Source organism: Leifsonia sp. 10L418 (genome assembly GCF_056395445.1).
Map to the genome: position 1 here is coordinate 283448 of NZ_JBFTJN010000002.1, position 57003 is coordinate 340450.

The window sequence follows — 57003 nt, forward strand, 5'->3', positions numbered from 1 at the left end:
CACGAGGTTTTCTCAATGCCATTAGGTCTCATTGCACTCGCCATCGGCGGGTTCGGAATCGGACTCACCGAATTCATCATCATGGGGTTGCTGCCCGAGGTCGCCGCCGATTTTGCCGTCGATCCGACGGCCGCCGGCTGGCTGATCACCGGCTATGCGCTCAGCGTCGTTGTCGGCGCCCTACTTCTGACGGCCGCCGTCAACCGGTTCAACCGCAAACGCGTGCTGGCCTGGCTGATGGTGCTCTTCATCCTCGGCAACCTCGTCTCGGCACTCGCGCCGACCTACGAGATCATGTTGCTCGGCCGCATCATCGCGGCACTCTGCCACGGCTCGTTCTTCGGAATCGGCTCGGTCGTGGCCGCCAGCCTCGTCCCGGAGAACAAGAAAGCCGGCGCCATCGCCATCATGTTCACCGGACTCACCGCGGCCAATGTGCTGGGCGTTCCGTTCGGCACGCTGCTCGGTCAGGCCGCCGGCTGGCGGTCCACGTTCTTCGCAATCACGCTCATCGGCGTGATTGCGCTGATCGGACTGCTCGTCTTCATCCCGCGCACCGCTGCAGCTGCGGCCGGCACACGCAGCCTCGGCAACGAGTTGCGTGTCTTCAGATCGCCCCAGGTCTGGCTGTCGCTCGGCGTGACGGTGCTCGGCTACGGCGGAATGTTCGGTGCCTTCACCTACATCGCCTTCACACTCACCGAGGTGACGGGCTTCTCCGCGGGCGCCGTGCCGTGGCTGCTGATCCTCTTCGGCATCGGCCTCGTGATCGGCAACATCGTCGGAGGCAAGGCGGCCGACCGCTCCCTTGACACGACGCTGATCGTACTGCTCGGCGGCCTCGTCGTCATCCTGGTCGTCTTCGCACTCACCGCCCAGAACCCGGTGATGACTGTCATCGCGCTCGCGCTGATGGGGTCATTCGGCTTCGGTACCGTGCCCGGTCTGCAGATGCGGGTGATGCGCCAGGCTCAGGATGCGCCGACGCTCGCCTCAGGGGCCAACATCGCCGCGTTCAACCTCGGCAACGCCCTCGGCGCCTGGCTCGGCGGGCTGACGATCGCCGCCGGACTCGGCTACACCTCGCCGATCTGGGCCGGCGCGGCGGTCACCGCCGCGGCCGTTGTACTGCTGGGCGGGGCGATGCTGCGGGCGAACGCGGCGTCTCGGCGTTCGGTGTCGCCGCTGTCCGCGCCGGCGCCGGTGGCGGTGCCGGAGTTCGCCGAGTAGCTCGCGCTTCTGCTTCCACCTTCGCCTCGCCACGTTTCGCCCATTTACCCTCACAACCCGCAAGGAGCATCATGTCTGTCCCCACACTCACCCTGAACAACGGCGTCGAGATTCCACAGCTCGGATTCGGCGTCTTCCAGGTGCCGGACGCCGAGACGACCACCGCCGTCGGCCAGGCCCTCGCCGCCGGCTACCGCAGCATCGACACCGCGGCCATCTACGGCAATGAGGCGGGCGTCGGGCGCGCGATTGCCTCATCCGGAATCGCCCGCTCGGAGCTCTTCGTGACCACCAAGCTGTGGAACAGCGACCAGGGTTACGACAGCGCCCTGGCCGGCTTCGACGCGAGCCTGGCAAAGCTCGGCCTCGACTCGGTTGACCTGTTTCTGATCCACTGGCCGGCACCGGCAAGCGATCGCTACCTCGACACGTGGCGGGCGCTCGAAACGCTCTACGCCGAGGGGCGGGTGCGAGCCATCGGCGTCTCCAACTTCCTGCCAGACCAACTGCAGCGCATCCTCGACCTCGGTGGCACCGTGCCCGCCGTCAATCAGGTCGAACTACACCCGGCCCTGCAGCAGCGTGACGTGCAGGAGTTCAACGCGGCGCACGGCATCATGACCGAAGCGTGGAGCCCGCTGGCTCAGGGTGCGGTGCTCGCCGACCCCGTTGTCGTGGCGATCGCCGAGCGCGTGCACCGCACTCCGGCACAGGTGGTGCTGCGCTGGCACCTGCAGCAGGGGCGCGTGGTGATCCCGAAATCGGTCACCGCTACGCGCATCCGGGAGAACCTCGACCTGTTTTCCTTCGAGCTGACGGATGTCGACCTCGCGGCCGTCGACGGTCTCGAGCGCGACGGCCGCACCGGCCCGCATCCCGCGACCTTCAACGGGTAGCCAGCGACAGAGCCCGCCGCCGAGTCGTCGATCATCGCATTCAACACGATCACGGGACCGTTGGTCGAGCTCGTCGAGACCTCGCGAGCTGACCCTTGAAGCCGGGTCGGGTCTGAAGAATGGCTCGCCGGATCTCGACAAGCTCGATCACCGGGATGGTCAGGGAGCAGCGCGGGTCAGGAAGCGGCGGGCGGCGCGGAATCCGGGGCTGCAGCAGCCGTGGTGCACGCCGCACAGAGGCCGAACACATCCACGACATGCGCGGCCTGGGTGAAGCCGTTCTGGGCCGCGACGTTCTTCGCCCAGGTTTCGACCGCATCCGCCTCGATCTCGACGGTAAGCCCGCAGTTACGGCAGATCAGGTGGTGGTGGTGATCGTTGGTGCTGCAGGCCCGGTACAGGCTCTCGCCCTCTGGCGACTGCAGGGAGTCGGCGTCGCCTTCGGCCGCGAGGTCGGCGAGGGCGCGGTAGACCGTCGCCAGGCCGATCGGGGAGCCGGTGGCGTGAAGCGTCGAATGCAGGCCCTGAGCACTGACGAACCCCTCGGTGTGGTCGAGTGCTTCGCGCACGGCCTCACGTTGCCAGGTGTTTCGCTTCATGCTCTCAACCGTAACCGTAAGCGTCCGAGGGAGTGAACCCCCACCGCCACCAGGAAGAACCCGGCGGCCACCAGTGAGATCGCGGGCCCCGCCGCCACGTCGAGCGTGCGGGAGAGCAGTACCCCGATCACGCCGGATGCGGCACCGAGCAGGGGAGCGAGCAGGAAGATGCGAACCGGGCCACGCACGAGCAGCCGGGCCGCCGCCGCAGGCGCCGCGATCAGCGCGATCGCCAGGATCGCACCGACGGCCGGCATCGCCGTGACCACCGTCGCGGTGATCAGGGCCAGGCAGAGCAGTTCGATCGGCCATTCCTTGTAGCCGGCGGCGCGAAAGCCGCTGCGGTCGAAGGTCGAGAAGAGAATCTCCTTGCCGAAGAGCACGAGCACCGCCACAGCCGCCACGAGCACTCCACCGACGAGCAGTATGTCGCCGGTCGTGACGGTGAGGATGGACCCGATCAGAAACGAGTCGACGTGCACGGGCAGCGAGGGATTCAGGGTCTGCAGCAGCACGCCGAGGGCGAATCCGGCCGTGAGCACGATGCCGGAGGCGACCTGGGAGCCCTGCCGGTTGGTGCGGCCGATCAGAGTCATGATGCCGACGATGATCACACTGGCCACTGCGGCGCCGAGCGGGATGCTGACGCCGAGCATGGCCGCGGCAACCGCTCCGGGAAAGGTGGCGTGGGTGAGCGCCTGGGCGAAGAACGTGCGCTGGCGCAGCACGACGAGGGAGCCGACCAGTCCGCTGAGCGCGCCGATCAGGACTGCGGCGACCAGGGCCATCTCGAAATAGCCCATCAGATGGTCTTCCCGTCATGGGCGGCTCGGCTGCCGGCGCCGGCAATGACCTCGATGGAGTCGCTGACGGTGAGATCGTTCCTGGCGTGCGTGCGTGTCGTGCGGCGCCGCATCCGGTCGATGCCGAGCCGGGCAACCAGGGCAACCGCGTAGCCGGCGACGAGCACGAGCACGACGGTGGCCCCGCTCGGCAGGTCGATCCCCGCATTGACCGAGGCTTCGAAGCCGAGCGTCAGGCCGACCCAACTGGCGAGGGCCGCGAAGACGGCGGCGATCGGGAACAACCACCAGAGGCGCACAGTGATCAGCCGGGCGACGGCCCCGGGGACGATGAGCACGGCGAGCACGAGCAGGTTTCCGACCGCGCTGGATGCGGCGACCACGACGAGTGCGATCGCCACGTTCAGCACGAGGTCGAGCACGAGCGGGCGGTACCCGCCGGCCCGGCTGCCGGCCGGGTCAAAAGCGCGGAAGACCTGTTCCTTGAGCGTCAGCCCGATCAGGATCAAGGCGATGACCGCGATCACGATGGTCTGCACGACCTCGGTCGGCGTCACCGTGAGCAGTCGTCCGAAGAGGAGGGACTCGAGTTGACCGGCGTAGTCATCGTTTTGGGAGACGACGATGACACCGACGCTGAACATGGCGGTGAGCACGATCGCGATGGCGGCATCCGAGGAGACGGCCTTTCGCACCAGCAGAGTGAGGATGACGGCCGCGAGAATGGCGGCGATCATCGCCCCGACGAAGAGGCCCTCCCGCCCACCCCAGACAAAACCGATGGCGATGCCAGGGAAGACCGCATGGGTGAGACCGTCGCTGATGAATTCGAGGCCGCGCAGGGTGACGAGCACGCCGACAACGCCGGCGACGACGCTGAGCACCAGCAACACGATGAGCGCACGCATCATGAACGGGTAGCTGAACGCGTCGATGAGGGGGATCGCGAGCGGGGCAGCGACGTGAAACACCTAGCAGCCCTCGTGATCGGGCACGACGATAGTGTGCTCGTCGAGCTCGACGCCGACCTCTTTGAACGCCTGCTGCACATTGGCCAGGGTGAGCACATCGTCGCGCGGGCCGAAGGCCACCTGCGTGCCGTTCAGCAGAAGCACCGACTCACAGACCGCCCGGGCCAGGTCGAGGTCGTGGGTAGAGACGAGTACCGCGACGCCGCGGGCTTTCAACCGTTCAACCGTCGCGATCAGCGCGTCGCGGTTCTTCTGGTCGAGGCCATTGAACGGCTCGTCGAGAAGCAGCAGGCCGGGGGCGGATGCGATGGCCCGCGCGAGCAGTCCGCGCTGCTGCTGTCCGCCGGAGAGTTCACCGAAACGGGTGTGAGCGCGGTGAGCCAGACCCACCGCATCCAGCGCCTCGGTCACTGCCGCCCGGTCACGCTTGCCGGGCAGGCGCAGCCAGCCGAGCGAGCGATAGCGGCCCATCATCACGACCTGGGCGAGGGTGATCGGAAATTCGGGGTCGAGTTCGCCGGCCTGCGGCACGTAGCCGATCGACCCGACCGGAGCGGGGGAGGAGCCGAGTACGGCAACCGTGCCGGCGGTGCGTGCGATGAGGCCGAGGATGCCCTTGAGCAGGGTCGACTTGCCGGAGCCGTTGGGTCCGATCAGAGCCACGGCCTCGCCGGCACGGATGTCGAAGCTGATTCCCTCCAGCGCCGGCGCCTGGTCGTAGGCGAAAGAGGCGTCGGACACCGCGAGAACGACGGAATGTGCGGCGGCCGGCCCGCGGTCGTCTTTCGCGGACGTGCTGCGCGGGGTGGTCTCGTTCACGGGGTCCACTATCTCAGTTCGGCAGGAACGGCACTCGGCGTGACGCCCCAGGATTCGAGGATCAGGCGCACATTGTGCAGCTGGCTGGCGACATAGGTGGCGCCGTCGCTGTCGGCCGGGCCGAGCGAGTCGCCGTAGAGGGCGTTCTCGCCCGAGTAGACCGCCACCTGAGCTTCTTTCGCGATGGTGTCTGCCGCCTTCGGGTTGATCGAGGCCTCGGAGAACACTGCTTTCACGCCGGTCTTCTTGATCAGGGCGACGAGCGTGTCGATGGCTGCGGCGCTCGGCTCGGCATTGTCGTCAAAGCTCGGCATCACCGACCCGACATAGGTCACGCCGTAGGCGGCGGTGAAATAGCCGAAAGCGTCGTGATTGCTCACGAGCAGACGTTCGCCGGCGGGAACCTGGTCGATGTTCGAGTGGATCCAGCCGTCGAGTGTCGCGAGCTTGGCGGTGTACGCCGTGGCGTTGGCCTCAAACTCGGCGGCGTGGGAAGAGTCCGCCTGCGCAAGGCCGTGGGCGATGGTGCCGACCATTTTCTCGGCGTTGGCGACGGCGGTCCAGATGTGCGGATTGCCGCCGGCGTGGTCATGAGCCGCGTCGTGCTCGGCGGCGTCGTGCTGGTCGGCCTCGTCGTGGGTGGCATCGTGCGCGGTGTCGTTCGCCGCGGCATCCGAACCGATGTCGATTCCCTCATCGGAATCGATGGTGACGCCGTCGAAACCGGAGGCGGCGATGGCGTCATCGAGCCATTCTTCGAGGCCGACGCCGTTGATGACGAGCACGTCGGCCTTGCCCAAGGCAGCCAGATCAGCGACCGAGGGGTCGAAACTGTGCGCGCTCTGGTTCGGCTTGACCAGCTGGGTCAGTGTCACACCGGCCGTGTCGCCGACGATGTTGCGGGTGAAGTCGCCGACCTGGGTCGTTGTGGCGACCACGTTGAGCGTGCCATCGGCCGAGTCGCTGGTGCCCGCGGCGGTGCTGGCTCCAGTGGTTCCGGCGCAGCCGGCCAGGGTCAGCAGGGCGGCCGCCACGAGGGCGGGGACGGCGAGTTTCTTGAAGGGCACTCTGCAAAACTACGGCTATTGATAATGATTGTCAAAAGCAATAAGCGCCCGGGCCATGCCTCAACCCGCTGGGTTCACCTCGCCGAGTTTGCGCGTTCCGGTCGAGTTACCCCAGTGTGCCGGGCAAACTCGACCGCAACGCGCAAGCTCGGCGAGAGAAATACAGGCTCAAGCGCGGGGCGGCGAGAACGCTGCGTGCCCCCTGACGGGCTAGTCGAGCAGCAGCGCCGGCTCCTCGATGATGCTCGCGACGTCGGCGAGGAAGCGTGACGCGACATCCCCGTCAACGACCCGGTGGTCGAAACTCGCTCCGATGGTGGTCACGAAACGCGCGCGCACCTCGCCGTCGACAACCCACGGCTTCTGCTTGATCGTGCCGAGGGCCACGATTCCGGCCTCGCCCGAGTTGAGGATCGGGGTTCCCGTGTCCATGCCGAAGACGCCGATGTTCGTGATGGTGATGGTTCCGTTGGCCATCTGCGCGGGCGAGGTCTTGCCGTCGCGCGCGGTGATGGTGAGCTGCTCGAGCGCGCCGGCCAGCTGCAACAGGCTCATGTCCTGTGCTTCCTTGATGTTCGGAACGATCAGCCCGCGGGGGGTCGCCGCAGCGATCCCGAGGTTGACGTAGTGGCGCACAATGATCTCTTCGTCAGTGAACGTCGCGTTCACCGTGGGGTTGCGGCGTACCGCCCAGATCATCGCCTTGGCCATGATCAGCAGCGGCGACACCTTGACTCCGGCGAAGTCGGTCGAGGCCTTCAGACGCTTGACGAACTCCATTGTGCGGGTGGCGTCCACGTCGACGAAGAGGCTGACGTGCGGCGCGGTGAAGGCACTCGCCACCATGGCCTGGGCGATCGCCTTGCGCACACCCTTCACCGGGATGCGCTCTTCACGGTCGGTCGGCCACTCGGGCGTCTGGATGTTGCGGAACACGCTGACCTGGGTCGCCTCACGCAGCACATCCTCGCGCGTCACGTCACCGATCGGACCGGTGGGGGTGACGATGCTGAGGTCGACGCCGAGGTCTTTGGCCAGCTTGCGGATCGGCGGCTTGGCCAGCACACCGGCGGCCGACATCGCCGGGCGGACCGGCGGCGCCGGTGTCAACGGGGCGGCAGCGGCGGCGGGTGCCGCAGCAACGGCGGGCGGTGACATCGATTCGTGAGCGACCGCTGCGGCGTTGTGACGGATGCGCCGGGTCGGCATGGTAGCCGAGGAACCGCGTCCGACGAGCACCTGGGGTGCCTTCGACTCCAACTCACCGGAGATCGTGTCCGAAGTGTCGACAGCGGCTTGCGCGAGTTCCCGCTGCTCGGCGGAGGCGGCCGGCGCGGCAACCGGGGGAGTGGCAGCGGGTGCCGCAGCATCCGCTGCGGCGTCGGAGTCAGCGTCGGAGAGGATCGTGATGATCAGGGTTCCGACATCGACAGTGGTGCCGGCCGGCACCAGAATCTCGCCGACCACGCCGACGTAGGGCGACGGCAGTTCGACGAGCGACTTCGCAGTCTCAATCTCAACGAGCACCTGGTTGATGGTGATGGTGTCGCCGGGGGCGACCTTCCATTCCACGATCTCGGCCTCGGTCAGCCCTTCGCCGACATCCGGCAGAGTGAATTTCGACACGCTCATAGTGTGCCTTTCTTGAGGTTCTGAATCGGAATGATGAGAAGCCTCACGCTCAGTAGGCGAGGGCGCGATCGACGGCCTCGAGGATGCGGTCGGGGCTCGGCAGGAAGTGGGTCTCCACGGCAGCCGGCGGGAACGGGGTATCGAAGCCGGAGACACGCAGCACCGGCGCCTCGAGCCGGTAATAGGCCCGCTCGGCAATGGTGGCGGCGATCTCGGAGCCCAAGCTGACGAAGCCGGCGGCCTCCTGCGCAACGACGACGCGGCCGGTCTTCTCGACCGAGGCCAGGATCGGCCCGTAGTCGATCGGGGAAAGGCTGCGCAGGTCGACTACTTCGAGGCTGATTCCCTCGGCGGCGGCGATGTCGGCGGCCTGCAACAGCACGCTGACCATGGCGCCGTGCCCGATGACGGTGACGTCGGTTCCGGCGCGCACGACGCGACTGGCGTGCAGTGGCGCACCGGCCTCGGCGAAGCTGACCTCGCCCTTCGGCCAGTAGCGGCTCTTCGGTTCAAAGAAGATGACGGGGTCGTTCGAGGCGATCGCCTCACGCATCATCCAGTAGGCATCATGCGGGTTCGACGGGCTGACCACGCGCAGGCCGGGGGTATGTGCGAAATACGCTTCCGGGCTCTCCTGGTGGTGTTCGATCGAGCCAATGTGTCCGCCGTAGGGAATGCGGATGACGATGGGCATGGTCAGTTCGCCCTCATGGCGGTTGCGCATGCGGGCCAGCTGGCTGGTGATCTGGTCGAAGCCGGGAAAGACGAAACCGTCGAACTGAATCTCGCAGACCGGACGGAAGCCACGCATGGCCAGGCCGATCGCGGTGCCGATGATGCCGGATTCGGCCAGCGGGGTGTCGAGAACGCGCTTGTCGCCGAATTCGGCGTGCAGGCCTTCCGTCACCCGGAAGACGCCGCCGAGTGGGCCGATGTCCTCGCCCATCAGCAACACCTTGGGGTCGTCGAGCAGCGCCTGGCGCAGGCCGGTGTTCAGGGCCTTCGTCATGGTGAGGGTCGTGGTCGTGCCAACGGAAGCCGTCGCGGCGTTGGCCGTCACGGCGCCAACGGTTGCAGTGGTCGTGTCGCTCACGCGTCGCCTCCTTCGAAGGATGACTCGTAGCGGTCGAGCCAGGCCTTCTGTTCATCGATCAGCGGGTGCGGTTCGGCATAGACGTTGTCGAAGATCACCGAGCGGTCCGGGCTACGGATCTCGAGCGCGCGACGGCGCACATCCGCTGCATAGTCCGCTGCTTCCTCGTCGATGGCGGCGAAGAAGTCACTTCCGGCGCCGCGGCCCTCGAGATAGGTGCGGAAGCGGGCGATCGGGTCGCGAGCCACCCAGCTGGCGAGCTCGTCGGTGGTGCGGTACTTGGTGGGGTCGTCGGCGGTGGTGTGGGCACCGATGCGATAGGTGAGCGCTTCGATCAGGGCCGGGCCCTGGCCGGCGCGCGCGTCATCCATGGCCTTCGCCGTGACCGCGAAACTGGCGAGCACGTCATTGCCGTCGACCTGAACGCTCGGAATACCGAAGCCCGTGCCGCGCAGGTACAACGGCGAACGCGACTGGCGCTCGACCGGCACCGAGATGGCCCAGTGGTTGTTCTGCACGAAGAAGACCTGCGGGGTCTGGTAGCTGGCTGCGAAGACGAGCGCCTCGTTGGCGTCGCCCTGCGAGGAAGCCCCGTCGCCGTAATAGACGATGACGGCCGCGTCGGTTTCCGGGTTGCCGGTGGCCGTCGAACCGTCGAGCTGCATGCCCATGGCATAGCCGGTGGCGTGCAAGGTCTGCGAGGCGAGCACGAGTGTGTACAAGTGGAAGTTGCCGTGCTCTTCCGGGGTCCAGCCGCCGAGGGTGACACCGCGCAGCATGCGCAGGATGTCGACCGGGTCGAGGCCGCGGATCATTCCGACGACGTGTTCGCGGTATGACGGGAAGATGTGGTCCTGAGCGCGGGTCGCGTAGGCGGAGCCGACCTGGGCGGCTTCCTGACCGTGGCTCGGCACCCAGAGCGCGAGCTGACCCTGGCGCTGCAGGTTGGCCGCCTCGGTGTCGAAGCGGCGCACCACGGCCATGTCGCGGTAGAAGCGTCGGTAGTCGTCTTCACCGAGACGCTCGAGATACGGCAGGTATTCCTCGGCGGATTCGGTGGGAGCGAACACCCCTTCCGGGGTGAGAAGCTGCACCGTGGGCAGAGTGTGTGCGGGCACGGAGGCGTTATTCATGAGGGCTGCCACCGTACTAACTTAGTCGCCGGGCCGCCGTGGCCGCGGGTACGGCCTCGACAATCTCCCGGGAGATACGTCGGAGATCCTGCATTGCTTGCTCCTCGCCAATTGAAATGCGGATGCCTTCCGGATGGAAGGGCCGCACGATAAGTCCTGCCGCGTTCAACCGTTCGGCGACCTCGGTGGTCACCTCTCCGGTTGGCAGCCAGATGAAATTGCCGTGAGGCTTCGGGATGTCCCAGCCCTGCCCGACGAGGTCCTGCCAGAGCGCGTCGCGCCGTGCACTGATCGTGTGCACGCGGTCCATCAACTCACGGCTGTGCTCGAGCGAGGCGATGGCGGCGGTTGCCGCCTGCGCCGTGACCGAGAGCGGGATCGCGGTAGCACGCGCCGCGTCGAGGATGGCAACGGGTCCGAGGGCATAACCGACGCGGAGGCCGGCCAGACCGTAGGCCTTCGAGAAGGTGCGCAGCACGACCAGGTTGGGGTAGCGGGCCAGCAGCGCCGGACCGTTGACAGCGCCGGGTTCCGTCACGAACTCGATATATGCCTCATCGAGAATGACCAGGAGATCACGGGGAACGACGGCCATGAATGCGTCGAATTCGTCGCCGGTGACGATGCTGCCCGTCGGATTGTTCGGTGTGCAGACGATGACGACGCGGGTGCGACTCGTAATGGCCGCGGCCATCTCGGGCAGGTCGTGCCCATGATCGGCGCGGTTCGGCACCTGGATGCTTGTTGCGCCGGCCACCGTGACCAGTGACGGGTACGCCTCGAATGAACGCCAGGAATAGATGACTTCGTCGCCGGGGCCGGCTGCCGCGAGGATCAGTTGGGCCAAGAGGGCGACCGATCCGGATCCGACGTGTACCTCGTCTGATTCGAGTCCGAAGCGCGCGGCAAGCTTGTCACGCAGAGCAGACGCCGTGGCATCGGGGTAGCGATTGAAGGCGGTCTCAGCCTGAACCGCCTCGATCACGCCGGGAAGCGGGTCGAACGGGTTTTCGTTTGACGAGAGCTTGAATGCGGCAGCGTCGGCGGCTCGGCCCTGCCGGTAGGCGGGGAGGGCGACGATTTCAGGGCGCAGTCGAACAGTTTGCTGGTCAGAAGGGCTCACTCCGCGAGTCTACGCCGCGACATATTCGAGTAATTGCATGTGTTTGCACGGCGGTCGGGAGGCTCGTGCCGGGCAGCATCCGTCGGTTCGGCCGAGCGAGCCCGTTCCGGCGGTGCCATAGTTAACCCATGGCCCGATTTCTGCTCAAGCTGACACTCAACGCGGTCGCTCTGTGGCTCACCACCATCATCGTGGCCGGAGTTCACATGGTGCCCTACGCGCCCGACACCGTCGCCACCATCCTGACCTACCTGCTCGTCGCGGTGATTTTCGGATTCGTGAACACCATCGTCGGCACAGTGGTGAAAATCGTCGCGATTCCGCTCTACATCCTCACCCTCGGCCTGATCTCGTTCATCATCAACGGCCTGCTGCTGCTCCTTGTCGCCTGGATCTCGAGTTTGTTCGGATTCGGCCTGGTCATCGAAAGCTTCTGGTGGGGTGTGCTCGGCGCGCTGGTGCTCGGCATCATCAGTTGGCTGCTCGGCCTCCTCATTCGTCCTGTGACACGTCGGGACTATTAGCTCGCGCCGGAAGTACTGACTCGCGCCGGCCGATCAGACTCGCGTCGATCGCAGCCGGCCGCACTAATTGACCGGCGAACGGGTTCCGCGCCAGATTCCGGCACGTCCATCTGTTGTTCCCACCACCCGCACAAGCTGCTCCCGAAAAGCGTGCAGCCTCGGCTCCGGCGACGAATCGATCAGGCGAGCCGTCTCCTGATAGGTGGCCATGCTGTGCGCCGGGAGCAGAACCCCGTCGGGAAGCGGATCTGACGCGAAGACCTCGCGGCGCACGAGAAGCCGCCCGGTCGCTGCGTCAGACGTTCCACCCATCCCCGGCACAATGTCGTCGGTGTGCTCCACGGCGACGGTGTCGACGCCGGCGGGAACCGGCACACTCCCACTCGGGGCACCGAAGGTGACGGTGGCGACACTGGTGAACTCACCGGATGCCGCGACCTGCGCCGCAATCAGCCCGCCCTGTGAGTGTCCGACCTCGATCACCGGCTCGCCCGGCTGGATTCCCGCTTCACGCATGGCCTGCACCACCGCCCGATACGAACCGGACTCCTCCTCGGCCACCGCCGCGAGATTTGAGGTGAGGTCCCACGGCTCGGCAGCCGCAACCGGACTCCAGTCCACCGTGCCGCCGATGTAGACCACCCAGGCCGCAGAGCCATCGTCTCCGTAGCGTTCGACACGCACTTGGCCGCCCTCCGTCGAGAGGTCGGGGATGCGTGCGGCGAGTTCCGCGAGGCCGGCCGGCGGCGACGCCCGCACCACGTCGGGCGTTCGGCCCGGCACCGGATGCCCCGCGCGACCTTCGGAAACCGGCAGGCCCTGACGAGGCGCACCACTCGGGCCTCCGGGGCCTCCCGGAAGCACAGACACCGGTGTCTCGCGCAATAAACCATGGGGGCGGGCCACCGCCAGCACTCCCGCCGCCGATGTCGTGACACCGAGCAGGCCGATGCCGTCTTCGCCGATCGCACGCGCAACCGGCAACGGCAGGCCGAGTGCACCGGTCGCGACGTCGTCGAGCGACGACACGGCGACCCGCACGAGCGCAGCGGCCAGTGGGCTGGTGAGAAGGCGCGGGTCCACGCCGAAACCCCCGCTTGAATCCGTCGCCGGGGCCGGCCGGCCTGGTGCGGTCACTGCCTGCCTGAGCAACCAGATCACAACGCCCGTGGTCAGCGCCGGCATCGCCGACAGGGCCACCAGGGCGGCGAGCTGCGGAAACCGGCCGATCATCCAGCCGAGTGTCGAACCGGTGAGCCGCGCGGCATCCTCAGTCTGCCGCTCGGCACGCGCGTAGCCCTCAGCGGCGGCGTTCAATGCGTCGGCCAGCCGGTGGCTCTCGGCTTCCACCACATCGATCGCAATTGTCGCGCTCAGAACATCGACGCCCGGGTCGCGCGGTGACCATGCTGGGGCCGGTGCGACGGTCAACCCGCGGATGCGTGTCAGCCTGGCCTGCCAGTTCAGTGCCGCCGAGTGAAGCATCCGCATCATCGTCTCTTGGGCGAGGAGTGTGTCGGTGCCGACGAGGGTCGAGCCCCCGCCCGAGACGATGAGGCGTCCGGTCGACTCCGGCTCCGGCCGTTCGTCGCGCGTGTCGCGCCCCTCCGCCCCTGCCGCCTCCCGGACCTCCTCCTGCGCCACCTCCCGGGCCAACTACTCGACCCCTCGCAGCCGCGCAAGTCCCGCACTCACGGCCTCACAGGCGTCATCAATCGCCCGTGCGGCGCGCTCGAGTGCTACACCGAGTTCTCGGGCCCGCTCGGCGTAGCCGCGCTCTGCAGCTGAGTGCCACTGATAACCGGGTGTGCCGGTTACAAGCCTATGGACGATTTGAGCCTGCCCCTGCACCTCCTCGCGCACGATGTTCAGCAGCCACAGCTGTTCACGAAGCGCGACGAGCCGCTCGGCGTTTGCGACGCCGGTGAAAAGCGCAAGCTCCTCTGCGTCCATGGCGCCTCCCCGATTCAGATGTGGCGAGCGTGGCACGCGGGTCGCTCCTGGAGCCCCCACCTTTTCAATCGGTGAAGACTGCTTCACAACTTCAGATGTGGATGACACGCCAGTGCACCAGAATGAAGGCATGAATTCTGCGGCGCTCAGTCCTGACGAAGCGACGCCCTTTCGAATCATTTTCGTCTGTACCGGCAACATCTGCCGCTCCCCGATGGCCGAGGTGATGCTGCGGGACTTGGCGACGCGGTCGGGGCTTGGCCGGCTGATCGCCACCAGTTCGGCCGGCACCGAGGATTGGCACGTGGGGGAGCAAGCCGACAAACGCACAATCTCGGCGTTGGCCAAACGCGGCTACGACGGCAGTCATCATCGCGCCCGCCAATTCGATGCGTCGTGGTTCGCCGATCTCGACCTCGTCGTCGTGCTCGACCACGCGCAGGAGCGCGTGATGCGCAACTGGGCGCCGACCGAATACGACCGCACCAAGGTGCGTCTGCTGCTCAGTTTCGACAAAGATCAGGCGGGCCTGCGTGATGTGCCCGACCCGTACTATTCCGACGATGCGTTGTTTGACGCGGTATTAGGCATGATTGAGAGAGCAAACCACGCGCTCTTCACACAGCTCGCACCCGCAATCAGACAGGGAGTCCGATGAGTCCACTACCCCCACAGGTCCTCAGCCCACTCGATGGCCGCTACCGCGCCGCCGTCACCGACCTGGGCGAGTACCTCTCCGAGGCGGGTCTCAACCGGGCTCGCGTGCAGGTTGAGGTCGAATGGCTGATCGCGCTCACCGACCGCGGCCTGTTCGGCTCCGCGGCGCTGACGGATGCCCAGAAGGCCGCCCTGCGCCAGCTGGTCACCGATTTCGGCCAGGCCGAGATCGACGAACTCGCCGAGCTCGAGGCGACCACCCGCCACGACGTCAAGGCCGTCGAATACCTCGTGCGCCGCCGCCTCAGCACGCTCGGTCTCGACCACATCGCCGAGCTGACCCACTTCGCCGCTACGAGCGAAGACATCAACAACCTGTCGTACGCGCTCACCGTCAGCGCCGCCGTGCGCGAGGTCTGGCTGCCGAAGCTTCAGCTTGTGATCGACAAACTCCGCGCCCGCGCCCTGGAGTTCCGGGCGGATGCGATGCTCGCGCGCACGCACGGTCAGCCCGCGACGCCGACGACCCTGGGCAAAGAGCTCGCCGTCTTCGTCTACCGCCTGGAGCGCATCCAGAAGCAGATCGAACGCAACGACTACCTCGGCAAGTTCAGTGGAGCGACCGGTACCTTCGCCGCTCACGTGGCCGCCGAGCCGTCGGCCGACTGGCCCACGATCTCGCGTGAATTTGTCGAAAGCCTGGGTCTGGACTGGAACCCGCTCACCACCCAGATCGAGTCTCACGACTGGCAGGCCGAGCTCTACACCCGGGTCTCACACGCCAACCGCGTGCTGCACAACCTGGCCACCGACATCTGGACCTACATCTCGATGGGCTACTTCCGTCAGATCCCGCAGGCCGGCGCCACCGGTTCCTCGACGATGCCGCACAAGATCAACCCGATCCGGTTCGAGAACGCCGAAGCCAACCTCGAGTTGTCGTCCGCCATCCTCGACTCGCTCGCGGCGACCCTGGTCACCTCACGCCTGCAGCGCGACCTGACCGACTCGACCACCCAGCGCAACATCGGCGTCGGATTCGGGCACTCGCTGCTCGCGCTCGACAACATCCTGCGCGGACTCGGCGAGATCGATATCGACCGCACCCTGCTCGCGGCGGATCTCGACTCCAACTGGGAGATTCTCGGCGAGGCGATCCAGACGGTGATTCGCGCCGAGGTCACCGCCGGGCGCTCGAGCATCGAAGACCCCTACGCCCTGCTCAAGGAACTCACCCGCGGCAAGCGCATCGGTCAGGCCGATCTGGTCGCCTTCGTCACCGCTCTGGAGATCGGCGACGAGGCGAAGGCCCGTCTGCTCACGCTGACGCCGGCCGGCTACGTCGGCCTGGCCGACTCGCTGGTCGACCGCCTGAACTAATAGTTCAACCACAACAGGCCCGGCCACCGAATCGGTGCCGGGCCTGTTGTTGTATGGCCGGGGCCAATCTCGTTGATCGAGGAGCGCCCGACGCCGTCGGCCGCGTCTCGAGATCGCGCGAGCCGATCTCTGACCGCGGGTCGGCTTAGTGCCCGTGGTCCTGCTCGTCGAGGTCGTTCCGCTCGGCCTCGTCGGGCTTCACATTGAGCGCGAACATGGCGATGACAACGAGCACGACGATGAAGGTGATGCCGAGCGCGATCACCGAGAGCATGATCTCGCGCGTGGTCAGCAAGATGGTGAGCCCCACGAACAGCGCCATCACGCCGGACAGGCCGACGAGTTCGACGGGCTTCAACCGGTCTGACCGGCTGGGCTTCTGGGGAGTGTTTGAGGTCACGAGATGTCCGAATCTTTGGCTGCTGATGTGGCTGCTGCGGGGGTCGACGCCCATTTCAGGGAGAGCCCGCCGATCACAAGGTAAACGCCGAGGACCACGAAGTAGGCCCCCAGCAGGCCGACCGACACGACGGCATGCGGCGGAAGAATGAGAAAGACCAGCGCGAGGATCGCGGTCAACGCACCCATCGACATCCAGTCTCTGGCGGATGCCGACTTGCCGCGGGCCCGGGTGCCGCTGTACAGCTCAAGGAATCCGGTCACTGCGCCCCAGACGCTGACCAAGTAGAGGAAGAAGCCGAGGCCGCCGCTGTGGAAGGCCAGGGCGAGTGCACCGAGCACCACGCCGGCAATGCCCTGCACGAGAAACAGGGTGCGCGCCCGGGCGTCGCCCAGGGTGAGCCAGCTCCCGACCGCGACGAGAATTCCGCTCAGCACGGCAAAGGCGCCGAAAGCGACAAGACCCAGTTCGGGCGAGTGGTCGGCGTTGAACGTGATCACCGCGGCGGGGATCAGCGCGAGAACTGCGCGGCCGATCGGAACAGTCCAGTATCGTCGTTCAGCAGCGGTTGCAGCCGGGGCGTTCACCACGCGGGGACCTCTTTCACTGGCGGGTTCTATCCCCATTAGTCTACGCGCGCGTCAGGACCGCGGTTCCCCGCGCACGGCCCGGCCCAGCGCGCCGTCCTCTGACGACTCAGAGCGCTTTGACCGCGCTCAGTACCTGGGTCAGCGAGTCCTTCGCATCGCCGAAGAGTAGCGACGTTTTCGGGTCATAAAGCAGCTCGTTTTCGATTCCAGCGAATCCGGGGCGCATCGACCGCTTGAGAAAAATGACCTGGCTGGCATCGCCCACCTCGAGGATCGGCATTCCGAAGATGGGGGAGCCGGGGGAGGACTTGGCCGCCGGGTTGACGACGTCGTTGGCGCCGACGACGAGGGCGACATCTGTGTTCTTGAACTCCGGATTGACCTCGGCCATCTCCTTGAGCGATTCGTAGGGAACGTTCGCCTCGGCCAGCAGCACGTTCATGTGACCCGGCATCCGGCCGGCGACCGGGTGGATGGCGAAAACCACCTCTGTACCGCGGGCTTCGAGGGCCGTGGCCAGCTCGGCGACCGCATGCTGACCCTGGGCGACCGCAAGGCCATAGCCCGGCACGATCACCACGCGCTGCGCGTAGCCGAGCAGCACCGCGACGTCGTCTGGCCCCATCGACCGCACCGGTCGCTCGCTCTGCACCGTCGACCCCGCCGTCGAGCCGCCGCGGAACGCGCCGAACATGATTCCGCTGACGCCGCGGCCCATGGCGGATGCCATCGCCCGGGTCAGGATGGTTCCACTGGCGCCGACGAGGGTGCCCGCCACCACGAGCAGCACATTGCCCAGCACGACTCCCGACGCGGCGACCGCGAGGCCGGTGAAGGCGTTGAGCAGGGAGATCACGATGGGCACGTCGGCCCCGCCGACCGGCAGCACGAGCATCAGCCCGGCCACCAGCCCCAGCGCGAGAAGCACTGAAGCCCAGCCGATCGACCCGGTGGCGATCACGAATCCACCGGCGGTGAGCGCGGCGACGACCACCAGGATGCTGACCCAGCGCATCCCGGGGAACACCAGCGGGCGGGTGCTGATCAGCTCCTGCAGCTTGGCCACCGTCACCGCGGAGCCGCCGAACGAGACGGCTCCGACGAGCATCGTGAACACGATCGCGAGACGCACCCACGGGTCGGTGTTGTGACTGAGTTCCAGTACCGCGACGAGTGCAGCCGCCCCGCCGCCGACCCCGTTGAACAGGGCAACCAGTTGCGGCATCTGGGTCATCTGCACGCGGCGGGCGATCGGCGCAGCGATCGCGGACCCCACGGCAATTGCGAGAAGGATGTAGGGAATGTTGTCGAGTTTCGTCGAGAGGAACACCGTCACGACGGCGAGCAGCGCGCCGCCGGCGCCGATCAGATTGCCGCGGCGAGCCGATTTCGGCGAGCTGAGGCCTTTGAGGGCGAGGATGAAGCAGACCGCAGACACCAGATAGAGCAGTGCGGTCCATTCGGGGGAGAGGAGACTCACTTGGTACCGCCCTTCGGTCCGCTGGCCTTCGCTGTGCCGACCGCGCTGCCCCGACCACGGAACATCTGCAGCATCCGGTCGGTCACCACGAACCCGCCGACCAGGTTGGCGGTGGCGAGCACCACGGCCAGCAAGCCGATGCCCAGCACCCACGGGTCTTCGGCTTGGCCGGCGACGATGATCGCGCCGATCAGGATGATGCCGTGAATCGCGTTAGCGCCGGACATCAGTGGGGTGTGCAGGATGCTCGTCACCTTCGAGACGACTTCGAAGCCGACGAAGACGGACAACACGACGACGGTGAGCAGGGTGATCGGGTCCATCAGCGGTCTCCTTCCGGGGAATCTGCTCGTTCAGTGTGTTCCCGCAGCAAGGCGGCGGTCGGCTCATGGCGCACCTCGCCGCCGCGGGTCACGCAGGCCCCCGCGATCACCTCGTCATCGAAGTCGGGAGCCACCTGCCCCTCGGACGTCATCAGCGCCAGCAGATTCGCGACGTTCTTCGCGTAGAGACGCGAGGCATCGCTCGGCATCGTGGACGCCGCATCCGCCAACCCGACGAGGGTCACGTGGCCGTCGCCGGCCGCGGTCGGCACCAGCACATCCTGCCCAGCCACAACGCCTTCGACGTTGCCGCCCGATTCCGCGGCCAGGTCGATCACCACCGAGCCGGCGCGCATCCCCGCGACCATCTCGCTGGTCACGAGCAGCGGGGCGGCGCGGCCGGGGATGGCCGCCGTGGTGATCAGCACATCGGATGTCGCCACATGCGGGGCCAGCAGCTCGCGTTGGCGCACCGCCCGGTCTTCACTGAGGGCGCGGGCGTAGCCGCCGGTGCCCTCGGCTGCGGCGGCGTCGAGGTCGAGGTCGATGAAGGTTCCGCCGAGCGAGCGCACCTCGTCGGCGGAGGCGGGGCGCACGTCGTTGGCAAAGACGCGGGCGCCGAGGCGTTTCGCCGTGCCGATCGCTTGCAGGCCGGCGACACCGGCGCCGAGCACGAGCACGCGCGCAGGCGGGATCGTGCCGGCGGCGGTCATGTAGAGAGGGAAGAAGCGGGGATAGCGGGAGGCTGCCTCGATCACCGTGCGGTAGCCGGCGACGAGCGCCTGCGAACTGAGCGCATCCATCGACTGGGCGCGGGAAATGCGCGGAACCAGCTCAAGTGCAAACGAGGTGACCTGGGCTTTCGCCAGTGCGGCGATGGTGGGCAGCTCGGTGGCGGGGGAGCCGAGACCGATGCTGATCGAGCCAGCGGCCAGCGAGCCGGCCTGTCCCGGGGTGAGCGGGCGCACATGGAGGAACACGTCGAGGGCGCCCGGCTGCAGCTCGGGAACAACGTGTGCACCGGCATCCGCATAAGCGGCATCGGCGATGCCCGACTCGGCGCCGGCCCCTGCTTCGATCTCGACCTCGAGGCCGAGGGCCACAAGTTGGGCCACCGTCTCGGCGGTGGCCGCGACGCGGCGTTCGCCCGCGCGTCTCTCTCGTGCAATGCCGACCTTCATACGCACCTCCCGCTCTACACGGCGCCGGTGGCGCCTCGCAGAACCGCAAGGCCGGCGCGGCGTCGCGCACTGGTGTTCGTAGCGTAGCGGTCTCGCGCCGAAAACCGGGAGGATCACGCCGATCCGCGCCTCAGTTCGCGGCCGGAGCCCCCATGAAACCGTCGGGGTCGGTAAAGGAGCCGGTGTCGCTTGATCGAGCCGGGGAGTTGAGCCGGAACGGCGGCGGCACCTTCGCGGTCATCGACGAGGCTCCACGTGACAAGGCAGCGGCCGCGACGATCCACGATGATTTTGCGGAAGCCCGAATCGATGAATGGGCGGAGTTTTTAGCCGATTGCGGCAAGTTCGACGACGAGATTGTCCGTGAGATCGAGAACCGGAAGTTCACCTTTGGCGAACTCGAGGGGGTACCGGGACCTGAAGAAGCGCGACGTACTCGTGCTTCCCGAAGCTGACGCGGCCGAAGCACGCCTGCAAACCTGCGTGCCCAATTTGGATGCCTACGCCGAGCTGGTCTACCAAGCGGTCACGCCCCCGACATCGACGCCCCCCTCCGACAGTCACTAACCTTCTTCCATGACGCCGGTCAAGAGGTCTGAGAAGTGGCCCGTTTCGCTGCCCGATGCCCGCTATTTCGCGGTGACCTGGGGCATCCCCGATACCTACGGTGGGATGACCAGCGTGCTCCTGCATCGATCCCGTGCATTTCAGCAACTCGGCGGCCAGGCCGTCGAGGTGCTCACCTTCGATGGACGCCCCGACTACCCGACGGTGGAACGCGACTTGCGTGAGCGGGGAGAGCTGGTGCCGACCATGAAACTGACGAATCTCTGGGACTGGCTGCGTGACAACGAAACTCCGCCGAACGCGCCGGGTACGCTCAGGCTCGACAAGCACTCGTTCGCCCCGCTCGATTTCAGCCCCGAGTACTCCACTGCGTCACGCGACGGTCGCGAACTCACCCGGACTCGGGTCGCTATCGACGGGGGCACGACGCTTCAGGTCGACTACTACCGACTGGATGGGTCTCTTCTGGCCAGTGATCGTCGCGACATCCTGGAGCCCGGCACCCTGGGCGGCCGCTCGGTAGTACTCTGCGATAGGGCTGGTCGACCAGTGCGGTCCTGGGGGTCGATCTGGGGGCTCTACCGGTTCTGGCTCGATCGACTGCGTGGAGGCACCCCCTCGATCATGATTGTCGACAGCAAGACGTCAGCGAGATTCATGCTTGGATACCGACGCGACGACGCTGTCACCATCCACGTTATCCACGGTACTCATCTCTCCGATTCGGACCCCGGCATCATCCGGGCATCACGTACCGCAGTCTTCGGCAGGCTCCCTGAATTCGATGCCGTCGTCGTGCTGACCCGGCGTCAAAAATCCGACATTGAACGGTTGCTTGGGCCGGTGCCCAACCTGACTGTGATACCAAACAGTACCGATCTGACTGTCGAAACTGCTGTTTCCGCCGTTCGCCCGGCGGGACGTGGTGTCGTCATCTCCCGGCTCAGCGAATTGAAACAGGTCGACCATGCTGTGCGTGCCACCATTGCCGCGGTCGGCGCCAGCACGCATCCCGTATCGCTTGACATCTACGGGGACGGCAACCAGCTCGTCGCACTCGAACAGCTCATTCAGGAGCACGACGTGACAAGCATGATTCGACTGCACGGATATAGAACAAATGCCCGTGCGGAACTCGCGTCAGCATCGTTCCTCCTGCTGACCTCACGATCCGAAGCTTTTGCGCTAGTTGTACTTGAGAGCATGGCCGCGGGCTGCATCCCCATCGCCTACGACGTACCCTACGGGCCGGCTGACATCATCAGCCACGGCCGCAACGGATTCCTGGTGCCGGAGGGCGACGAGGCAGCCCTCACCGAAGCGATCCTGACCCTCCAACACCTGAGCCCCGCGCAAGCGACCAGGATGCGAAAAAGCGCACGGCGCACAGCTCAGCACTTCTCCGACCTCGCCGTCACCCGGCTCTGGGCGCGACAACTGCAGCGCAACGCTCGGCAAAAATTTCGGCGCGCCCCGAGTCGTAGCCAGGATCAGTAGGGCAGCGATCATCACGCCCGTGGCCGCCGTCACGCTGCCGGTGGGCCGCCGTTCGGGAACAGTCCTCGTCCCGCACTAAGTACCAGTAGATGAATGAGGAGAGAGTACTCGTCGAGGAGTTTGCGCTCCCTTAGCGACTGGATCAGCGCTCCACTGCCACAATCGCGATGTCCCGGCCCGGAATATCCGATCTAGCCGCGGAATTTACAGTACTGTTACGCCCCAGCCACCATGTCGGCGAACCGCGAGTAATGGCCGTGGAATGCGACAGTCACCGTGCGGGTCGGGCCGTTACGGTGCTTGGCGACGATGAGGTCAGCCTCGCCGGCACGCGGATTGTCTTTCTCGTAGGCGCTCTCGCGGTGCAGCAGGATGACCATATCGGCGTCCTGCTCGAGCGAACCTGATTCACGAAGGTCGGAAATCGCGGGCATCTTGTCGGCACGCTGTTCCGGTCCACGGTTCAGCTGCGACAGGGCGATGACCGGCACCTGCAGTTCCTTCGCCAAAAGTTTCAGCGCACGCGAGAACTCGCTGACTTCTTGCTGGCGCGATTCGACGCGCTTGCCAGAGGTCATCAGCTGCAGGTAGTCGATCACGACGAGCTCCAGGCCGACGCGCTGCTTGAGGCGTCGGCACTTCGCGCGGATCTCGACCAGGGTCATGTTCGGGCTGTCGTCGATGTAGAACGGGGCGTCGTTGATGCGGCCGCGGGTCTGGGCGATCGTCGTCCAGTCGCGCGCCTCGACGGTTCCCTTGCGCATACTCTGCAGCGGCACTGACGCCTCGGCGGCGAGCAGACGCATGGCGATCTCGCTGCGACCCATTTCGAGCGAGAAGAAGACGCTGGGCTTGTCGCTCTTGATGGATGCTGCGCGACAGAAGTCGAGGGCCAGGGTCGACTTTCCGAGGGCGGGCCGGGCGGCGACGATGATGAGCTGACCGGGGTGGAACCCGTTGGTGAGCTCGTCGAGTTCGGCGAATCCGGTCGGGACACCCGACATTCCACCGTCTTTGAGCTTCGCCGCCTCGATCTCATCGATGGCCACGCCCACGGCTTCGGACAGTGGAACGTAGTCTTCGGTCTCACTGTTCGCGGTCACCGAATAGATCTCGGCCTGCGCGGTATTGACGATGTCGAGCACTTCGCCTTCGCCGGCGTATGCCATCTGCACAACGCGCGTGCCGGCTTCGACGAGGCGGCGCAGCAGGGCACGTTCGGCGACGATCGAGGAGTAGAAGCCGGCGTTGGCGGCCGTCGGCACCAGGCTGGTCAGGGTGTGCAGGTACTCGGCGCCGCCGGCCCGCGAGAGCTCGCCGATCTTGGTGAGCTCGTCGGTGACCGCGATGACATCGGTCGGTTCACCGTGCGAGTAAAGCGAGAGGATCGCGTCGAAGATGATCTCGTGCTTGGGAATGTAGAAATCGGTTCCGCGCACGGTCTCGACGACGTCGGCGACGGCATCCTTGCTGAGCATCATGCCGCCGAGAGCGCTCTGCTCGGCGAGCAAGTCGTGCGGGGGAACGCGCTCGTGCCGCGTCTCGGTCGCGCGTCGGTCGCTTGCCTGCTCGGATAAACCTAGGTGAGCGAGTGACACGTCGCGCCTCAACTTTCTCTTGTGTTTCTTGTCTAGCCGCACCCACTGACAGATACGGTCTGACGCGCGCGCACGCCTCGAATACCGGCGCATGCCCACCCTAAGGACGACTCTCCACCGCTCCAAACACCCTTGTGGATAACTCTGTGGAGAATCTGGGCGAAACGCCGCCTGGCATGTGCACTACCTGTGTACTGGCATGTGGATAACTTAATTTCTTTTGACGAAAATTAGTATCTGACCAGGTATTTAAACTATCCACACCTGTGTGGAGAAAGCTGCTTCAAGTACACCTTGAAGGTTGCCGATAATCGGCCACCCCTGTGCACAAAGCGGTGGACAAAGCTGTGGAAAAGTGGCGAATTTGCGCCCTTAACGGGGTGTAGCGGCGAACCCCGTGAGGGATCCGCCGCTACAGAAAAGCTCTGCCTTACTTGGCAGCGACCACCAGAAGGGTGATCGTGGCGCTGAGCTCGTCGCGCAGACGGACAGTCGCCGTGTGCTCGCCGGTCAGCTTGATCGGGCTGAGCTCGATCTTGCGCTTGTCGATGGCGCCCAGGCCGGCAGCGGCCACAGCGTCAGCAACGTCGGAGGTCTTGACGGAGCCGAAGAGGCGTCCGCCGGTGCCGGTCTTGACGACCAGCTTGACCTTGTTGGCTTCGAGGGCAGCCTTGAGAGCCTGCGCCTCTTCGAGAGTGGCGTGTTCGCGAGCCGCGCGAGCGGCCTTGATCTGTTCGATCTGCTTTTCGCCACCACGGGTCCACGTCACAGCAAAGCCCTGGGGAACCAGGTAGTTGCGGGCGTAGCCGTTCTTGACGTCAACGACGTCGCCAGGTGCACCGAGGCCGGAGACCTCGTGCGTCAGAATGAGTTTCGACATGTGAGGGCTCCTTACCGGCCTGAGCCGGCGTAGGGCAGCAAGGCCATTTCGCGGGCATTCTTGACGGCACGCGCGATGAGGCGCTGCTCCTGGACGGAGACGCCGGTGATACGGCGGGCGCGGATCTTTCCACGCTCTGAGATGAACTTGCGGAGGGTCGCGACATCCTTGTAGTCGATAACACCAACGCGAATGGACTTCGCGGGGGCGGCGTTCTTGCCGCCCTTGGCTCCGCGGAGTGGCTTGCGGCGGTCGCCGCTGCTCTTTCCAGCCATGATTTCCTTTGCTTTCTTAAGTGTGCGTTTCAGGCAGTAGCCGTGAGGCTCGGCCTAGAAGGGGGTCTCGTCGCTGAAGTTGCCCGGGCTGTTCCAGACGTCTCCGCCCGAAGCGACAGGCGCTGCGGCCGGAGCACTGGGTGCCCAAGGTTCTTCGTTTCCGCCGCCGGCGGGTGCGCCGCCTCGGCCGGATGACTGCGCGCGCGTGAGCGAAGCGGTGGCGTAGCGCAGGCTGGGGCCGATCTCATCGATCTCGAGCTCCATGCTGGTGCGCTTCTCACCTTCCTTCGTCTCATACGAGCGCTGCTTGAGACGCCCGGTAGCGATGACACGGGAACCCTTGGTCAATGAACCTGCGACGTGTTCGGCGAATTCACGCCAAACGCTTGCGCGCAGGAACAATGCGTCGCCATCTTTCCACTCGTTAGCTGCGCGATCGAAATTGCGCGGAGTGGATGCGATGGTGAAGTTGGCAACCGCCAGCCCGTTCTGCGTGTAACGCAGCTCCGGATCGCTGGTGAGGTTGCCCACCACGGTGATTACGGTCTCGCCGGCCATGAGCTACTTGTCGCTTGCCTTGTCGGCGGCAACTTCAGCAACGGCCTCGACCGGTGCTTCGGCGGCAGCAGCAGCAACAGGCTTCGCAGCAGCGGCAACCTTGGCGGCCGGTGCGGCAACCTTGGCGTCGGGCTTAGCGTCGGTCTTGACCGGAGCAGCCTTCGGGTTGGCAGCCTTGCGGGCGGCCTTCTCGTCAGCAAGCTTCTTGGCCTCGACTACCTGTGCGATGCCTTCTTCTGCGCGGAGAACCTTGGTGCGCATGACGGCTTCGGAAAGGCTCAGCTGGCGGTCAAGTTCGACCGTCGCTTCAGAGCTAGCGGTGAAGTCAACGACGGCGTAGATGCCCTCGGTCTTCTTGTTGATCTCGTATGCGAGACGGCGGCGACCCCAAACGTCAACCTTGTCAATGGTTCCACCGGCGTTGCGAACAACGTTCAGGAACTTGTCAAGGCTGGGAGCTACGGTGCGCTCATCGATCTCGGGATCGAGGATAACCATCAACTCGTACTGATGCATGACTAACCCACCTCCTTCGGACTAAAACGGCTGCAGACTTTCTGCAACAGGAGGGTTGTGCATGTGTTGAACGTGGAGGCCGGGAATCCGGCACACAGACAACCTGCCAAGCGTACCCGATCTCAGCCTGGGAAACCACCGTTTGGCGCCGGCGCTGTCCGCGCGCTCCTTCCGTCGAGTTTGACACCTCCGGTCGAGGCACCCTGCTGTGCCGGGGAATGTCGACCGCAAGTGTCAAACTCGGCGGGGATGCCGATGGGGAAACAGAAGAAGGGGGCATCCCGCTGAGAACGACCATGGTGCGCAAGCGACTCGTCACGAGCATTCCGTCAATCGCGACGACGTCACCCTCGCTCAGCACCTCATGGTGCCAGCGGATGCCGTTCTTCGATTCCCGGGTTCGCCCGCCCAGCGCAGTCAGGTGCACGTCGCTGGGCCACCGACCGAAGATCGGAAGACCCCAAATTCTGGCCGCCGAAAGATGCGACACCACTGCAGAGGATTTTCGGGTGAGCACCGCGGCGGTGATGCGCAGGAGATAGCGGGCGTCGTCATCCGCGGCGTTCCACACTTCTGCAGAACGTAAACCCCGCGCAGCAACCGGGCCTGGTGGCCGGCCACCAGCCCTCGACGCAGCGCACGCGCATCGTTGCCCACGAGCTTGAGGTCGCGGGCGAGCACGAGGGTGGAGCCTGTCGACTGAAGGTTGTTCATCACCCGATACTGCGGCAGCCGCTCTGACCCACACCGGCTCACGGCGACCGGCGTGCATAACTTCCGCACCACCATCCTGTGAGGGACTGAGGGAGGGACCAGAGGAAGGGGGACCCCTCGCCGAGTTTGACCGTTGCGGTCGAGACACCCTGTTGCGCCGGGGAAAGTCGACCGCAAGTGTCAAACTCGGCGAAATGAGCCCGGGGATCAACTACGCCATCGACGACATTGCCCAGCACCGACGAACCGTAACCTGGTCAGATGGTGTCGCGCACGAGGCGACGCGCTAGACCTCGCGCTCAGCCCACCACGCCTGCAATCGGCGGGTCGCCTCTTCGTCGCCGAGTGGGCCGTCGTCGAGGCGCTGCTCGAGCAGGTAGCGGTAGGCCTCACCCACCTCGCGCCCTGGCCGGATGTTGAGGATGCGCATGATGGCCTCGCCGTCGAGATCCGGCCGCACCGCGGCCATCTCCTCCTGCTCGGCGAGAACCGAGATGCGGTGCTCCAGGTCGTCATAGGCGAAGCCCAAGCGATCGGCCTTGCGGCGGTTACGCGTCGTCACATCGGCGCGCGTCAGAATGTGTAACCGCTCAAGCTGGTCACCGGCATCCCGCACGTAGCGACGCACGGCGGAATCCGTCCAGGCTCCCTCGGTGTAACCGAAGAACCGGAGGTGCAATTCGATCAGCAGGGCCACCGCATTGATGGTGTCGTTGTCGAAACGCAGCGCGCGTAGACGCTTCTTCGCCAGCTTCGAACCGACGACGTCATGGTGGTAGAAACTCACCACTCCGCCCGGCTCCAGCCGTCGGGTCGCCGGCTTTCCGATGTCGTGGAACAGCGCGGCCAAGCGCACGATCAGGTCGGGGCTGTCGAGATTTCCTCGCGCCACTTCATACTCGATGGCCTGGTCGAGCACGGTAAGTGTGTGCTGGTAGACGTCTTTGTGGTGGTGGTGCTCGTCGATTTCGAGTCGGAGCGCCGGCAGCTCGGGCAGCACGAACCCGGCCAAGCCGGAGTCGACGAGCAGCTCGAGACCCGCCCGAGGCGTCGGTGAACGCAGCAGCTTTGTCAGCTCCTCGCAGACACGCTCCGCCGAGATGTTCTGGATGCGATCCGACATCTCCTCGAGAGCGGCAGCGGTGTCGATGTCCAGCGTGAAACCGAGCACGGCGGAGAAGCGCACGGCCCGCATCATCCGCAGCGGGTCGTCACCGAACGAGATCTCCGGAGCGGCCGGGGTGCGCAACCTCTTCGCCAGCAGGTCGTCGATGCCTCCCGCCGGGTCGACAAGAGTCAGCTGGGGGAGGCGCAGGGCCATGGCGTTGACCGTGAAGTCGCGGCGCATCAGATCGTCGTCGAGGCTCGAGCCGAAGACCACATCGGGCTTACGGGTCGCGCCGTCGTAGCTGTCGGCGCGGTACGTGGTGATTTCAACGGTTTCGCCGGCGATCTTGGCGCCGATCGTGCCGAAGGCTCGCCCGATGTCCCAGTGCCCCTCGGCGATGGGCTTGACGATCGCCAGGATCTGGTCGGGAGTCGCGTCGGTGGTGAAATCAAGATCGTTGATCTCACGCCCGAGGAAGGCGTCGCGAACCGGTCCTCCCACGAGAGCGAGCTCGTGACCGGCCTTCGCAAATGCGTTCGCCAGTCGGGACACCGTGGGGGAGGCAGCCAGGTCGCCCAGTCGCGCGAGGGCTGCCGCGACGCTCTGCATGACCCCAATAGTAGTTGCTGCTGCAGACTCCGACTCCCCAGCGCAGGTTTCTCCCGGCCTCAACGCCGTAGAATCCCCTACATGGTGGCCGAGTCAATTCCCGAGCGTCGGCCTGTGCTCCCCACTTCTTCAGTCACGCGATTTGCGCGAACGCGCACCGTGTTCGCCGCTGTGCTGGTCGGCATCGTGACCGCCGCATCCGCTGTTCTGATTCCGTCGGCCGCACAGGCCGCCGCACCGTCGTCGGCAGCGCAGACCGCCGCACTCGGATCGCCGAGCACGTCGGTGAAGTCGGTAACCCCCGAAGACGGTGTGAGCGTTCAGCTTTCTCCCACGGCGTCTGTCGTGCTGCGGCCAGGCGAAGATCTGCGCGTCACCGCCACCGTCGCCAACCACACGCCTGACGCACTTCCCCCCAGCACCATCGACGTGTATCTCGCCGAAAACGCCTTGACCAGCCGCACCGCAATCGATGAGTGGCTGAATCCCGACTCCACCGGTGAAACGCCCGGCGACCTGTTGCTGAGCCAGCCGTTGCCGACTGAGATTCAGCCGGGGCACAGCACCACTGTCGACATTGTCGTGCCGGCCGCGAACATCGGTCTCACGACCAACAACGTCTGGGGAGCTCGCGGAATCGCGGCCACTCTCACGACGGATGAAGTGGAGTTGGCCGACGCACGCAGCACCTTCGTTTGGGTGTCGGGCGAGCCGATCACCCCGATCACGCTGGCCACAGTCTTTCCGCTCACCGTTCCCGCCGGCTCTGCCGACTCCTCCGGCCTGATTCCCGCCGACACCTTGGCGAGTCTGACGAGCCCGAGCGGGCAACTCAGCCGTGAACTCGCCGCGGTCGCCAACCGCCCGGTCACGCTCGCGATCGACCCGATGATCCTCGCCTCGATCCGAATCCTTGGCAATTCGGCCCCCGTCGACGCCGTGGATTGGCTTGACCGCCTGACCCAGGCCACGAACGAGTCATTCCCGCTCAGTTATGCGGACTCCGACATCGCCCTGCAGGCACAGGCGGGCGCCCCGACACTGCTCGCACCGATTTCGTTCGAGCAGGACATCGATCCGTCGCTCTTCACCACTCCACCGGCCACCGAGGGTGAGCCCGTCGTCCCGCTGGTTCCTCCCGCCTCGGGTGAGTCGACGCCGCCCTCGCCCTCGCCGACTCCGACACCGACATCGGGACCCGTCGTTCCGCCGACGACCGCTGAACTGCTCGACTTCAACTACACCACGACGGATGTCGGCTGGCCGAGCGCGGGAGTGGTCAGTTCGGCCGATCTGGCCGTCTTTGCGGCGAGTGGTCTCGGCTCCACGATCCTTTCTGGTGCGAACGTGGACAACCCTGATTCGAGCGTCGTTCCTAATTCCGCACTCGAGCTCGATCACACGGTCGGCTTGACCACCGATGACGCCCTTCAGAGCTCACTGCGGGCCGCAGCCGGCGCCTCCAGCCTTGACGCTTGGCGCGGGGCAATGGCCGAGGCCTCCGCACTGCTCGCGGTTGTCGCGGCCGAACAGCCGAACGCGACCCGAACCCTCCTGACGACGTTCGACCGCGCCAGCACCGCATCCCAGCCATTTCTCGCACAGACTCTTGACGCGCTGGAGGCGACTCCCTGGCAGAAGCCCGGAACACTTCAGGCGGCTCGCTCCGCCACCCCGACGGCCGACGTCACGTTCGCGTCGCAGTCCGAGCCCGACGCTCGAGTGGACACATCGACGCACCTTCTGACGCGCGAAACCGAGCTCAGCGCATTCTCGACAGCGTTGGCTGCCCCCCTTGAAGTGACCGGAACCGCGCGCCTCGAGGTGCTGTCGCTGCTCTCGGTCGTATGGGAATCGCAGTCTGCGGCCTGGCACACTGCTGCCGATGCGAGTCTTGCCGCGTCACTGGAGGTTCTGAACTCGGTCGTTGTGACAACGAAGGGTCCGATCAATGTCGTCGGCAGCAAGGTCGACATCCCCGTCACTCTCACCAATGCGCTCGACCAAGCGGTCACCGTGCGGATTGATGTCGTCCCGTCGAACGGTCGCCTCATCGTCGGCAGCGACACAGTCGCAACGATTGATGCAAACTCGGCTCGAGCAGTGAAGGTTCCGGTCACCGCCGCGGTGGGCAATGGCGAAGTGACCCTGCGAGTCTCACTCTTCTCTCCGACCGGAGTCCCCATCGGTCAGCCCGGCATGATCGCGATCAATGTGCGTGCCGACTGGGAGAGTCTCGGGACCGCAATTTTCGCCCTGCTCGTTGTGCTGTTCTTCGGGTTCGGGGTCTGGCGCAACATCGCGCGCCGTCGCAAGAGCCGCGCCACGCCGCCAGAGACGGATGCTGACACCAGCGAGGCTGCGGACGGCGAGGCCGTGGATAGTGAAGCTGAAGGCAACGTCGTTGAAGACGGCGGCACGGACCTCGAATCGGCGGAATCAGCCTCCGATTCCCTGACGTCCGACCCCCTAACAACAAAGGAACCGTCCAAGACGGTTACGGATTCTGGAGATGACGTACGTGAGTAACGCAGGTATCGGCCGGGCGAGTGCGCTGCTCGCCTCCGGCACGATCGTCTCCCGTGTGCTCGGTTTCGTGAAGGTCATCGTGCTGGCCAGGGCGATTGGTGTGCTCAGCGTCGCCGACGCTTTCACCGTCGCGAACCAGCTCCCGAACACCGTCTATGTGATTGTGGCCGGTGGCGTCTTGACCGCGGTTCTCGTGCCCCAGATCGTCAGGTCGGCCCTGCACGATGACGGCGGCACTCGCTACATCAACAAGCTCGTGACCGTGGCCCTCGTCATCATCGGCGCTGCGACCATTCTGGCGACGATCCTCGCCCCGTTCCTCACCGAACTGGTTGCCCCGAGATTCAACGAGCAGCAACTCGCGCTGGCCGTTGCCTTCGCCTATTGGTGCATTCCCCAGATGTTCTTCTATGGGCTGTACACCGTGCTCGGGGAGGTGCTGAACGCCCGTAAATCGTTCGGCCCGATCACCTGGGTTCCGGTGTTGAACAACGTCATTGCCATCGCCGGCATCATCGCCTTCATGCTGATGTTCGGCACCGACCCCCTCGGCGCGCGCGACGCCTCCTCGATCACCCCGCTGATGATCGCGGTGCTGGCGGGAAGTGCCACCCTCGGCGTCGTCGTGCAGGCCGTTTCCCTGTTCTACTTCTGGAACCGGATCGGCCTGCGCTACCGCCCCGACTTCCGTTGGCGGGGAGTGGGCCTCGCCGCTTCGGGCAAGATGGCCTCGTGGACATTCGGCATGATCCTGCTGACCACGATCGCGGGAGTCATCGAGACACGCGTGGTGTCGGATGCTTCCGGTAGCGACGCGTCGGCCGCCGTGCTGGCCACGGCCTGGCTCATTTTCATGCTGCCGCACTCGGTCATCACGGTTTCTGTCGCGACGGCGTATTTCACGCGCATGAGCGAACACGCCTCACTCGGCAAGGTCGCCCTCGTGAAAGAGGACGCGTCATCCGCTATCCGCGGCACGTCTCTGATCATCGTGCTGGCCACTGCGGTGCTCGCGGTGTGCGCCTACCCGTTCGGTGCAATCTTCGTGTCGGGGAGCTTCGAGCAGGCGCAGAGCATCGGAAACGTGATCATCGCGTACATCCTGGGCCTGATCGCGTTCTGCGTTCTGTTCGTGCTTCAGCGCACGTTCTACGCGCTCAGTGACACGCGCACCCCGTTCTACTTCACCCTGTTCCAGGTGGCGCTGGTGATCATCGGTGTGGTCGGCTGCTCGTTCCTGCCCAAGGAGTGGATGGCCGCGGGAATCGCTCTGGTGGTGACCATCTCGGGAATCCTGCAGACGTTCCTCGCCGCCTACCTGCTGCGCCGCAAGATCGGCGGCATTGACGGTCGCCGCATCGTGCGCAGCCTGACCAAGTACCTCGTCGCAGCGATCATCCCGGTCATCCTGGGCGTGCTGCTCCTGGTCGCGCTCGGCGGTACCCAGGCCGGCGGATTCGCGGTTTCGGGGATCGCTTCGGCGATCGTCTCGATGATCGTGATCGGGCTCGTCATGTCCGCGGCTTACTTCGGCATTCTGCTGCTCATGCGCACAAAGGAGCTGCAGGGCTTCCTCGAGCCGGTTCTCGCCCGCCTGAAGCGCTAACCACGCACTGACACATCGCGGTGGCGACCAAACCGGCAGCGCCGTGCCTCCGAACCTCCTGTGTACCGAGGGGGAGGAACAGAAGGCTCGGAATAGCATCCGATTAGGATGTGTTGTACCGGTCAACGAGGCAGATTCCGCTGGCCTCGTCCCCAAATCTCAAGGAGTGTGCGCGTGCGCCAGATCATCATCATCGGCTCCGGCCCGGCCGGATACACCGCCGCGATCTATGCTGCTCGTGCCAACTTGAAACCGCTTCTCATCGCCAGCTCGGTTGAGGCCGGCGGCGAACTGATGAACACGACAGACGTCGAGAACTTCCCCGGCTTTGCCGAGGGCATCCAGGGTCCAGAGCTCATGACGAAGATGCAGGAGCAGGCTGAGCGTTTCGGCACCGAGGTCGTCTACGACGACGTCATCGAGCTCGACCTCACCGGCCCGATCAAGAGCATCACGCTCGGCTCCGGCGAAAAGCACGAAGCCCTCGCCGTGATCTTCGCGACCGGTTCGGCCTACCGCAAGCTCGGCCTGCCCGACGAAGAACGTCTGTCGGGTCACGGTGTCTCCTGGTGCGCCACCTGCGACGGATTCTTCTTCAAGGAGAAGGTCATCGCGGTTGTCGGCGGCGGAGACTCGGCGATGGAAGAGGCAACGTTCCTCACCCGTTTCGCCAGCAAGGTGTACGTCATCCACCGCAAGGACACCCTGCGCGCCTCCAAGATCATGCAGGAGCGTGCGTTCGCCAACGAGAAGATCGAGTTCATCTGGAACTCCGAAGTTGCCGGCATCACCGGTGCGGATGCCGTCGACGGCTTGGTTCTGCGCGACACCGTGACCGGCGCCGAGAGCGCACTCCCGGTCGGTGGACTCTTCGTCGCGATCGGCAACGACCCGCGCACGCACCTCGTTCACGGCCAGCTGGACCTCACCTCCGAGGGCACGATCGCCGTGGCCGGACGGTCGTCCAAGACCAGCCAGACCGGTGTGTTCGCAGCCGGTGATGTGATCGACCCGACTTACCGTCAGGCCGTCACCGCCGCGGCATCCGGAACTGTCGCCGCACTCGACGCGGAGCACTACCTCGCGTCACTCCCCGAAGACCTGCTGGCTGCGGCCAGTGAATCCGAACTCGCAACCGTTACCAACTAAGGAGCCCCACATGAGCGCACGCGCCGTTACCGACGCGACTTTCGAACAGGAAGTCATCAACAACGAGAAGACAGTTCTTGTCTACTTCTGGGCCGAATGGTGTGGCCCCTGCCGCGCTGTCAGCCCGATCCTTGACCAGATTGCTCTGGAGCACTCCGACAAGATCGACATCGTCAAGCTCAACGTCGATGACAACCCTGCTTTGGCTGCGAAGTACCAGATCACCTCCATCCCGGCGATGAAGGTGTTCCAGAAGGGCGAGGTCGTCAAGACCGTCATCGGCGCCAAGCCGAAGCCTGCCCTCGAAGCCGACCTGGCCGCCTACCTCGCGTAGCCGACCGTCGCCGTCTTTTCACTGACGCCACTGACCCCGTCCGGCTCACGCCGGGCGGGGTTTTTCGTGCTTAACGCGCGAGTACCGCGAAGCGGGGGAGTGACGGCCCGCCATGCATCAGACCGTACGATTGAACCCTCACCAGAACGGAAGTGACGTGACAGAACAAGGCTCCCTCCAGGCCGGTAATAACCTCGACCCGTGGTACTCCCACTACGCCGAGCGAGCCGGGGGCCTGCGTGCCTCCGAGGTGCGCGCCCTCTTCGCCGTGGCATCCCGGCCTGAGGTCGTCTCGCTCGCCGGTGGAATGCCGTTCGTCGCCGCCCTCCCGCAGGATCTCGTCATCGGCGCGATGGATCGCGTCATGCGTGAGCAGGGCGCCGTCGCCCTGCAGTACGGCTCCGGTCAAGGTGTTCCTGAACTGCGCGAGCAGATCCTCGAGGTGATGGCGCTCGAGGGAATCAAGGCCAACGCCGACGATGTGGTGGTCACCACAGGCTCTCAGCACGCCCTGGAGCTCGTCAGCAAGCTTTTCCTGGACCCGGGTGACGTCGTGCTCTCTGAGGGCCCCAGCTACGTCACAGCGATGGTGATCTTCAAGTCGTACCAGGCTGAGGTCCAGCACGTTCCGATGGACGAGCACGGCCTCATCCCCGAAGCCCTGCGCGAGCACATCACGCGCGTTCGGGCGGCCGGCAAGACCATCAAGTTCCTCTACACGATCCCGAGCTTCCACAACCCGGCCGGCGTGACGCTGAGCTGGGAGCGTCGCGTCGAGATCCTGCAGATCGCCAAGGAGAACGACATCCTGGTGCTCGAGGACAACCCCTATGGTCTGCTCTACTTCGATCGCGCCGCTCCGGATGCGATCCGTTCGCTCGACGAGGACGGCGTCGTTTATCTCGGCACGTTCTCCAAGACCCTCGCCCCCGGTTTTCGGGTCGGCTGGGCGCTTGCACCCCACGCCATCCGGGAGAAGCTCGTGCTTGCCAACGAGGCGGCCGTTCTCTCGCCGAGTTCGTTCAGTCAGCTGGTTATCTCGGAGTACCTCAAGAGCGCCGATTGGAAGGGTCAGATCAACACCTTCCGCGGCGTGTACCACGAGCGCAAGAATGCCATGATCTCCTCCCTCGAGGAGTACCTGCCCGAGCTCAGCTGGACAAACCCCAATGGCGGGTTCTACGTCTGGGTGACTCTTCCCGAGCGCCTCGACTCGAAGGCTATGCTGCCGCGAGCAGTCAAGGAGCTGGTCGCGTACACGCCCGGCACCGCCTTCTTCGCGGATGGCGACGGTCACCAGAACATGCGCCTGTCGTTCTGCTATCCCACGCCCGAGAACATCCGGGTCGGCATCCGACGCCTGGCCACGGTCATCCGTGGCGAGCTCGACTTGCTCGACACCTTCGCCGGCACCGGCTCACTGAATGCAGTGCGGGACAACCGCCGGTTCAGTGCGCCGCCGCCCAACATCTCCTAACATTCGCGAACCTGCCCAGAACAGAGCAAGGGAAACCTGATCATGACTGACTCCACTCCTCTCGACAGCGCCGCAGCAGAGCGTGCCGCAGCTGAGAGCGCCGTTCTCAACATCGTCGTGCTCGCCGGCGGCATCTCGCACGAGCGAGATGTCTCGCTGCGGTCGGGTCGCCGCGTCGCCGACGCGTTGAGCGGCCTCGGCCACACGGTGCACGTGCTCGACCCCGATGCCGGACTGCTTGCCGGGCTCGAAGCCCACCGCCCCGATGTCATCTGGCCAGCGCTGCACGGTGCAACGGGGGAGGACGGCGCGTTGCTGTCGCTGCTGGAAACCACAGGCATTCCCACGGTCGGCTCACGCGGTCCGTCAGCCGGACTCGCCTGGTCGAAGCCGACGGCGAAGGAACTCGTGCGCCGGGCCGGATTCTCCACCCCGCACGGCATCGCACTCTCAACCGAGACGTTCCGCGACTTGGGCGCCGGCAGTGTTCTCGATCACCTCGTTCGCGCGCTGGGCATGCCGCTCGTCGTCAAGCCGGCCGTCGGCGGTTCAGCCCAGGGCGTCACGATCGTCGACGACGCATCCGCGCTGCCACGGGCGATGGTCAACGCGTACACGTATGCAGATGCCGCGATCGTCGAAGCAAAGATCAGTGGCGTTGAGGTGGCCGTGACGGTCATCGACCGCGGCGACGAACCGGTGGCGTTGCCTGCCGTCGAGATCGTTCCAGTCAGTGGCGTCTACAGCTTCGAGGCTCGATACAACGCGGGGGAGACCCTCTTCTACACGCCGGCGCGGATCAGTGAGGAGACTGCCGCTCTCGTCAGTGAGACGGCGGTGGCGATTCACACGCTGCTCGGCTTGCGTCACATTTCGCGGGTGGACCTGATCATCGACGCTGACGGAACCGCGTGGTTCCTCGAGGCAAACGTGCTTCCCGGATTGACTGAGACTTCATTGGCTCCGCAGTCGATCGAGGCGTCGGGCCACTCGCTCGGCGAGGTCTATCTGGCACTGGCGCGGGCGGCGATCGCGGGCAACTGACTCACCCGCACTTTTCAACGAAGGCACATGTTTCACGTGAAACATGTGCCTTCGTTGTTTTCGGATCCCGTTGGTCGAGCTTGTCGAGACCCGAGCCCGTCGAGACCCGTTGGTCGAGCTTGTCGAGACCCGAGCCCCTCGAGACCCGTTGGTGGAGCTTGTCGAGACCCGAGCCCCTCGAGATCCGTTGGTCGAGCTTGCGAGACCCGAGCCCGTCGAGACTCGAGGGCTGGCATGTCCATGCTCCCCGCCGAGGAGACGAGCACCCCCGGCAGTCCCTCGGGCGGTAACGAGCCCGAACGTCAAACGCTCTCCCATTCCCTCGTAGTTCCGCCAAGTGAGGCCTGCGGCAAGGCACCTCGCGCCCCATCAAGGGCGTCCTCATGACACGTGCGTGCGATCGTGGCACGTCGACAATCGAGCGCCCTGAACACAAGGACGTGCCGCAATACCGGCCGCAGGGGCCCCCGATGCGTCGGGCGATTGAGAGATATCGAAGTGAGAGTTCCCTCTCGCCTAGGTCCGCCTGGCCGATCCCACAGCGCTGGCAGCGGATCAACGACGGCACGGTACTTCACTCGGACGCGAACGCCGCAACACTCCTCCCCACACCCGTTCTAGACATCCGGCCACGAAGCCAGTCGACCCGCCAGGGCGGCTACGGCTACGGCTACGACTACGGCGGGGTGCTATCGCTAGACAGGTGGCGGTGGCGAGCGGGAGGTGGTGGCAAGCGCGTCGATTAGGGAGGGGTGCGATCGGCGCTTTATGGGTCTCGACGAGCTCGACCAACGGTGCGGGAAATACTGAGTCTCGATATCGGCGGTGCCGCGCGCGGTCGATCGCCTACGGGTCGATCGCGGATATCCGTGGGGGCCGGGGAGGACGGCCACGGGCATTCCAGCTCAACAAGTGCGTCCGATTCTCGACTGATTCGATCACCGGATAGACCCGATTGGCGACCACATCAGCACCTCGTCCAACTGCTCCCATTCCTCCGAATCGCGACGAACAGCCGGCCGAGGTTCGAGAGCGGAGGTGTGTTGGAAACCCTGAAAAGCCATCTTGGATGCTGGCACGCGCGCCGCCTGTGGATTCGACCGAGGGCCAGTCCCGAGTGCGAACCGAGCCGGGAGGGCGACCTGGATAGCTGAAACAAGCAGCCTGAATTGAGCGAGAGGGGCTGCATAAGGTGAGCATCGGGAGCCAGTCGGTCGATCGATTGATCTCTTCACAAGGTCAATGTTTCACGTGAAACACGTCGGTTCTTGAGAGGGCAGGAATCATTTCTCAGTCCATTGAGAAAGATTGGCAAATCAATCGGAGGCGGATTCACCATCCAACGGGTGTGCATTGACCACCCAATCGGAGTGCGTTGACCACCGAAATCGGGGGCGTTGGGCGGCTGCGCTGGTCCGACCGGGGGCAGTCTCGAGCAGAATCGAGGAGCGAAATCTTTCGGTCAACAACCTCGGTAGCGGAGTAAATCTGGCGCCAAAGAAGGCTCGTCAAGGCTCCCAAACAGCAGCAGAAATCGGCAGCTCATTCGGTGCACTGATCCCGATTGTTGCCACAGCGCGTCATCGCTGCTGTCGGGGATTATCAAGAGACTTGGAATTCCAGCGCTTGCAACACCGCCCAAAAAGCACACCAAACGGTCCACACACCCCGATCCCGAACAGATCCGGCGCCGACTGAAAGCATGCAGATGCGCGTGAATTTCAACCGGCGTCCCAACGGCGAGAGCATGAAATTCGACGCCGAACTCTGCATTCAACTCGATGCAAGCGTGGTGCATAGAGCCAGTACGCCACCCAAATTCGAAACTCTTCGGCAACCCACACATGCCCAACTTGAGCTCACATCGCTCTTCGAGCACGCCTCGAGCACGCCTCGAACGCGCCTCAGGCCGATCGTTCGATCGAACTAAAGGTCCCATTCAAACTCGCCTGCCGCCGGAGGTGCCTTCGAGCAACTCGCGCCGGCCTGCTCCATTCGCGTTCCGAACTCATCACGTGGGCCGAATCCGACGAAAAGACGCCTTCTCGTGAGAGTTTCGTTAGTTGCAACAGAAACCAGCTCTCATCAGGCCTTTCTAGCGCGAAGCGGTCTCCGCGCAAAATCCCGATCAGTGCGGCCGAGATCGTCGGAGAATTTGCTCCTGTTGAATCCTGACGACTCGAAAATGGAGAATTCACTCGCGAGAACCGCGCGGCATGGCGACGGTGATCGCTGAGGTGGGGCACCCCCACGGTGGCGAGGTCGAAGTGATGCCTCGCAAGAGACTGGATCTCGACAAGCTCGATCAACGAATCATCGATAGTCGATCCTTACGGGAGCGAAATGCGACGAAGAGAGTATGTGAACAGGGATCGGGCAAAGTGGGGGAGCAGGTGGCGAGAGAGCAGGAGATCAGTGTGAACAACTCTGATCTCGACACGCCCGATCAACGGACCAACGCAAAGGGCGCATGTTTCACGTGAAACATGCGCCCGAAGGAGTGGGGGAGTGGTTTAGTTTGAGCCGAAACCAGGCTCGCCCAGAATCCCGAGGATGCGATTCAGGTCACCGATTGTGGCGAAATCGACAGTGACCTGCCCCTTACGTGCACTCAATTTGATTTTGACCCGGGTGTCGAGACGGTCGCCCAGGCGCTCAGCGATCTCGTTGAGCTGGCCTTGGCGTCCACCCGGTGCCGGCTTCGGAGCGACCGGTTCCTGCGGTGTCGACATCGCAGCTGCAGCCTCAGCCGCACGCACAGACAGGTCTTCGTTCACGATCTTGTCGGCCAGCTTGAGCATGCCTTCGCGGTCAGAAACCGAGAGGATCGCCCGGGCGTGACCGGCGCTCAAGACACCGGCGGCAACGCGCAGTTGAACCGATTCCGGAAGCTTGAGCAGACGCAAAGTATTGGTAATTTGTGGCCGTGACCGGCCAATTTTCGACGCGAGCTGGTCTTGAGTGATCCCAAAGTCAGACAGCAACTGCTGGTACGCCGACGCTTCTTCGAGCGGGTTGAGCTGGGCGCGGTGCAGGTTCTCGAGCAGAGCGTCGCGCAGCATGTCGACGTCGGCGGTGTCGCGCACAACCGCTGGAATGCTGTCCAGCCCGACCTCACGGGTAGCGCGCAGACGACGCTCACCCATAACCAGTTCGTACTTACCGACACGATCGGGGTGCGGACGCACGACGATCGGCTGAAGCACGCCGATCTCGCGGATGCTGTGCACCAGCTCAGCGAGGTCGGCCTCGTTGAACACGGTGCGGGGCTGCTGCGCGTTCGGAATGATGTCGGCGGGGTTCAGGTGCGCCAGGCGGGCCCCCGGTACGGCCAACAACTCGTCGGGGTAGTCAACCTCCCGCTTATTCACGCGCGGGGCATCAGCCGGGCCGGACTGTGGAAAGAATACGTCGACCGGACGCGCAGGCTTTGCGTCGTCCTGCATCGGAATCAGTGCGCCTATTCCACGGCCGAGGCCAGTCCGTTTCGCCATTAGCGCTGTGATCCTGTCTGTGGTGCGCCCCGACGGGCGATCTCTGCCGCTGCTTCGAGGTAGGAGAGCGATCCTGCTGAGTTCAAATCGTAGCTGATGACGCTCTGTCCGTAGCTCGGCGCCTCAGAAACGCGCACAGAACGCGGAATCAGGGTCTTCAGAACCTGCTTGGGGAAGTGATCACGCACATCCTGCGCCACTTGGTTCGCCAAGTTGGTGCGGCTGTCGTACATCGTGAGCAGAATCGTCGAGACCGAGAGGTCGGGGTTCAGGTGCTTCTCGATCAGCTCGATGTTCTTGAGCAGCTGGCTCAGCCCCTCGAGCGCGTAGTACTCGCATTGAATCGGGATCAGTACTTCACGAGCAGCGACGAAAGCGTTGATCGTGAGCAGACCGAGTGACGGCGGGCAATCGATGAAGACGTAGTCGAACGGCTCCTCAAGACCCTGCATGTAGAGGTCAAGAGCGCGGCGGAGGCGCTGCTCGCGGGCGACGAGAGAGACAAGCTCAATCTCGGCTCCGGCCAGGTGAATCGTGGCCGGCACACAGTAGAGGGCGCCGAATTCGGGGCTCTTCTGCACGGCATCACCGAGGGGAAGATCATTGACGATGACGTCGTAGACGCTGGCCGTGTCGGCGCGGTGGTCGACACCCAACGCGGTGGAGGCGTTGCCCTGCGGGTCCAGGTCGATCACCAGTACGCGGGCGCCCTGACGGGCGAGAGCCGCAGCGATGTTCACGGCCGTCGTGGTCTTACCGACGCCGCCCTTCTGGTTGGAGATCGTCAGAACCCGCGTCTTTTCAGGCTTCGGCAGGCGTTCGGATGCGATGGCCTGCCGGCGACGCGTCAGATCGGCAATCTCGCGGGCCAGGGGAGTGGCCCCATCGAATACCGAAGCGCTGCTACTGCTGTGCTGGTCTTCACCAGGATGTTTCACGTGAAACCTTTGCGTTGTGACGGTCGATTGGCCACCCGAAAAAGCATTCGGATGGCACTCCAGCCGGGGCAGGCGGAGGAATCCGGGGACTAATCTACTGTAGCCCTAATGACTCGCGTGACATCCTGCAGCACGCCCTCACCGAGCGTAATTACCTCGACATCGGTCAACCGATACTTGCGAATCGCCTTGGCCGCGGCTTCAACCTCAGCCTGCGCACCGGCGCCCTTCATCAGCACGAGCTCTCCGCCCGGACGAAGCAGGGGAGCGGTCAGCGGGATGAGGGTGCGGAATGCGCTCACCGCACGCGCGGTCACCTGGTCGAACGGCTGCGTCAAACGCACATCTTCGGCCCGGGCCCGATTGACTTTCACGTTGGGGAGGGCAAGAGCGGCGACCTGATCGTTGAGCCAGGCGACCCGGCGCTCCATCGGCTCGATGAGCACGAACGAGACGTCGGGGCGCGCAATCGCCAGAACGAGCCCGGGCAAACCGGCGCCCGAACCGACGTCACCGACAAGACCCGGACGAAGCAGCGGCGCGACAATCGCGCAGTTCAGGATGTGCCGGCTCCAGAGTCGGGGGAGTTCCAGTGGTCCGATCAGCCCGAGTTCCTCGCCCTGGTCGGCGAGATTCTGAGTGAAGGCGCGGGCGACCGGCAACTGCTCACCGAAAAGTACGGCCGCAGCGGCGGGTTCAGCCTCAAGAAGATCGGTCATCGTTTCACGTGAAACTAGGACGCGGTGATGACGGTGTGACGGTCGCGGCCTTCGCCCTGCGACTCGGACACATAGCCACGCGCGGAGACGATGTCGTGAACCAGCTTGCGCTCGTAGGACGACATGGCCGGCAGGTCGGCCGCGGAGGCTCCGGCCTCAATGCGCTCGATCGCGTGAGCGACGAGGCTCTGCAGTTCGGCTTCGCGCGCATCGCGTGATCCGCCGATGTCGAGGATGAGGCGGGAGAACGAGCCGGTCTGGTTCTGCACGGCGAGACGGGTCAGCTCCTGCAAGGCAGTCACGGTCTCCGGCTTGGAGAGCAGACGCAGGTTCGCGGCCTCCGTCGCATTCACGGACAGGTAGGCACGGCCGTTGCGGGCGTCGATGTCGATGTCGCCATCGAGGTCGCAGATGTCGAGGAACTCCTCGATGTAGTCGGCGGCGATGTCGCCCTCACGCTCAAGCTGGTCGAGGGTGGGTGCTTCGCTGCTGGTCGCAACGGCGGCATCATCGTGAGCCGGCGCCGTCTCTACAGCGGCGGCATCCGTGTCAATCAGGTCAAGGTTCTCAGTCACGGGGATCTTCGCCTTCTACTTCTTTGGCCCGGTTTGTTTCTTCGCACGAGTCTTGCCCACCGGCTGCTGACGCTGCGCCGGCTTCTTGGGCTCCTCGACCACGATCACATCGCCGTCTTTGGCGATGAGCTTGCCCTTGCGAGCGAGACGTTCTTCGCGGGCCTTTGCTGCTTCGCTGCCGGGAGTGGGCATGTTACGGATGACGAGGAACTGCTGGGCCATGGTCCAGATGTTCGAGGTGAGCCAGTAGAACATGACGCCGAGCGGGAATGCGACACCGGAGAAGGCGAAGACGAGGGGGAGCAAGTAGAGCATGATGCGCTGCTGCTTGAACATGGGGCTCGCCTTGGTCTCCGGCGACATGTTCTTGGAGACGATCTGCAGCTGGGTGATGAACTGCGAGGCGGTCATCAGGATGACCATCGTGGCCGCGATCCACATGACCTCGGCGTTGAACGGCATCCCTGCGGTCATCAACGTCCACTGCGAGGCGAAGGAATCCTTCAACGGGGCGCCGAAGAGCTCCGCGTTCGCGAAGCTGTTCGACAGTTCCACGTTCAACGGGCCGACGCCGCCCTTGCCGTGCTGGGCGTCGTTCAACACCGAGAACAGGGCGAAGAAGATCGGCATCTGCAAAAGCAGGGGGAGGCACGAGCTCAGCGGGTTGGTTCCCGTGCGCTTGTAGAGTTCCATGGTCTCGCGGGACATTGCCTCGCGCGAGAACTGGTCTTTCTTGCCCTTGTACTTGTCTTGGATCTTCTTGAGTTGCGGGGCAACCTCAAGCATCTTGCGCTGGCTCTTGATCTGCCGAACGAAGATCGGGATCAGGGCGGCACGAACCACCAGGACCAGACCGACGATGGACAGCACCCAGGTGATACCGGCGTTGTAGTCCATTCCAATGGCCGTGAACAGCCAGTGGAAGGCAACGAGAAGAGCCTCAACCGCCCACTTCAGCGGCCAGAGAATCGTTCCAATGATGTCCATACTTCGGGTCAGCCCTTTCCATGGCTTGGTGCGACGACAAAACCAAATCGCGTCACTTCATAGCGACGCGTGCGTTTCAACGGAACGTCATCGATTCCGCCTTCCGCCCACGGATGACACCGGGCCAGCCGACGAGCAGCCAACGCCGAACCGACCACCAACCCGTGTTCCTGCACTGCGCCTAAAGCGTAGGCCGAACACGACGGATAGTACCGGCAGACATCGCCGTAAAGCGGAGAGATCACAGCTCGGTAGACGCGAAGAAGCACCACTCCCGCATTGCGGGGGAGGAGCCAGAGCGTCGACAGGATTCTGTTCATCTCTCGTGCGTCACCACTTACCGAGAATTGCCCTTGTGCAATGCAGCCGAAAGTTCGGTGTGCAAAGCGGACCACGTCGCCGCGTTCGCCGACGGCAGCGCCCGGATGACGACATCCGTTCCCGGGCGCACCGCCGACAACAATTCGTAGCTCGCAGCTTTCAAACGCCGGCGAATGAGGTTGCGATTCACTGCATTACCCACATTCTTCGCGACGATGAAGCCAAACCGCGGAGGAGTGGCGTCAGGATTCGCACGAATGTAGGTCACCAAATGGGGACCAACAACGCGTGAACCCCGGCGAACGACTGCTTTGTAGTCGCTCCCACTCGTGATCCGATTGGTCTGCGCGAGCACCGGAGTACTTAGGCGGAGAGTTCGGTGCGACCCTTGCGACGGCGAGCACCGAGGATTGCACGGCCGGCGCGGGTACGCATGCGCAGACGGAAGCCGTGCACCTTGGCGCGGCGGCGGTTGTTCGGCTGGAAGGTTCTCTTGCTCATAATTCGTTCTCCACGTCTTGAATTTCCGCATGCCAAACACCGGCCGGGAAAGAAAATTGGGCAGCCCACGGGCTGAGGTCAACTGATTAAAACTACGGCCTGGCGTAGTAATGGTCAAACCCGGGAGGTTCAAACGCGGAATTCTCCACAATAATCGCTGCAACCCTCGCAGTGACACGCCGAGAAAACTAGGGTGAGCTTGATCCAGAACCACGGAATTGACTACCGTGATCACGAGTTATCCACAGGTTTTTGTACGGAACCTGTGAGTTGTACCGGATTTACCCACAGGCAGTGGATAACTTTGTGAATACTTTGACTGAGCCTCAGCAGAGCGGCCAATTTCGGCACAACGGGCTCGACCCGCGCTCACGGGCGGCAGAAAAAATACAGATTGTGGAGAACCATGGCAGACGGGGAACAACCGATCGCGGATACGTGGCAGGCAGTCCTGACCACTTTGGAGTCCGACGACACCATCACCCCGATGTTGTACGGATTCTTGAACCTGGTCGAACCCAAGGGAATCGCCGCCGGAACCTTCTATCTGGAGGTTCCCAACGAATTCACGGCAAGCATGCTCAACCAACGGATGCGTGTTCCGCTTCTTGCTGCAATGGGGCAGCTCGACGAAACCACCGCCGTTTCGACGTTCTATGTGGTCGTGAACCCGGAACTCGAGCAGGAATCACTGCGCCCGGTTCACGAGGAAATTCCGATTCCGGACGTTGAAACGCCGGCGACTCCGCAGTCCGTGTTCGAAAGCGCTCCGCAGGAACGCCCCCACGACACCCGACTGAACGCCAAGTACAGTTTCGACAACTTCGTCATCGGGCAGTCCAACCGATTCGCCCATGCCGCGGCCGTCGCCGTGGCCGAAGCTCCGGCCAAGGCCTACAACCCGCTGTTCATCTATGGGTCGTCTGGTCTCGGCAAGACTCACCTTCTGCACGCCATCGGGCACTACGCGATGAGCCTGTACCCCGGAATCCGGGTTCGGTACGTCAGTTCTGAAGAGTTCACCAACGACTTCATCAACTCGATCGCCAACAACCGGGGTTCGCTGTTCCAGTCGCGCTACCGCAACATCGACATCTTGATGATCGACGACATCCAGTTCTTGCAGGGCAAGGCGGAGACGCAGGAGGCGTTCTTCCACACCTTCAACACCCTGCACGACCACAACAAGCAGGTGGTCATCACCAGCGACCTGCCGCCGAAGGCACTGACCGGGTTCGAAGACCGGATGCGTTCGCGGTTCGAGTGGGGTCTCATCACGGATGTCCAGGCACCCGACCTCGAGACCCGCATCGCGATTCTGCGCAAGAAGGCGCAGAGCGAGAAGCTGCAGGTTCCCCACGACATCCTCGAATTCATGGCGACCAAGGTCTCCTCGAACATTCGTGAGCTTGAGGGAACCCTGATCCGGGTGACCGCCTTCGCCAGCCTCAACCGCACCGTGGTCGACATGGATCTGGTTCAGACCGTGCTGAAGGACCTCATCACGCTCGACGAAGACAACGTCATTGCGCCGGTCGACATCATCACCAACACCGCCGACTACTTCAAGCTCACTGTCGACGATCTCTACGGCTCATCCCGCTCCCAGGCGGTCGCGACAGCCCGTCAGATCGCCATGTACCTCTGCCGGGAACTGACGAACCTCTCTCTCCCGAAAATTGGGCAGCTCTTCGGCAACCGGGATCACACCACCGTGATGTACGCGAACAAGAAGATCAGCGAATTGATGAAAGAGCGTCGCTCGATCTACAACCAGGTGACCGAGTTGACCAACCGAATCAAGCAGAACCACCGCTACAAGTGATCTAACCCTTCGGGTTAAGAAAATTTTTTTCTTTACACACCTGTGGATAACTCTGTGGAAAGTTAATGAACAACTGGGCTGCAACTGTTGAAACTCGACGGGCGCATGTGAAAACTCACAATTCTTGTCATTCGGTCTCGATAGTGAGTTACACAAAATCCCACAGGCTCCCCACAACTCACAAGGTTGTAGTTCCCAATGACTGATTGACGAATGACAAGTTATCCACAGTTTCCACACCGGTTAAGACCATTAACAATTAATTTAAGATTTCTGTCATTCGACAACCTTGACCGGCCGAAGGGCCGGGTCGCCGGGCAGAACTCGAAGACGACTAGCATTGAGGCCAGCATCAACCGCCTCCCATCGACAGGAGTGAATTCGTGAGATTTCAAGCCAATCGGGATGTCTTCAGCGAAGCTGTGTCTTTCGCTGTCAAGCTCCTCCCTCAACGCACGACCCTGCCCATCCTGAGCGGTGTGCTGATTGAGGCGACCGAAAACGGCTTGATCTTGTCGTCATTCGACTACGAAGTTTCAGCTCAGACTGAGATCGCAGCGGATGTTGAAGAAACCGGAAAGGTGCTCGTCTCCGGCCGGCTTTTGGCGGAAATCGCCAGCCGAATGCCGAACGCACCCGTGCGTTTCTCGACAGACGACACCCGAATCACTGTCAAATGTGGTTCAGCGAGCTTCACCCTGCTGTCAATGCCTGTCGAGGAATACCCGAGCATCCCGCAGGTCAACACGGAATCCGGTTTGGTTCCCGCCGAGGAATTTGCTGCGGCCATCGCGCAAGTTGCCGTCGCGGCTTCCCGTGATGACGTCACGCCTGTGATCACCGGCGTGCAGCTCGAGGTCTCTGAAAACAGCCTCGGGCTTGTCGCCACCGACCGTTACCGTGTCGCCGTGCGCGAAATCAATTGGGATTCGGGCAGCAACAGCAACGCCGAGACCATCACCGCGCTCGTTCCTGCCCGCACATTGCAAGAAGTCGGCAAGACCTTCGGCCACAGCGGAACGATCTCGGTCGCGATCACAAACACTGACGATCGCGAGCTCATCGCCTTCACCGCTGACAAAAAGACAGTGACGTCTTTGCTGATCAAGGGCAATTTTCCGCCTGTACGTCGGTTGTTCCCCGAGACGGTCGACAACTACGCGGTGATGAACACCGCTGACCTCATCGAGGCCACCCGTCGCGTGCAGCTCGTGCTCGAACGTGAGGCTGCACTCCGGTTCACCTTCACGTCTGAAGGCCTGACACTTGAGGCGATCGGTTCGGAACAAGCCCAGGCTTCTGAAGCAATCGACGCCATCCTGACCGGAACTGACACGGTTGTCTCGCTCAAGCCGCAGTTCCTGCTCGACGGTTTGGGTGCGGTGCATTCCGAATACGTGCGCATCTCGTTCACCAAGACCGAGAACCCGAACAAGCCGGGGCCGGTTCTCATCACCAGCCAGACCTCGCGCGAAGAGCCAGGAGCAGACAGCTACAAGTACCTCTTGCAGCCCAACCTGCTGCTGCGCTAACCGTTTCACCTCGTTTCACACCTCATTTCTCCCGAAAGGATCACCACATGCATATCGGCATCATTGGTCTCGGAAAAATGGGTGCGAACATGCGGGATCGCCTGCGTAACGCAGGAATCGAGGTCACCGGTTTCGACCAGAACCCCGACCTGACCGACGTCGCATCGACTGCCGAGCTGGTGGCAGTGCTGCCGGCGCCGCGCCTGGTCTGGGTCATGGTTCCCTCGGGAGCGATCACCGATTCAGTGATCGAAGATCTCGCCGAGAAGCTCGAAACCGGAGACCTCGTCATCGACGGCGGCAACTCCCGGTTCACCGAGGATTTCAAGCACGCAGCGCTGCTGGAAACGAAGGGCATCAACTTCGTCGATGCCGGCGTTTCGGGCGGGATCTGGGGACTGGCCAACGGATATGGCCTGATGGTGGGCGGAAAAGCCGATCAGGTCGAGCGGGCAATGCCGGTTTTCGACGCGCTGCGGCCCGAAGGCCCGCGCGAAGAGGGTTTCGTGCACGCCGGCGAAGTTGGCGCAGGCCACTACGCGAAGATGGTGCACAACGGCATCGAATATGCGTTGATGCAGGCCTATGCGGAGGGCTACGAGCTCCTCGATAAGCGCAGCGACCTCGTCACCGATGTCCCCGGAATCTTCAAGGCGTGGCAGCGCGGCACTGTGGTGCGCTCCTGGTTGCTCGAACTGCTCGTGCGTGCGCTTGAACAAGATCCCGAGTTCGAAGACATCGAAGGTTTTGTCGAAGATTCCGGCGAAGGCCGGTGGACAATCGAGGAAGCTCTCGCCAACGCCGTTCCGGTACCGACGATCAGCGCCTCGATCTTTGCGCGCTTTGTTTCACGCCAGGACGACTCGCCGGCGATGAAGGCCGTGGCAGCCTTGCGCAATCAGTTCGGTGGCCACACTGTGAAAAAGGCAGACTGACCAGGAGTGCGTGTCACCCACCTGTCTCTGACCGACTTTCGTAATTACCGCCAAGCCGATGTGCCGTTCGCTCCGGGCTCGAACCTCATCGTCGGGCGCAACGGCCAGGGAAAAACCAATCTCGTTGAGGCCCTCGGCTATCTGAGCACGCTCGGTTCGCACCGGGTCTCCAATGACAAAGCGATGATCAGGGCCGGCCTGGATGCGGCGATCATCCGCGCGACGCTGGAGTACAACGGTCGCGAGATTCTGGCTGAAGTGCAGCTGAACCGCACCGGAGCGAATCGCGGCCAGGTGAACCGGTCGGTCATTCGGATGCGTGACCTCCCGCGCTACTTTTCCAGCGTGCTTTTCGCACCCGAAGATCTTGCTCTCGTGCGCGGCGACCCGTCGGTGCGCCGTCGTTTTCTCGACCAGCTCTTGATCCTGCGCACCCCGCGCCTGGCCGGTGTTTTGGCTGACTACGACCGGGTTCTGAAGCAACGAAACACCCTGTTGAAGTCGGCGCGCGCATCGGGTGCGCGCGGCACTCAGCTGAACACCCTCGACTTGTGGGACGAACGGCTCGTTGCGCTCGGCAGCGAGATCATCGATGAGCGGGCCGAGCTGGTGCGGCTGCTCGGCGATCCGTTGAAGACGGCCTATCACGCGGTGGCCGGCGAAGATCACGGTCCGGCATTGGTCTCGTCACTGAGCATTTTGGGTGGGACGGATGACGATGTCGAGTCCGGTGCAGCGGGGGCCTCGACAACCTCGAGCGCCGGGATCACCATCGCAGCGCCCGTCGCCGGCTCAAGCACCGCCGATGTCTTTCGCACCGCACTGGTCGAACTGCGCCGCAAAGAACTCGAGCGTGGATTGACGTTGGCCGGCCCACACCGGGACGACCTGGTCTTCATGCTGAATGCTTTGCCGGCGAAAGGGTATGCGAGCCACGGCGAATCCTGGTCGTTCGCGCTGGCCTTGAAACTTGCCTCGGCCGAGCTGCTGCGCCGGGATTCGGCCAGTGGCGACCCGGTACTCATTCTCGACGACGTGTTCGCCGAGCTCGATCAGTCCCGTCGACGCCGGTTGGCCGACGCCGTTGTGGGGTTCGAACAGGTGCTGATCACCGCAGCCGTGCTGGAAGACGTGCCGGAATCCTTGGCCGCGCATACGGTGCATATCGAAGCGGGGGAGGTCGTCAATGGCTGAGCCAAGCGAGGCATCCCGTGTCTATTCGCGGTTCAAAGACGTGTTCGGCGACCCTTACGCGCGGCGTTCGTCGGGCAGAAAACGCACGAAGGACACGGCAGGGTCGAGTGTTCCCTTCGGCGTCGGCCGCGACCCGCGGGGCCTCGGCGACACGATCAACTCGCTGACTGTGCAATTGGGGTGGAACTCGTCACTTGCCCAATCAGAACTGTTGGAGTCTTGGGCGGAGCTCGCCGGAGAAGAGACGGCCAAACATTCGCGTCCGGCTGGCATCGACGAGGGAATCCTCACCGTGCATTGTGAGTCGACGGCCTGGGCGACTCAGCTGCGCTTGATGCGTGTCGAAATCATGACTCATATCGCCACCCGCTACCCGGATGCCGGCATCCAGTCAATCCGCTTTCAGGGACCCAACGCCCCTTCCTGGAAAAAGGGCCCCAGATCAATTCCAGGGCGGGGTCCGCGCGATACCTACGGGTAGCTAAACAAATTCGGTCAACCTCGCCAACAAAACGCGTCAGATCAGCGATTCGGCCCGGCGGACTCGCCCGGTTTGGTAGACTGAAGAGTCGCCAGAGCGACAGAGCGGAGTCCATCTTCAGATGACAGTAGAACCTCAGACCGAGCCGGCACACGAATACGGCGCAGACGAAATCCAGGTTCTCGAAGGACTTGAAGCCGTACGCAAACGACCCGGAATGTACATCGGTTCTACCGGTCCCCGCGGGCTCCATCACTTGGTGTATGAGATCGTCGACAACTCTGTCGACGAGGCGTTGGCCGGGTATTGCGACACCATCGACATCCGGATCTTGGCGGATGGCGCCGTGCGCGTCGCCGACAACGGTCGCGGTATCCCCGTCGACATTCACAAATCAGAAGGCCGTTCGACGGTCGAAGTTGTTCTGACCGTGCTTCACGCCGGCGGAAAATTCGGCGGCGGCGGTTATGCCGTCTCCGGTGGCCTGCACGGCGTCGGCAGCTCGGTGGTCAACGCCCTGTCCAGTCGCCTCGAGGTCGAGGTGCGCCGTCAAGGACACGTCTGGCGCCAGAGCTTCACCCACGGTGTGCCGAACGCGCCGCTCGAAAAGGGCGAAGAATCGAGCGAGACCGGCACGACCATCACGTTCTGGCCGAGCGCCGAGACGTTCGAAACCATCGATTTCGACTACGAGACGCTGCGCGCCCGTTTTCAGCAGATGGCGTTCTTGAACAAGGGATTGCGCCTCACCCTGACCGACGAGCGCCCCGAGCAGCTCGACGTCGAGGGCAAGCCGCTCACCAACTCGTTCATGTACGAGCAGGGCCTCGTCGACTACGTCGAGTACCTGAACCGCGCTCGCAAGTCAGACCTCGTCAACGAAGAGATCATCTCGTTCGAGATGGAAGACACCGAGCGCAAAATCGCCCTCGAGGTCGCCATGCAGTGGACGACCGCCTACACCGAGAGCGTTCACACCTACGCGAACACCATCAACACCCACGAGGGTGGAACCCACGAAGAGGGTTTCCGTGCTGCGCTCACCACGCTGGTGAACAAGTACGCCAGGGAGAAGGGCATCCTGAAAGAAAAGGATGACAACCTCTCGGGCGATGACGTGCGCGAAGGCCTGACCGCCGTCGTGTCGATCAAGCTCGCCGAACCGCAGTTCGAGGGTCAGACGAAGACCAAGCTCGGCAACACCGAGGCGAAGGCGTTCGTTCAGCGCGTCGCCGGCGACCAGCTCGCCGACTGGTTCGGTCGCAACCCGGTGGCCGCCAAGGAGATCATCCGCAAGGCACTCCAGGCTGCCACGGCTCGCATGGCTGCCCGCAAGGCGCGTGAAACCGCGCGTCGCAAGGGGCTGCTCGAGGGCGGCGGTATGCCCGGCAAGCTCAAGGACTGCCAGAGCAAAGACCCGTCGGTCTCCGAAATTTTCATCGTCGAGGGTGACTCGGCCGGCGGTTCCGCCGTGCAGGGTCGTAATCCAGAGACCCAGGCCATCCTGCCGCTGCGCGGCAAGATCCTGAACGTCGAGAAGGCCCGTCTCGACCGCGCACTCGGCAATGCCGAGGTGCAGGCGATGATCACCGCGTTCGGTGCCGGTATCGGCGAGGACTTCAACCCTGAAAAGGTGCGGTACCACAAGATCGTGCTGATGGCGGATGCCGACGTCGACGGTCAGCACATCACCACCCTGTTGCTCACGTTGCTGTTCCGCTACATGCGCCCGCTGATCGACCTCGGCTACGTCTACCTGGCACAGCCGCCGCTGTACCGGTTGAAGTGGTCGAATGCCCCGCACCAGTACGTTTACTCCGACAAGGAGCGCGACGCGATGCTCGCCGATGGCGCTGTCGCCGGCAAGCGCATCCCGAAGGACAACGGAATCCAGCGCTACAAGGGTCTCGGTGAGATGGACTACAAGGAGCTGTGGGAAACCACGATGGCTCCCGAAAGCCGCACCCTGCTGCAGGTCACGCTTGACGACGCTGCCGCGGCAGATGAGATCTTCTCGACCCTGATGGGCGAAGACGTAGAGTCTCGCCGAAACTTCATCCAAAAGAACGCGAAGGACGTGCGCTTCCTTGACATCTAACGAGACGCCCGAAAACTCGGGCGACACCATCGATACCGCGGCCAGCGACGCCGCAGCAGCGGCTCACCTCGTGCAGCACGGCAAGATCGACCAGGTCGACCTGCAGCTCGAAATGCAGCGCTCCTACCTCGACTACGCCATGAGCGTCATCGTCGGGCGAGCCCTGCCCGACGTACGTGACGGTCTCAAGCCGGTGCACCGCCGCGTGATCTACGCCATGTTCGACGGCGGCTACCGCCCCGACAAGGCGTTCTCCAAGTGCGCCCGCGTCGTCGGCGACGTGATGGGTCAGTTCCACCCGCACGGTGACTCCTCGATCTACGACGCCCTCGTGCGTTTGGTGCAGCCGTGGAGCCTGCGCTACCCGCTCGCTCTCGGTCAGGGAAACTTCGGTTCCCCCGGCAATGACGGCGCCGCAGCCCCGCGATACACCGAAACGAAGATGGCCCCCCTGGCCCTCGAGATGGTGCGCGACATCGACGAAGACACCGTCGACTTTCAGGACAACTACGACGGCCGTACTCTCGAGCCGACCGTGCTCCCGGCCCGCTTCCCGAACCTGCTGGTCAACGGCTCGGTCGGTATCGCCGTCGGTATGGCCACGAACATCCCGCCGCACAACCTGCGCGAGGTGGCCGCCGGTGCGCTGTGGTTCTTGGAGAACCCCGAAGCGAACCGTGAGGAGCTTCTCGAGGCCCTGATGCTGCGCATCAAGGGACCCGACTTCCCGACCGGCGCCCAGATTCTCGGCACCAAGGGTATCCACGATGCCTACCGCACGGGTCGTGGCTCGATCACGATGCGCGCCGTCGTCAGCATCGAAGAGCTGCAGGGTCGCACCTGCCTCGTCATCACCGAGCTGCCGTACCAGGTCAACCCCGACAACCTGGCGATCAAGATCGCCGATCTGGTCAAGGACGGCAAGGTCGCCGGCATTGCCGACATCCGTGACGAGACCTCTGGTCGTACCGGTCAGCGCCTCGTCATCGTGCTCAAGCGCGATGCCGTCGCCAAGGTCGTGCTGAACAACCTCTACAAGCACACGCAGCTTCAGGACAACTTCGGCGCCAACATGCTGGCCATCGTCGATGGCATCCCGCGCACGTTGCCGCTGGACGGTTTCATCAGCCACTGGGTGACGCACCAGATCGAGGTCATCGTTCGGCGCACCCAGTTCCGTCTGAACAAGGCTGAAGCGGATGCCCACATCCTGCGCGGTTACCTCAAGGCTCTCGACGCCCTCGACGAGGTCATCGCATTGATTCGTCGCTCGCCGACGGTTGACGATGCCCGCGAAGGCCTGATGGCCCTGCTGGATGTCGACAAACTTCAGGCGGATGCCATCCTCGCCATGCAGCTGCGTCGTCTGGCCGCTCTCGAGCGTCAGAAGATCATCGACCAGGCGGCCGAGCTCGAGCGTCAGATCGCCGAGTTCAAGGCGATCCTCGCGAGCCCCGAGCGTCAGCGCACGATCGTCAGGGAAGAACTCACCGAGATCACCGACAAGTACGGTGATGACCGCCGTACCGAGATCATGTTCGGTTTCGACGGCGATATGTCGATCGAAGACCTCATTCCTGAAGAGGAAATGGTTGTCACCGTCACGCGCGGCGGCTACATCAAGCGCACGCGCAGCGACAACTACCGCAACCAGCACCGTGGCGGCAAGGGCGTCAAGGGTGCGCAGTTGCGCGCCGATGACGTGGTCGAGCACTTCTTCGTCACCACCACCCACCACTGGCTGCTGTTCTTCACGAACACCGGCCGTGTCTACCGCGCCAAGGCATACGAAGTGCAGGAGGCCGGCCGCGATGCCAAGGGCCAGCACGTCGCCAACCTGCTCGCGCTGCAGCCGGGTGAAGAGATCGCACAGATTCTCGACATCCGTGACTACGAAGTCGCCCAGTACCTCACCCTGGCGACCCGTGAGGGCCTGATCAAGAAGACATCGCTGAGCGAATACGACACGAACCGGTCCGGCGGCATCATCGCGATCAAGCTGCGCGAGGGCGACGAGCTCGTTTCGGCGCTGCTCGTCGAACAGGATTCCGACTTGCTGCTCGTCTCCCGCAAGGGCATGTCGATTCGGTTCACCGCGTCGGATGAGGCGCTGCGGCCGATGGGACGGTCGACGTCTGGTGTGATCGGCATGCACTTCCGTGGCGAAGACAACTTGCTCGACGCCTCCGTCGTCTCCGAAGACGGATTCGTTTTCGTGGTGACTGAGGGTGGCTACGCCAAGCGCACCTCGGCCGACCAGTACCGCCTGCAAAATCGTGGCGGTTTGGGCATCAAGGTCGCCAAGCTGAACGAGGATCGGGGCGACCTGGTCGGCTCACTGATCGTCGACGAAGAGGACGAAGTCCTGGTGGTCCTTGCCAGCGGCAAGGTGGTACGCTCTGACGTCGCCGAAGTGCCCGCAAAGGGCCGCGACACAATGGGCGTGGTCTTCGCAAAGTTTGCGGATACTGACAGGATCATCGCCATCGCAAAAAACACCGAACGCAATCTGGTGCCCGAAGAAGTCGACGGCGCTGCAGAGGGTGATTCGGAGAAAGTTGAGACCGTAGATGAGTAGCGTCGCAGAGAAACTTGCCAAGAAGTCAACTCGTTCGAAACCGACTAAGCAGGTTCGCCTGAAGTTGGTCTACATCGACTTTTGGTCGAGCGTCAAGTTGTCGTTCCTGGTAGCTATCTGCCTGGCTGTGGTGACAATTGTCGCTACGTTCTTGATCTTCACCGTGCTGAACCAGACAGGTCTGTTCGACAAGGCAAACGCCCTGTACACGGACATCGCCGGCAGCTCGGCGGATCTGAAGGACTTCTTGTCGATCGGCAACGTGATGGGTTTTGCCGTCGTCGTTGCGGTTCTGAACACTGTCGTGATTACCGCACTCGGTGCGATCTTCGCTGTTTTGTACAATCTGAGCGTCAAAATCACCGGTGGATTGCTCGTGGGATTCACCAACAATTAGCTCGATTGGGATAATCGCGCAGATTCCGATAGTCTCGAATCTGCCCGATTGGGGGATATAGCTCAGGCGGTTAGAGCGCTTCGCTGATAACGAAGAGGTCCCAGGTTCAAGTCCTGGTATCCCCACAAATGGTCACTTCCGGGTGATCATTCGGGGCCATAGCTCAATTGGTAGAGCGCCTGCTTTGCAAGCAGGAGGTCCGGGGTTCGATTCCCCGTGGCTCCACAAATGAAGAAGACCCCCACCCCCGCTTTTGGGGTGGGGGTCTTCTTCATTTAATCGTGCGCTGCGAATCGAACGCGAGGCGGTGCGACGCAGGAGCCCCGCCGAGGGGCTCCCCGTGGCTCCGTGCGAGCGAAGCGAGCACGAGCCTCTCAGTCGCTTTCTAAGCCGCTTTCCTCTCTTCCGCACCCCGATCCCTCCTTCAGCCCCGCAAATCGGCTCACGGGGTCACTTCGACAGGCTCAGTACATCGCTCGACAAGCTCGACCAACGCCATACCGAGGTCGTGAGCGAAGCGAGTTCGCCGCCGTCTCCCAGACCAGAGCCACCCACACAAACCAAAAAGGCCCACATCTTTCGATGTGGGCCTTTCATTCAGCACGAGAACAGGCGCTCTACGCCTCGGCGTTCCCCTTCAGTGCCTCAAACTCGTCATCCGCGACCCAGAGCTCGTCATCAGCCCGGAAGGTCTGCCAGACGGCGTAGGCGACGCCGACAGCGGCGGCAATACCAATTCCGAGAGCAATGTAGGTTCCAGCGCCCGGGCCCTTCTTCTCCACAACGACGGGCTTCTGAAAGCTCAGACGGTTGAGGGCGGCGCGCACGCGGGCATCCCGGGCGATGTCGCCGACCGACATGACGCTGCCGATGGTGTTGCCGATCGCGTTGCCGAGACCGGGGATCACTTCGTCGGTCACGCGACGACGCACGTCTCCGGCGAGGTGCTGCGTGGCCTGCACGCGGGGCTGTACGTACTGCTCGTATCCTTCGCGAACGCGAGGAACGACTTCTTCACGGGTGAGCACACCGGCCTGGCGCCCGGCTTCCCTGGCCACGGCATTGGCGTGGTCCATCACCTCTTGCTGGTGGCTCCACAGTTCGTCGGCGCTCTTGCGCAGGCGAGTGAGTTCCTTGCGGCGCTTGCGTGACAGGCTCATCTGGACCCTCCATCGGTGTCATCTGGCGAACAGACACCATCTTGCCACTGAATCGCCTGAATGCGCTCTGAGTATCTGCAGTGCATCTCGGCGGGCGCATTCTGGGATCGCCGTCGCTGAGAGCTGCTGTGCAAGAATTGTTGCTATGTCTAAGCACACTGCTGTCGCCACTCTCAACACGTCACTCGGACCGATCAAGGTCAATCTTTACGGAAACCACGCTCCGAAGACTGTGAAGAACTTCGTAGGGCTCGCCACCGGCGAGATCGAGTGGAAGCACCCCGGTACGGGTGAAACCTCGAAGACGCCGCTCTACGACGGCACGATCTTCCACCGCATCATCAAAGACTTCATGATCCAGGCCGGCGACCCGCTGGGCCAGGGCATCGGTGGCCCCGGCTACCAGTTCGACGACGAGATCAGCCCCGACCTCGACTTCACCCAGCCGTACGTGCTCGCCATGGCGAACGCCGGCATCCAGGGTGGCCGTGGCACCAATGGCTCGCAGTTCTTCATCACCGTCGTTCCGACGACCTGGCTGCAGGGCAAGCACTCGATCTTCGGGGCCGTCGAAGACGAGGCCTCCCGCGCAATCGTCGACAAGCTGGCCACTGTGCCGACCGACGGACGTGACCGCCCGCTCGAAGACGTTGTCATCGAGAGCATCACCGTCGAGCAGGTCTAAGGACTCTCTTTCATGTCGGGGATGCCGCGAGTGGCTGCAAATTACTGCTATCGGCACCCCGACAGGCAGAGCTTCGTGCTCTGCCAGCGCTGTGGGCGCACCATCTGCGGTGAATGTCAGACGCAGGGCGCCGTCGGCGTGATCTGCCCTGAATGTATGCGTGAGCAGCGCGCCAACGCCCCGCGCACCAAGCCGGCGTTGTTGACCCGGCTGAACCGGATGACCGGTGACGGCACCCCGGTGGTCACCTATTCGATCATCGGCGTGA

The 57003-nt window shown here is 63.9% G+C and carries 53 protein-coding genes, 2 tRNA genes and 2 pseudogenes (1 of these 57 running past the window's edge); 26 read left to right on the plus strand and 31 right to left on the minus strand.

Annotated elements, in window-relative coordinates; genetic code table 11:
* Positions 1 to 15: 15 nt before the first annotated feature.
* Both AC1DCF_RS04800 and AC1DCF_RS04805 read left to right on the plus strand, forming a co-directional pair.
* Entirely contained in the window at positions 16 to 1230 is a 1215-nt protein-coding gene (locus tag AC1DCF_RS04800) for an MFS transporter (protein ID WP_477210052.1), read from the plus strand.
* Between the two features lie 71 nt (positions 1231 to 1301).
* Complete coding sequence (locus AC1DCF_RS04805; RefSeq protein ID WP_477210053.1) at positions 1302 to 2126, plus strand: aldo/keto reductase; 825 nt, start codon at positions 1302 to 1304, stop codon at positions 2124 to 2126.
* 176 nt (positions 2127 to 2302) lie between these two features.
* Here the strand turns inward: AC1DCF_RS04805 and AC1DCF_RS04810 are convergent, their stop codons facing one another.
* The 9 genes from AC1DCF_RS04810 to AC1DCF_RS04850 form a co-directional block, all read right to left on the minus strand.
* Positions 2303 to 2725, minus strand: coding sequence for a Fur family transcriptional regulator (locus tag AC1DCF_RS04810; RefSeq protein ID WP_477210054.1), 423 nt, complete (start codon positions 2723 to 2725; stop codon positions 2303 to 2305).
* Complete coding sequence (locus tag AC1DCF_RS04815; RefSeq protein WP_477210055.1) at positions 2722 to 3528, minus strand: metal ABC transporter permease; 807 nt, start codon at positions 3526 to 3528, stop codon at positions 2722 to 2724. Before AC1DCF_RS04815 ends, AC1DCF_RS04810 begins: the two co-directional genes overlap by 4 nt.
* On the minus strand, positions 3528 to 4499 hold the full coding sequence (locus tag AC1DCF_RS04820; RefSeq protein ID WP_441790665.1) for a metal ABC transporter permease: 972 nt from the start codon (positions 4497 to 4499) through the stop codon (positions 3528 to 3530). The genes AC1DCF_RS04815 and AC1DCF_RS04820 overlap by 1 nt, the downstream gene beginning before the upstream one ends.
* Positions 4500 to 5318 (minus strand): metal ABC transporter ATP-binding protein, encoded by an 819-nt coding sequence (locus AC1DCF_RS04825; RefSeq protein WP_477210056.1) that lies wholly within the window; start codon positions 5316 to 5318, stop codon positions 4500 to 4502.
* Between the two features lie 8 nt (positions 5319 to 5326).
* Complete coding sequence (locus AC1DCF_RS04830; protein ID WP_477210057.1) at positions 5327 to 6385, minus strand: metal ABC transporter substrate-binding protein; 1059 nt, start codon at positions 6383 to 6385, stop codon at positions 5327 to 5329.
* Between the two features lie 210 nt (positions 6386 to 6595).
* Positions 6596 to 8017, minus strand: a complete 1422-nt coding sequence (locus tag AC1DCF_RS04835) for a dihydrolipoamide acetyltransferase family protein (RefSeq protein ID WP_477210058.1) — start codon at positions 8015 to 8017, stop codon at positions 6596 to 6598.
* A 49-nt stretch (positions 8018 to 8066) separates the two neighbouring features.
* A complete protein-coding gene (locus AC1DCF_RS04840; RefSeq protein WP_477210539.1) occupies positions 8067 to 9026 on the minus strand; it encodes an alpha-ketoacid dehydrogenase subunit beta in 960 nt (319 codons plus the stop codon).
* 80 nt (positions 9027 to 9106) lie between these two features.
* Positions 9107 to 10243, minus strand: a complete 1137-nt coding sequence (locus AC1DCF_RS04845; protein WP_441790669.1) for a thiamine pyrophosphate-dependent dehydrogenase E1 component subunit alpha — start codon at positions 10241 to 10243, stop codon at positions 9107 to 9109.
* Between the two features lie 16 nt (positions 10244 to 10259).
* A complete protein-coding gene (locus tag AC1DCF_RS04850) occupies positions 10260 to 11366 on the minus strand; it encodes a histidinol-phosphate transaminase (protein WP_477210059.1) in 1107 nt (368 codons plus the stop codon).
* 128 nt (positions 11367 to 11494) lie between these two features.
* Between AC1DCF_RS04850 and AC1DCF_RS04855 the strand changes: the two genes are divergently transcribed.
* On the plus strand, positions 11495 to 11890 hold the full coding sequence (locus tag AC1DCF_RS04855; protein ID WP_477210060.1) for a phage holin family protein: 396 nt from the start codon (positions 11495 to 11497) through the stop codon (positions 11888 to 11890).
* Positions 11891 to 11953: 63 nt separating this feature from the next.
* Here the strand turns inward: AC1DCF_RS04855 and AC1DCF_RS04860 are convergent, their stop codons facing one another.
* Positions 11954 to 13546, minus strand: a complete 1593-nt coding sequence (locus AC1DCF_RS04860; protein WP_477210061.1) for a hypothetical protein — start codon at positions 13544 to 13546, stop codon at positions 11954 to 11956.
* Entirely contained in the window at positions 13547 to 13843 is a 297-nt protein-coding gene (locus AC1DCF_RS04865; protein WP_477210062.1) for a hypothetical protein, read from the minus strand.
* 130 nt (positions 13844 to 13973) lie between these two features.
* Here AC1DCF_RS04865 and AC1DCF_RS04870 point away from each other — a divergent pair, with 130 nt between their 5' ends.
* Positions 13974 to 14501: a low molecular weight protein-tyrosine-phosphatase gene (locus AC1DCF_RS04870; protein WP_441790674.1), complete on the plus strand. Its 528-nt coding sequence runs from the start codon at positions 13974 to 13976 to the stop codon at positions 14499 to 14501.
* A complete protein-coding gene (gene purB / locus AC1DCF_RS04875; protein WP_477210063.1) occupies positions 14498 to 15880 on the plus strand; it encodes an adenylosuccinate lyase in 1383 nt (460 codons plus the stop codon). The genes AC1DCF_RS04870 and purB overlap by 4 nt, the downstream gene beginning before the upstream one ends.
* Positions 15881 to 16025: 145 nt before the next feature.
* On the opposite strand, the gene AC1DCF_RS04880 is transcribed toward purB, so the two are convergent.
* The 5 genes from AC1DCF_RS04880 to AC1DCF_RS04900 form a co-directional block, all read right to left on the minus strand.
* Positions 16026 to 16280 carry a hypothetical protein gene (locus AC1DCF_RS04880; protein ID WP_441790676.1) on the minus strand — a complete coding sequence of 85 codons (255 nt, stop codon included), beginning with the start codon at positions 16278 to 16280 and terminating at the stop codon, positions 16026 to 16028.
* Positions 16277 to 16870 carry an HdeD family acid-resistance protein gene (locus AC1DCF_RS04885; protein WP_477210064.1) on the minus strand — a complete coding sequence of 198 codons (594 nt, stop codon included), beginning with the start codon at positions 16868 to 16870 and terminating at the stop codon, positions 16277 to 16279. The genes AC1DCF_RS04880 and AC1DCF_RS04885 overlap by 4 nt, the downstream gene beginning before the upstream one ends.
* Positions 16871 to 16976: 106 nt before the next feature.
* Positions 16977 to 18350: an NAD(P)(+) transhydrogenase (Re/Si-specific) subunit beta gene (locus AC1DCF_RS04890; protein WP_477210065.1), complete on the minus strand. Its 1374-nt coding sequence runs from the start codon at positions 18348 to 18350 to the stop codon at positions 16977 to 16979.
* A complete protein-coding gene (locus AC1DCF_RS04895; protein WP_477210066.1) occupies positions 18347 to 18673 on the minus strand; it encodes an NAD(P) transhydrogenase subunit alpha part 2 in 327 nt (108 codons plus the stop codon). The genes AC1DCF_RS04890 and AC1DCF_RS04895 overlap by 4 nt, the downstream gene beginning before the upstream one ends.
* The gene (locus tag AC1DCF_RS04900; protein ID WP_477210067.1) at positions 18673 to 19854 is read right to left on the minus strand and encodes a Re/Si-specific NAD(P)(+) transhydrogenase subunit alpha; all 1182 of its coding nucleotides are present in this window, start codon (positions 19852 to 19854) and stop codon (positions 18673 to 18675) included. The genes AC1DCF_RS04895 and AC1DCF_RS04900 overlap by 1 nt, the downstream gene beginning before the upstream one ends.
* A gap of 152 nt (positions 19855 to 20006) precedes the next feature.
* Here AC1DCF_RS04900 and AC1DCF_RS04905 point away from each other — a divergent pair.
* Together AC1DCF_RS04905 and AC1DCF_RS04910 are read left to right on the plus strand one after the other, a co-directional pair.
* A pseudogene (locus AC1DCF_RS04905) lies at positions 20007 to 20421 on the plus strand (Chromate resistance protein ChrB).
* A 9-nt stretch (positions 20422 to 20430) separates the two neighbouring features.
* Positions 20431 to 21918, plus strand: a complete 1488-nt coding sequence (locus AC1DCF_RS04910; protein WP_477210068.1) for a glycosyltransferase — start codon at positions 20431 to 20433, stop codon at positions 21916 to 21918.
* 215 nt (positions 21919 to 22133) lie between these two features.
* Here the strand turns inward: AC1DCF_RS04910 and dnaB are convergent, their stop codons facing one another.
* From dnaB to AC1DCF_RS04940, 6 genes and pseudogenes are all read right to left on the minus strand, one after another.
* Positions 22134 to 23516: a replicative DNA helicase gene (gene dnaB, locus AC1DCF_RS04915; protein WP_345066033.1), complete on the minus strand. Its 1383-nt coding sequence runs from the start codon at positions 23514 to 23516 to the stop codon at positions 22134 to 22136.
* A gap of 430 nt (positions 23517 to 23946) precedes the next feature.
* Complete coding sequence (rplI, locus tag AC1DCF_RS04920) at positions 23947 to 24396, minus strand: 50S ribosomal protein L9 (protein ID WP_441790681.1); 450 nt, start codon at positions 24394 to 24396, stop codon at positions 23947 to 23949.
* 11 nt (positions 24397 to 24407) lie between these two features.
* Positions 24408 to 24671 carry a 30S ribosomal protein S18 gene (rpsR, locus tag AC1DCF_RS04925; protein WP_012039648.1) on the minus strand — a complete coding sequence of 88 codons (264 nt, stop codon included), beginning with the start codon at positions 24669 to 24671 and terminating at the stop codon, positions 24408 to 24410.
* A gap of 54 nt (positions 24672 to 24725) precedes the next feature.
* Positions 24726 to 25229, minus strand: a complete 504-nt coding sequence (locus tag AC1DCF_RS04930; RefSeq protein ID WP_441790682.1) for a single-stranded DNA-binding protein — start codon at positions 25227 to 25229, stop codon at positions 24726 to 24728.
* 153 nt (positions 25230 to 25382) lie between these two features.
* A pseudogene (gene rpsF / locus AC1DCF_RS04935) lies at positions 25383 to 25745 on the minus strand (30S ribosomal protein S6); the annotation flags it as partial.
* Between the two features lie 1000 nt (positions 25746 to 26745).
* Complete coding sequence (locus AC1DCF_RS04940) at positions 26746 to 28176, minus strand: CCA tRNA nucleotidyltransferase (RefSeq protein ID WP_477210069.1); 1431 nt, start codon at positions 28174 to 28176, stop codon at positions 26746 to 26748.
* An 81-nt stretch (positions 28177 to 28257) separates the two neighbouring features.
* Between AC1DCF_RS04940 and AC1DCF_RS04945 the strand changes: the two genes are divergently transcribed.
* The 7 genes from AC1DCF_RS04945 (at position 28258) to AC1DCF_RS04975 (ending at position 38798) form a co-directional block, all read left to right on the plus strand.
* Complete coding sequence (locus AC1DCF_RS04945) at positions 28258 to 30705, plus strand: DUF6049 family protein (RefSeq protein WP_477210070.1); 2448 nt, start codon at positions 28258 to 28260, stop codon at positions 30703 to 30705.
* Positions 30689 to 32311 (plus strand): murein biosynthesis integral membrane protein MurJ, encoded by a 1623-nt coding sequence (gene murJ, locus AC1DCF_RS04950; RefSeq protein WP_477210071.1) that lies wholly within the window; start codon positions 30689 to 30691, stop codon positions 32309 to 32311. Before AC1DCF_RS04945 ends, murJ begins: the two co-directional genes overlap by 17 nt.
* A 174-nt stretch (positions 32312 to 32485) precedes the next feature.
* Complete coding sequence (trxB, locus tag AC1DCF_RS04955) at positions 32486 to 33460, plus strand: thioredoxin-disulfide reductase (RefSeq protein WP_477210072.1); 975 nt, start codon at positions 32486 to 32488, stop codon at positions 33458 to 33460.
* A gap of 10 nt (positions 33461 to 33470) precedes the next feature.
* The gene (trxA, locus tag AC1DCF_RS04960) at positions 33471 to 33794 is read left to right on the plus strand and encodes a thioredoxin (protein ID WP_477210073.1); all 324 of its coding nucleotides are present in this window, start codon (positions 33471 to 33473) and stop codon (positions 33792 to 33794) included.
* A 157-nt stretch (positions 33795 to 33951) separates the two neighbouring features.
* On the plus strand, positions 33952 to 35271 hold the full coding sequence (locus AC1DCF_RS04965; protein WP_477210074.1) for an aminotransferase-like domain-containing protein: 1320 nt from the start codon (positions 33952 to 33954) through the stop codon (positions 35269 to 35271).
* Positions 35272 to 35313: 42 nt separating this feature from the next.
* A complete protein-coding gene (locus AC1DCF_RS04970; RefSeq protein ID WP_477210075.1) occupies positions 35314 to 36315 on the plus strand; it encodes a D-alanine--D-alanine ligase family protein in 1002 nt (333 codons plus the stop codon).
* 2216 nt (positions 36316 to 38531) lie between these two features.
* Complete coding sequence (locus AC1DCF_RS04975; protein WP_477210076.1) at positions 38532 to 38798, plus strand: hypothetical protein; 267 nt, start codon at positions 38532 to 38534, stop codon at positions 38796 to 38798.
* A 30-nt stretch (positions 38799 to 38828) separates the two neighbouring features.
* On the opposite strand, the gene AC1DCF_RS04980 is transcribed toward AC1DCF_RS04975, so the two are convergent.
* The 8 genes from AC1DCF_RS04980 to rpmH all read right to left on the minus strand — a co-directional run bounded on the left by AC1DCF_RS04980 (position 38829) and on the right by rpmH (position 43850).
* The gene (locus tag AC1DCF_RS04980; protein WP_477210077.1) at positions 38829 to 39809 is read right to left on the minus strand and encodes a ParB/RepB/Spo0J family partition protein; all 981 of its coding nucleotides are present in this window, start codon (positions 39807 to 39809) and stop codon (positions 38829 to 38831) included.
* The gene (locus AC1DCF_RS04985; protein WP_441790692.1) at positions 39809 to 40747 is read right to left on the minus strand and encodes a ParA family protein; all 939 of its coding nucleotides are present in this window, start codon (positions 40745 to 40747) and stop codon (positions 39809 to 39811) included. The genes AC1DCF_RS04980 and AC1DCF_RS04985 overlap by 1 nt, the downstream gene beginning before the upstream one ends.
* An 89-nt stretch (positions 40748 to 40836) precedes the next feature.
* A complete protein-coding gene (gene rsmG, locus AC1DCF_RS04990) occupies positions 40837 to 41466 on the minus strand; it encodes a 16S rRNA (guanine(527)-N(7))-methyltransferase RsmG (RefSeq protein WP_441790693.1) in 630 nt (209 codons plus the stop codon).
* 14 nt (positions 41467 to 41480) lie between these two features.
* A complete protein-coding gene (locus tag AC1DCF_RS04995; RefSeq protein ID WP_441790761.1) occupies positions 41481 to 42023 on the minus strand; it encodes a Jag family protein in 543 nt (180 codons plus the stop codon).
* A gap of 33 nt (positions 42024 to 42056) precedes the next feature.
* Positions 42057 to 43028: a membrane protein insertase YidC gene (gene yidC / locus AC1DCF_RS05000; protein WP_441790694.1), complete on the minus strand. Its 972-nt coding sequence runs from the start codon at positions 43026 to 43028 to the stop codon at positions 42057 to 42059.
* Between the two features lie 8 nt (positions 43029 to 43036).
* Positions 43037 to 43348 carry a membrane protein insertion efficiency factor YidD gene (gene yidD, locus AC1DCF_RS05005; RefSeq protein ID WP_441790695.1) on the minus strand — a complete coding sequence of 104 codons (312 nt, stop codon included), beginning with the start codon at positions 43346 to 43348 and terminating at the stop codon, positions 43037 to 43039.
* Positions 43349 to 43365: 17 nt separating this feature from the next.
* The gene (rnpA, locus tag AC1DCF_RS05010) at positions 43366 to 43704 is read right to left on the minus strand and encodes a ribonuclease P protein component (protein WP_477210078.1); all 339 of its coding nucleotides are present in this window, start codon (positions 43702 to 43704) and stop codon (positions 43366 to 43368) included.
* A gap of 8 nt (positions 43705 to 43712) precedes the next feature.
* Positions 43713 to 43850, minus strand: a complete 138-nt coding sequence (rpmH, locus tag AC1DCF_RS05015; RefSeq protein WP_010204566.1) for a 50S ribosomal protein L34 — start codon at positions 43848 to 43850, stop codon at positions 43713 to 43715.
* Positions 43851 to 44256: 406 nt separating this feature from the next.
* Between rpmH and dnaA the strand changes: the two genes are divergently transcribed.
* From dnaA to AC1DCF_RS05065, 10 genes are all read left to right on the plus strand, one after another.
* Positions 44257 to 45675, plus strand: coding sequence for a chromosomal replication initiator protein DnaA (gene dnaA, locus AC1DCF_RS05020; RefSeq protein ID WP_441790697.1), 1419 nt, complete (start codon positions 44257 to 44259; stop codon positions 45673 to 45675).
* A gap of 383 nt (positions 45676 to 46058) precedes the next feature.
* Positions 46059 to 47207, plus strand: a complete 1149-nt coding sequence (gene dnaN / locus AC1DCF_RS05025) for a DNA polymerase III subunit beta (protein WP_441790698.1) — start codon at positions 46059 to 46061, stop codon at positions 47205 to 47207.
* A 47-nt stretch (positions 47208 to 47254) separates the two neighbouring features.
* Entirely contained in the window at positions 47255 to 48142 is an 888-nt protein-coding gene (gnd, locus tag AC1DCF_RS05030; protein WP_477210079.1) for a phosphogluconate dehydrogenase (NAD(+)-dependent, decarboxylating), read from the plus strand.
* A gap of 6 nt (positions 48143 to 48148) precedes the next feature.
* Positions 48149 to 49336 carry a DNA replication/repair protein RecF gene (gene recF, locus AC1DCF_RS05035; RefSeq protein ID WP_441790700.1) on the plus strand — a complete coding sequence of 396 codons (1188 nt, stop codon included), beginning with the start codon at positions 48149 to 48151 and terminating at the stop codon, positions 49334 to 49336.
* Positions 49329 to 49817, plus strand: a complete 489-nt coding sequence (locus AC1DCF_RS05040) for a DciA family protein (RefSeq protein ID WP_441790701.1) — start codon at positions 49329 to 49331, stop codon at positions 49815 to 49817. The genes recF and AC1DCF_RS05040 overlap by 8 nt, the downstream gene beginning before the upstream one ends.
* 121 nt (positions 49818 to 49938) lie before the next feature.
* Positions 49939 to 51915, plus strand: coding sequence for a DNA topoisomerase (ATP-hydrolyzing) subunit B (gyrB, locus tag AC1DCF_RS05045; RefSeq protein WP_441790702.1), 1977 nt, complete (start codon positions 49939 to 49941; stop codon positions 51913 to 51915).
* A 28-nt stretch (positions 51916 to 51943) separates the two neighbouring features.
* The gene (gene gyrA, locus AC1DCF_RS05050; RefSeq protein WP_477210540.1) at positions 51944 to 54493 is read left to right on the plus strand and encodes a DNA gyrase subunit A; all 2550 of its coding nucleotides are present in this window, start codon (positions 51944 to 51946) and stop codon (positions 54491 to 54493) included.
* A complete protein-coding gene (locus tag AC1DCF_RS05055; RefSeq protein ID WP_441790703.1) occupies positions 54486 to 54890 on the plus strand; it encodes a DUF3566 domain-containing protein in 405 nt (134 codons plus the stop codon). The genes gyrA and AC1DCF_RS05055 overlap by 8 nt, the downstream gene beginning before the upstream one ends.
* 51 nt (positions 54891 to 54941) lie before the next feature.
* A tRNA-Ile gene (locus AC1DCF_RS05060) sits at positions 54942 to 55015 on the plus strand.
* A gap of 27 nt (positions 55016 to 55042) precedes the next feature.
* A tRNA-Ala gene (locus AC1DCF_RS05065) sits at positions 55043 to 55115 on the plus strand.
* Positions 55116 to 55507: 392 nt separating this feature from the next.
* Here AC1DCF_RS05065 and AC1DCF_RS05070 read toward each other — a convergent pair.
* Positions 55508 to 56050 (minus strand): hypothetical protein, encoded by a 543-nt coding sequence (locus AC1DCF_RS05070; RefSeq protein WP_441790704.1) that lies wholly within the window; start codon positions 56048 to 56050, stop codon positions 55508 to 55510.
* Positions 56051 to 56195: 145 nt separating this feature from the next.
* Between AC1DCF_RS05070 and AC1DCF_RS05075 the strand changes: the two genes are divergently transcribed.
* Both AC1DCF_RS05075 and AC1DCF_RS05080 read left to right on the plus strand, forming a co-directional pair.
* A complete protein-coding gene (locus AC1DCF_RS05075) occupies positions 56196 to 56735 on the plus strand; it encodes a peptidylprolyl isomerase (RefSeq protein ID WP_441790705.1) in 540 nt (179 codons plus the stop codon).
* 156 nt (positions 56736 to 56891) lie between these two features.
* Positions 56892 to 57003, plus strand: the 5' end (the start) of a protein-coding gene (locus AC1DCF_RS05080) for a rhomboid family intramembrane serine protease (RefSeq protein WP_477210080.1). 599 nt of this gene lie beyond the right edge of the window; only the first 112 of its 711 coding nucleotides appear in the window; it begins with the start codon at positions 56892 to 56894; the stop codon falls past the right edge of the window.

What these genes read in the sequence shown, in the direction of transcription:
- gyrB (WP_441790702.1), top strand. Translation starts at nt 49,939, where the DNA reads ATGACAGTAGAACCTCAGACCGAGCCGGCACACGAATACGGCGCAGAC.
- dnaA (WP_441790697.1), top strand. Translation starts at nt 44,257, where the DNA reads ATGGCAGACGGGGAACAACCGATCGCGGATACGTGGCAGGCAGTCCTG.
- AC1DCF_RS05040 (WP_441790701.1), top strand. Translation starts at nt 49,329, where the DNA reads ATGGCTGAGCCAAGCGAGGCATCCCGTGTCTATTCGCGGTTCAAAGAC.
- gnd (WP_477210079.1), top strand. Translation starts at nt 47,255, where the DNA reads ATGCATATCGGCATCATTGGTCTCGGAAAAATGGGTGCGAACATGCGG.
- AC1DCF_RS04805 (WP_477210053.1), top strand. Translation starts at nt 1,302, where the DNA reads ATGTCTGTCCCCACACTCACCCTGAACAACGGCGTCGAGATTCCACAG.
- AC1DCF_RS04980 (WP_477210077.1), bottom strand. Translation starts at nt 39,809, where the DNA reads ATGGCGAAACGGACTGGCCTCGGCCGTGGAATAGGCGCACTGATTCCG.
- AC1DCF_RS05070 (WP_441790704.1), bottom strand. Translation starts at nt 56,050, where the DNA reads ATGAGCCTGTCACGCAAGCGCCGCAAGGAACTCACTCGCCTGCGCAAG.
- AC1DCF_RS04970 (WP_477210075.1), top strand. Translation starts at nt 35,314, where the DNA reads ATGACTGACTCCACTCCTCTCGACAGCGCCGCAGCAGAGCGTGCCGCA.
- AC1DCF_RS04800 (WP_477210052.1), top strand. Translation starts at nt 16, where the DNA reads ATGCCATTAGGTCTCATTGCACTCGCCATCGGCGGGTTCGGAATCGGA.
- yidD (WP_441790695.1), bottom strand. Translation starts at nt 43,348, where the DNA reads ATGAACAGAATCCTGTCGACGCTCTGGCTCCTCCCCCGCAATGCGGGA.
- AC1DCF_RS04910 (WP_477210068.1), top strand. Translation starts at nt 20,431, where the DNA reads ATGACGCCGGTCAAGAGGTCTGAGAAGTGGCCCGTTTCGCTGCCCGAT.
- trxA (WP_477210073.1), top strand. Translation starts at nt 33,471, where the DNA reads ATGAGCGCACGCGCCGTTACCGACGCGACTTTCGAACAGGAAGTCATC.
- AC1DCF_RS04840 (WP_477210539.1), bottom strand. Translation starts at nt 9,026, where the DNA reads ATGACGAAGGCCCTGAACACCGGCCTGCGCCAGGCGCTGCTCGACGAC.
- AC1DCF_RS04865 (WP_477210062.1), bottom strand. Translation starts at nt 13,843, where the DNA reads ATGGACGCAGAGGAGCTTGCGCTTTTCACCGGCGTCGCAAACGCCGAG.
- AC1DCF_RS04900 (WP_477210067.1), bottom strand. Translation starts at nt 19,854, where the DNA reads ATGAAGGTCGGCATTGCACGAGAGAGACGCGCGGGCGAACGCCGCGTC.
- AC1DCF_RS04930 (WP_441790682.1), bottom strand. Translation starts at nt 25,229, where the DNA reads ATGGCCGGCGAGACCGTAATCACCGTGGTGGGCAACCTCACCAGCGAT.
- AC1DCF_RS04975 (WP_477210076.1), top strand. Translation starts at nt 38,532, where the DNA reads ATGGCGACGGTGATCGCTGAGGTGGGGCACCCCCACGGTGGCGAGGTC.
- AC1DCF_RS04810 (WP_477210054.1), bottom strand. Translation starts at nt 2,725, where the DNA reads ATGAAGCGAAACACCTGGCAACGTGAGGCCGTGCGCGAAGCACTCGAC.
- AC1DCF_RS04895 (WP_477210066.1), bottom strand. Translation starts at nt 18,673, where the DNA reads ATGGACCCGATCACCCTGCTCACCGTCGTCGTGTTGTCCGTCTTCGTC.
- murJ (WP_477210071.1), top strand. Translation starts at nt 30,689, where the DNA reads ATGACGTACGTGAGTAACGCAGGTATCGGCCGGGCGAGTGCGCTGCTC.
- AC1DCF_RS05055 (WP_441790703.1), top strand. Translation starts at nt 54,486, where the DNA reads ATGAGTAGCGTCGCAGAGAAACTTGCCAAGAAGTCAACTCGTTCGAAA.
- AC1DCF_RS04870 (WP_441790674.1), top strand. Translation starts at nt 13,974, where the DNA reads ATGAATTCTGCGGCGCTCAGTCCTGACGAAGCGACGCCCTTTCGAATC.
- AC1DCF_RS04945 (WP_477210070.1), top strand. Translation starts at nt 28,258, where the DNA reads ATGGTGGCCGAGTCAATTCCCGAGCGTCGGCCTGTGCTCCCCACTTCT.
- rsmG (WP_441790693.1), bottom strand. Translation starts at nt 41,466, where the DNA reads ATGACCGATCTTCTTGAGGCTGAACCCGCCGCTGCGGCCGTACTTTTC.
- purB (WP_477210063.1), top strand. Translation starts at nt 14,498, where the DNA reads ATGAGTCCACTACCCCCACAGGTCCTCAGCCCACTCGATGGCCGCTAC.
- AC1DCF_RS04815 (WP_477210055.1), bottom strand. Translation starts at nt 3,528, where the DNA reads ATGGGCTATTTCGAGATGGCCCTGGTCGCCGCAGTCCTGATCGGCGCG.
- AC1DCF_RS04855 (WP_477210060.1), top strand. Translation starts at nt 11,495, where the DNA reads ATGGCCCGATTTCTGCTCAAGCTGACACTCAACGCGGTCGCTCTGTGG.
- rplI (WP_441790681.1), bottom strand. Translation starts at nt 24,396, where the DNA reads ATGTCGAAACTCATTCTGACGCACGAGGTCTCCGGCCTCGGTGCACCT.
- yidC (WP_441790694.1), bottom strand. Translation starts at nt 43,028, where the DNA reads ATGGACATCATTGGAACGATTCTCTGGCCGCTGAAGTGGGCGGTTGAG.
- rpmH (WP_010204566.1), bottom strand. Translation starts at nt 43,850, where the DNA reads ATGAGCAAGAGAACCTTCCAGCCGAACAACCGCCGCCGCGCCAAGGTG.
- AC1DCF_RS04845 (WP_441790669.1), bottom strand. Translation starts at nt 10,243, where the DNA reads ATGAATAACGCCTCCGTGCCCGCACACACTCTGCCCACGGTGCAGCTT.
- rpsR (WP_012039648.1), bottom strand. Translation starts at nt 24,671, where the DNA reads ATGGCTGGAAAGAGCAGCGGCGACCGCCGCAAGCCACTCCGCGGAGCC.
- AC1DCF_RS04835 (WP_477210058.1), bottom strand. Translation starts at nt 8,017, where the DNA reads ATGAGCGTGTCGAAATTCACTCTGCCGGATGTCGGCGAAGGGCTGACC.
- AC1DCF_RS05075 (WP_441790705.1), top strand. Translation starts at nt 56,196, where the DNA reads ATGTCTAAGCACACTGCTGTCGCCACTCTCAACACGTCACTCGGACCG.
- AC1DCF_RS04940 (WP_477210069.1), bottom strand. Translation starts at nt 28,176, where the DNA reads ATGCAGAGCGTCGCGGCAGCCCTCGCGCGACTGGGCGACCTGGCTGCC.